At 64.1% G+C, this 55,366-nt stretch carries 56 protein-coding genes, 1 tRNA gene and 1 riboswitch (2 of these 58 only partly in view); of the genes, 33 read left to right on the top strand and 24 right to left on the bottom strand.

Annotated elements, in window-relative coordinates; translation table 11 throughout:
• Positions 1 to 117 carry the end of a 16S rRNA (adenine(1518)-N(6)/adenine(1519)-N(6))-dimethyltransferase RsmA gene (rsmA, locus tag FHY55_RS09005; RefSeq protein ID WP_140013872.1) on the top strand. The gene continues 720 nt to the left of window position 1, outside the view, so only the last 117 of its 837 coding nucleotides appear in the window; its start codon lies beyond the left edge, outside the window; the stop codon is at positions 115 to 117.
• A 68-nt stretch (positions 118 to 185) separates the two neighbouring features.
• Here rsmA and FHY55_RS09000 read toward each other — a convergent pair whose 3' ends face one another.
• The 3 genes from FHY55_RS09000 to prfA all read right to left on the bottom strand — a co-directional run bounded on the left by FHY55_RS09000 (position 186) and on the right by prfA (position 2,966).
• The gene (locus FHY55_RS09000; RefSeq protein ID WP_140013871.1) at positions 186 to 839 is read right to left on the bottom strand and encodes a DUF4167 domain-containing protein; all 654 of its coding nucleotides are present in this window, start codon (positions 837 to 839) and stop codon (positions 186 to 188) included.
• A 226-nt stretch (positions 840 to 1,065) separates the two neighbouring features.
• Complete coding sequence (gene prmC, locus FHY55_RS08995) at positions 1,066 to 1,914, bottom strand: peptide chain release factor N(5)-glutamine methyltransferase (protein WP_254695462.1); 849 nt, start codon at positions 1,912 to 1,914, stop codon at positions 1,066 to 1,068.
• On the bottom strand, positions 1,911 to 2,966 hold the full coding sequence (prfA, locus tag FHY55_RS08990; RefSeq protein ID WP_140013870.1) for a peptide chain release factor 1: 1,056 nt from the start codon (positions 2,964 to 2,966) through the stop codon (positions 1,911 to 1,913). Before prfA ends, prmC begins: the two co-directional genes overlap by 4 nt.
• A 61-nt stretch (positions 2,967 to 3,027) precedes the next feature.
• On the opposite strand from prfA, the gene FHY55_RS08985 reads away from it, so the two are divergent.
• Complete coding sequence (locus FHY55_RS08985; protein ID WP_140013869.1) at positions 3,028 to 3,315, top strand: hypothetical protein; 288 nt, start codon at positions 3,028 to 3,030, stop codon at positions 3,313 to 3,315.
• Here FHY55_RS08985 and FHY55_RS08980 read toward each other — a convergent pair.
• Genes FHY55_RS08980 through FHY55_RS08970 form a run of 3 tightly spaced genes read right to left on the bottom strand, consistent with a single transcriptional unit; the run spans position 3,248 to position 5,849 of the window.
• Positions 3,248 to 3,667, bottom strand: a complete 420-nt coding sequence (locus FHY55_RS08980; protein ID WP_140013868.1) for a DUF1499 domain-containing protein — start codon at positions 3,665 to 3,667, stop codon at positions 3,248 to 3,250. The genes FHY55_RS08985 and FHY55_RS08980 overlap by 68 nt on opposite strands.
• A 34-nt stretch (positions 3,668 to 3,701) precedes the next feature.
• Complete coding sequence (gene speB / locus FHY55_RS08975; protein ID WP_140013867.1) at positions 3,702 to 4,679, bottom strand: agmatinase; 978 nt, start codon at positions 4,677 to 4,679, stop codon at positions 3,702 to 3,704.
• On the bottom strand, positions 4,680 to 5,849 hold the full coding sequence (locus tag FHY55_RS08970) for a M20 aminoacylase family protein (protein WP_140013866.1): 1,170 nt from the start codon (positions 5,847 to 5,849) through the stop codon (positions 4,680 to 4,682). It lies immediately after the preceding gene.
• Between the two features lie 60 nt (positions 5,850 to 5,909).
• On the opposite strand from FHY55_RS08970, the gene mazG reads away from it, so the two are divergent.
• Positions 5,910 to 6,752, top strand: coding sequence for a nucleoside triphosphate pyrophosphohydrolase (gene mazG / locus FHY55_RS08965; protein ID WP_140013865.1), 843 nt, complete (start codon positions 5,910 to 5,912; stop codon positions 6,750 to 6,752).
• A 174-nt stretch (positions 6,753 to 6,926) separates the two neighbouring features.
• Here mazG and tgt read toward each other — a convergent pair whose 3' ends face one another.
• Together tgt and FHY55_RS08955 are read right to left on the bottom strand one after the other, a co-directional pair.
• Positions 6,927 to 8,057, bottom strand: a complete 1,131-nt coding sequence (gene tgt / locus FHY55_RS08960) for a tRNA guanosine(34) transglycosylase Tgt (RefSeq protein ID WP_140013864.1) — start codon at positions 8,055 to 8,057, stop codon at positions 6,927 to 6,929.
• Positions 8,058 to 8,135: 78 nt separating this feature from the next.
• Entirely contained in the window at positions 8,136 to 9,023 is an 888-nt protein-coding gene (locus FHY55_RS08955; protein WP_140013863.1) for a transglutaminase family protein, read from the bottom strand.
• A 371-nt stretch (positions 9,024 to 9,394) separates the two neighbouring features.
• On the opposite strand from FHY55_RS08955, the gene FHY55_RS08950 reads away from it, so the two are divergent.
• The 10 genes from FHY55_RS08950 to FHY55_RS08905 all read left to right on the top strand — a co-directional run bounded on the left by FHY55_RS08950 (position 9,395) and on the right by FHY55_RS08905 (position 16,939).
• Positions 9,395 to 9,757 (top strand): SUF system Fe-S cluster assembly protein, encoded by a 363-nt coding sequence (locus FHY55_RS08950; RefSeq protein WP_140013862.1) that lies wholly within the window; start codon positions 9,395 to 9,397, stop codon positions 9,755 to 9,757.
• 85 nt (positions 9,758 to 9,842) lie between these two features.
• Positions 9,843 to 10,496, top strand: coding sequence for a MarR family transcriptional regulator (locus FHY55_RS08945; protein ID WP_140013861.1), 654 nt, complete (start codon positions 9,843 to 9,845; stop codon positions 10,494 to 10,496).
• Positions 10,493 to 11,197 carry a DUF3307 domain-containing protein gene (locus FHY55_RS08940; RefSeq protein ID WP_140013860.1) on the top strand — a complete coding sequence of 235 codons (705 nt, stop codon included), beginning with the start codon at positions 10,493 to 10,495 and terminating at the stop codon, positions 11,195 to 11,197. Before FHY55_RS08945 ends, FHY55_RS08940 begins: the two co-directional genes overlap by 4 nt.
• A 93-nt stretch (positions 11,198 to 11,290) precedes the next feature.
• Entirely contained in the window at positions 11,291 to 12,493 is a 1,203-nt protein-coding gene (locus tag FHY55_RS08935) for a glycerophosphodiester phosphodiesterase family protein (RefSeq protein WP_140013859.1), read from the top strand.
• 95 nt (positions 12,494 to 12,588) lie between these two features.
• Positions 12,589 to 12,939 (top strand): iron-sulfur cluster assembly accessory protein, encoded by a 351-nt coding sequence (locus FHY55_RS08930; protein WP_140013858.1) that lies wholly within the window; start codon positions 12,589 to 12,591, stop codon positions 12,937 to 12,939.
• 42 nt (positions 12,940 to 12,981) lie between these two features.
• The gene (locus tag FHY55_RS08925) at positions 12,982 to 14,166 is read left to right on the top strand and encodes a VWA domain-containing protein (protein WP_140013857.1); all 1,185 of its coding nucleotides are present in this window, start codon (positions 12,982 to 12,984) and stop codon (positions 14,164 to 14,166) included.
• Positions 14,167 to 14,266: 100 nt separating this feature from the next.
• The gene (locus tag FHY55_RS08920) at positions 14,267 to 14,605 is read left to right on the top strand and encodes a hypothetical protein (protein ID WP_140013856.1); all 339 of its coding nucleotides are present in this window, start codon (positions 14,267 to 14,269) and stop codon (positions 14,603 to 14,605) included.
• Positions 14,602 to 15,201: a DedA family protein gene (locus tag FHY55_RS08915; RefSeq protein ID WP_140013855.1), complete on the top strand. Its 600-nt coding sequence runs from the start codon at positions 14,602 to 14,604 to the stop codon at positions 15,199 to 15,201. The genes FHY55_RS08920 and FHY55_RS08915 overlap by 4 nt, the downstream gene beginning before the upstream one ends.
• Before the next feature lie 109 nt (positions 15,202 to 15,310).
• Positions 15,311 to 16,306: a Fe(3+) ABC transporter substrate-binding protein gene (locus FHY55_RS08910; protein ID WP_140013854.1), complete on the top strand. Its 996-nt coding sequence runs from the start codon at positions 15,311 to 15,313 to the stop codon at positions 16,304 to 16,306.
• A gap of 204 nt (positions 16,307 to 16,510) precedes the next feature.
• Positions 16,511 to 16,939, top strand: coding sequence for a peptidylprolyl isomerase (locus tag FHY55_RS08905; RefSeq protein WP_140013853.1), 429 nt, complete (start codon positions 16,511 to 16,513; stop codon positions 16,937 to 16,939).
• A gap of 54 nt (positions 16,940 to 16,993) precedes the next feature.
• Here the strand turns inward: FHY55_RS08905 and FHY55_RS08900 are convergent, their stop codons facing one another.
• Together FHY55_RS08900 and FHY55_RS08895 are read right to left on the bottom strand one after the other, a co-directional pair.
• On the bottom strand, positions 16,994 to 18,178 hold the full coding sequence (locus FHY55_RS08900) for a hypothetical protein (protein WP_140013852.1): 1,185 nt from the start codon (positions 18,176 to 18,178) through the stop codon (positions 16,994 to 16,996).
• Positions 18,175 to 18,990, bottom strand: coding sequence for a hypothetical protein (locus tag FHY55_RS08895; protein ID WP_140013851.1), 816 nt, complete (start codon positions 18,988 to 18,990; stop codon positions 18,175 to 18,177). Before FHY55_RS08895 ends, FHY55_RS08900 begins: the two co-directional genes overlap by 4 nt.
• Before the next feature lie 181 nt (positions 18,991 to 19,171).
• Here FHY55_RS08895 and FHY55_RS08890 point away from each other — a divergent pair, with 181 nt between their 5' ends.
• Positions 19,172 to 19,891: a L,D-transpeptidase gene (locus FHY55_RS08890; RefSeq protein WP_140013850.1), complete on the top strand. Its 720-nt coding sequence runs from the start codon at positions 19,172 to 19,174 to the stop codon at positions 19,889 to 19,891.
• Positions 19,892 to 19,960: 69 nt separating this feature from the next.
• On the opposite strand, the gene tpiA is transcribed toward FHY55_RS08890, so the two are convergent.
• The 6 genes from tpiA to FHY55_RS08860 form a co-directional block, all read right to left on the bottom strand.
• Complete coding sequence (tpiA, locus tag FHY55_RS08885; protein ID WP_140013849.1) at positions 19,961 to 20,710, bottom strand: triose-phosphate isomerase; 750 nt, start codon at positions 20,708 to 20,710, stop codon at positions 19,961 to 19,963.
• A gap of 10 nt (positions 20,711 to 20,720) precedes the next feature.
• Positions 20,721 to 21,512, bottom strand: coding sequence for an SDR family oxidoreductase (locus tag FHY55_RS08880; protein ID WP_140013848.1), 792 nt, complete (start codon positions 21,510 to 21,512; stop codon positions 20,721 to 20,723).
• Between the two features lie 47 nt (positions 21,513 to 21,559).
• The gene (locus FHY55_RS08875; RefSeq protein WP_140013847.1) at positions 21,560 to 22,342 is read right to left on the bottom strand and encodes a glucose 1-dehydrogenase; all 783 of its coding nucleotides are present in this window, start codon (positions 22,340 to 22,342) and stop codon (positions 21,560 to 21,562) included.
• Positions 22,343 to 22,373: 31 nt separating this feature from the next.
• Entirely contained in the window at positions 22,374 to 23,867 is a 1,494-nt protein-coding gene (locus FHY55_RS08870; RefSeq protein WP_140013846.1) for a sugar ABC transporter ATP-binding protein, read from the bottom strand.
• Positions 23,868 to 23,905: 38 nt separating this feature from the next.
• A complete protein-coding gene (locus tag FHY55_RS08865; RefSeq protein WP_140013845.1) occupies positions 23,906 to 24,838 on the bottom strand; it encodes a substrate-binding domain-containing protein in 933 nt (310 codons plus the stop codon).
• Between the two features lie 111 nt (positions 24,839 to 24,949).
• Positions 24,950 to 25,924 carry an ABC transporter permease gene (locus FHY55_RS08860; RefSeq protein WP_140013844.1) on the bottom strand — a complete coding sequence of 325 codons (975 nt, stop codon included), beginning with the start codon at positions 25,922 to 25,924 and terminating at the stop codon, positions 24,950 to 24,952.
• A 203-nt stretch (positions 25,925 to 26,127) separates the two neighbouring features.
• Here FHY55_RS08860 and FHY55_RS08855 point away from each other — a divergent pair, with 203 nt between their 5' ends.
• From FHY55_RS08855 to FHY55_RS08840, 4 genes are all read left to right on the top strand, one after another.
• On the top strand, positions 26,128 to 26,949 hold the full coding sequence (locus tag FHY55_RS08855; protein ID WP_140013843.1) for a transketolase: 822 nt from the start codon (positions 26,128 to 26,130) through the stop codon (positions 26,947 to 26,949).
• Positions 26,946 to 27,905: a transketolase family protein gene (locus FHY55_RS08850; protein WP_140013842.1), complete on the top strand. Its 960-nt coding sequence runs from the start codon at positions 26,946 to 26,948 to the stop codon at positions 27,903 to 27,905. Before FHY55_RS08855 ends, FHY55_RS08850 begins: the two co-directional genes overlap by 4 nt.
• A 4-nt stretch (positions 27,906 to 27,909) precedes the next feature.
• The gene (locus tag FHY55_RS08845; RefSeq protein ID WP_140013841.1) at positions 27,910 to 29,373 is read left to right on the top strand and encodes an FGGY family carbohydrate kinase; all 1,464 of its coding nucleotides are present in this window, start codon (positions 27,910 to 27,912) and stop codon (positions 29,371 to 29,373) included.
• A gap of 61 nt (positions 29,374 to 29,434) precedes the next feature.
• On the top strand, positions 29,435 to 30,388 hold the full coding sequence (locus tag FHY55_RS08840) for a sugar-binding transcriptional regulator (protein ID WP_210410549.1): 954 nt from the start codon (positions 29,435 to 29,437) through the stop codon (positions 30,386 to 30,388).
• Positions 30,389 to 30,431: 43 nt separating this feature from the next.
• Here FHY55_RS08840 and FHY55_RS08835 read toward each other — a convergent pair whose 3' ends face one another.
• Entirely contained in the window at positions 30,432 to 30,902 is a 471-nt protein-coding gene (locus tag FHY55_RS08835; RefSeq protein WP_140013839.1) for a 6,7-dimethyl-8-ribityllumazine synthase, read from the bottom strand.
• A gap of 71 nt (positions 30,903 to 30,973) precedes the next feature.
• A riboswitch (FMN riboswitch) is annotated at positions 30,974 to 31,104 on the bottom strand.
• Between the two features lie 153 nt (positions 31,105 to 31,257).
• Between FHY55_RS08835 and FHY55_RS08830 the strand changes: the two genes are divergently transcribed.
• The 3 genes from FHY55_RS08830 (at position 31,258) to FHY55_RS08820 (ending at position 34,220) form a co-directional block, all read left to right on the top strand.
• Complete coding sequence (locus FHY55_RS08830; protein ID WP_140013838.1) at positions 31,258 to 32,112, top strand: alpha/beta hydrolase; 855 nt, start codon at positions 31,258 to 31,260, stop codon at positions 32,110 to 32,112.
• Positions 32,113 to 32,452: 340 nt separating this feature from the next.
• Entirely contained in the window at positions 32,453 to 33,349 is an 897-nt protein-coding gene (locus FHY55_RS08825; RefSeq protein ID WP_140013837.1) for an ion channel, read from the top strand.
• A complete protein-coding gene (locus FHY55_RS08820; protein WP_210410548.1) occupies positions 33,315 to 34,220 on the top strand; it encodes a hypothetical protein in 906 nt (301 codons plus the stop codon). Before FHY55_RS08825 ends, FHY55_RS08820 begins: the two co-directional genes overlap by 35 nt.
• Before the next feature lie 412 nt (positions 34,221 to 34,632).
• Here the strand turns inward: FHY55_RS08820 and FHY55_RS08815 are convergent, their stop codons facing one another.
• From FHY55_RS08815 to pdxH, 6 genes are all read right to left on the bottom strand, one after another.
• Positions 34,633 to 34,914: a hypothetical protein gene (locus FHY55_RS08815; protein WP_140013835.1), complete on the bottom strand. Its 282-nt coding sequence runs from the start codon at positions 34,912 to 34,914 to the stop codon at positions 34,633 to 34,635.
• Between the two features lie 16 nt (positions 34,915 to 34,930).
• Entirely contained in the window at positions 34,931 to 38,602 is a 3,672-nt protein-coding gene (locus tag FHY55_RS08810; protein WP_140013834.1) for a vitamin B12-dependent ribonucleotide reductase, read from the bottom strand.
• Between the two features lie 856 nt (positions 38,603 to 39,458).
• Positions 39,459 to 39,535, bottom strand: a tRNA-Pro gene (locus tag FHY55_RS08805).
• 48 nt (positions 39,536 to 39,583) lie between these two features.
• Entirely contained in the window at positions 39,584 to 40,042 is a 459-nt protein-coding gene (locus FHY55_RS08800) for a DUF192 domain-containing protein (protein WP_140016057.1), read from the bottom strand.
• 149 nt (positions 40,043 to 40,191) lie between these two features.
• On the bottom strand, positions 40,192 to 40,734 hold the full coding sequence (locus FHY55_RS08795; protein WP_140013833.1) for a cold-shock protein: 543 nt from the start codon (positions 40,732 to 40,734) through the stop codon (positions 40,192 to 40,194).
• Positions 40,735 to 40,849: 115 nt separating this feature from the next.
• Positions 40,850 to 41,458, bottom strand: coding sequence for a pyridoxamine 5'-phosphate oxidase (gene pdxH, locus FHY55_RS08790; RefSeq protein WP_140013832.1), 609 nt, complete (start codon positions 41,456 to 41,458; stop codon positions 40,850 to 40,852).
• 205 nt (positions 41,459 to 41,663) lie between these two features.
• On the opposite strand from pdxH, the gene fabI reads away from it, so the two are divergent.
• The 6 genes from fabI (at position 41,664) to trpE (ending at position 48,212) form a co-directional block, all read left to right on the top strand.
• A complete protein-coding gene (gene fabI / locus FHY55_RS08785) occupies positions 41,664 to 42,488 on the top strand; it encodes an enoyl-ACP reductase FabI (RefSeq protein ID WP_140013831.1) in 825 nt (274 codons plus the stop codon).
• A 9-nt stretch (positions 42,489 to 42,497) separates the two neighbouring features.
• Entirely contained in the window at positions 42,498 to 42,914 is a 417-nt protein-coding gene (locus FHY55_RS08780) for a hypothetical protein (protein ID WP_140013830.1), read from the top strand.
• A 147-nt stretch (positions 42,915 to 43,061) separates the two neighbouring features.
• On the top strand, positions 43,062 to 43,580 hold the full coding sequence (gene gpt / locus FHY55_RS08775) for a xanthine phosphoribosyltransferase (protein ID WP_140013829.1): 519 nt from the start codon (positions 43,062 to 43,064) through the stop codon (positions 43,578 to 43,580).
• Between the two features lies 1 nt (position 43,581).
• Positions 43,582 to 44,757 (top strand): aminotransferase, encoded by a 1,176-nt coding sequence (locus FHY55_RS08770; RefSeq protein WP_140013828.1) that lies wholly within the window; start codon positions 43,582 to 43,584, stop codon positions 44,755 to 44,757.
• Positions 44,758 to 44,832: 75 nt separating this feature from the next.
• Entirely contained in the window at positions 44,833 to 46,692 is a 1,860-nt protein-coding gene (locus FHY55_RS08765) for a peptidyl-prolyl cis-trans isomerase (RefSeq protein WP_140013827.1), read from the top strand.
• A 5-nt stretch (positions 46,693 to 46,697) separates the two neighbouring features.
• A complete protein-coding gene (gene trpE, locus FHY55_RS08760; protein WP_140013826.1) occupies positions 46,698 to 48,212 on the top strand; it encodes an anthranilate synthase component I in 1,515 nt (504 codons plus the stop codon).
• Between the two features lie 65 nt (positions 48,213 to 48,277).
• Here trpE and FHY55_RS20920 read toward each other — a convergent pair whose 3' ends face one another.
• The gene (locus tag FHY55_RS20920) at positions 48,278 to 50,560 is read right to left on the bottom strand and encodes a divergent polysaccharide deacetylase family protein (protein ID WP_140013825.1); all 2,283 of its coding nucleotides are present in this window, start codon (positions 50,558 to 50,560) and stop codon (positions 48,278 to 48,280) included.
• A gap of 182 nt (positions 50,561 to 50,742) precedes the next feature.
• Between FHY55_RS20920 and FHY55_RS08750 the strand changes: the two genes are divergently transcribed.
• From FHY55_RS08750 to glp, 6 genes are all read left to right on the top strand, one after another.
• A complete protein-coding gene (locus tag FHY55_RS08750) occupies positions 50,743 to 51,327 on the top strand; it encodes an aminodeoxychorismate/anthranilate synthase component II (RefSeq protein ID WP_140013824.1) in 585 nt (194 codons plus the stop codon).
• Entirely contained in the window at positions 51,324 to 52,343 is a 1,020-nt protein-coding gene (gene trpD / locus FHY55_RS08745; protein WP_140013823.1) for an anthranilate phosphoribosyltransferase, read from the top strand. The genes FHY55_RS08750 and trpD overlap by 4 nt, the downstream gene beginning before the upstream one ends.
• A 136-nt stretch (positions 52,344 to 52,479) precedes the next feature.
• Complete coding sequence (locus tag FHY55_RS08740; protein ID WP_140013822.1) at positions 52,480 to 53,181, top strand: DUF3592 domain-containing protein; 702 nt, start codon at positions 52,480 to 52,482, stop codon at positions 53,179 to 53,181.
• Between the two features lie 42 nt (positions 53,182 to 53,223).
• Positions 53,224 to 54,027: an indole-3-glycerol phosphate synthase TrpC gene (gene trpC / locus FHY55_RS08735; RefSeq protein ID WP_140013821.1), complete on the top strand. Its 804-nt coding sequence runs from the start codon at positions 53,224 to 53,226 to the stop codon at positions 54,025 to 54,027.
• A gap of 3 nt (positions 54,028 to 54,030) precedes the next feature.
• The gene (gene moaC / locus FHY55_RS08730; protein WP_140013820.1) at positions 54,031 to 54,504 is read left to right on the top strand and encodes a cyclic pyranopterin monophosphate synthase MoaC; all 474 of its coding nucleotides are present in this window, start codon (positions 54,031 to 54,033) and stop codon (positions 54,502 to 54,504) included.
• On the top strand, positions 54,501 to 55,366 hold the 5' portion of the coding sequence (glp, locus tag FHY55_RS08725) for a gephyrin-like molybdotransferase Glp (protein WP_140013819.1). It continues 304 nt past the right edge of the window; 866 of the gene's 1,170 nt are visible here — the first part of the coding sequence; the start codon lies at positions 54,501 to 54,503; its stop codon lies off the right edge, out of view. The genes moaC and glp overlap by 4 nt, the downstream gene beginning before the upstream one ends.

The following is a 55,366-nucleotide window of genomic DNA, read 5'->3' as shown; positions in this document are numbered from 1 at the left end:
AAGGGAATGCACCCGCAGATCGAGGCCAAGCTCGAAGAGGCAGGCATCAAGCCCACCGACCGCGCAGAAACCGTCCCGATCAGCGGTTTCGCCGCCCTCGCCCGCGCCCTGAGCTAACGGCAGCCCCCCAAAACGCAAAACGCGCCCCGAAGAGCGCGTTTTTACATCCGTTCCAGCAAAAGCCCTTACTCGGCGGCCTTGGTCTCCGGGGCCTTGCCACCCTCGTCACCGCTGCCGGTGTCTGTCGCGGCAGGCTTGCGGGTGCGCTTGCGGCGCGGCTTCTGCGGCTTGCTTTCCGGCGTTTCCACCAAACCGCTGTCGCTGCTGGCTTCGCTGTCCAAAACATCCATCACATCCGAAGAGCCGGAGCCAGCCTGACGGTCATTGCCGCGGTCTTTCGGGCGCTCATTCTGACGGTCGTTCTGCGGCTCGTTCTGATTGGCATTGCCGCGGTCATCACCGCCCTGCTTGCCACCATCTTCGCCCTGCTGCCGGTCCTGCTGGCCATTGCCGCCGCCCTGCTGCTGGTTGTTGTTCTGGTTGTTGTTGTTCTGGTTGTTATTGTTGTTGTGCTGCTGCTGCCGCGCTTCCTGCTCGCGCTGCGCCTCGCCCAACATCCGAATATAATGCTCGGCATGCTGCTGAAAGTTCTCGGCGGCCACACGGTCATTGCCGAGCTGCGCATCGCGGAAAAGCTGCTGGTACTTGTCGATAATCTGCTGCGGCGTGCCGCGCACCTTGCCCTCAGGCCCCGAGCTGTCGAAAACCCGGTTGACGATATTGCCCATCGAGCGCGAGCGGTTCCCCTTGGAACGCGAACGTGACTTGGAAGATCTCATGTATTAACGGTCCGCCTTGTTGCGGTTTTTGCCTGACCCGGCCGCTGGTTAGCGGTCTTGAAAATGTAGGGTCGGCGATTGGGTGACAGCGAGAGGGCGTGCGCCCAAGCACGGCGCCTCTGCACATTGGTTATATGGGCAAATCGGCCCATGACAAGCGAAAAATCACCCCAATGCGTCACGTTTGGCCCTCTCCCGGCCACAAAACAGGCAAAACCGCGCCGAGTCAGCCCTCGTCGGCCCGTGCGTCTGCGGCCCGTGCGCGCACCACCCGGTCGCGCCCGTCGAGATCCGGCAAAACCTCAATGCCGGTCAGCCCCGCCCCCGCCAGCATCTCCGAAACCGCCGCGCCCTGCGTCGGCCCAATCTCCAGCAGCACCCGCCCACCGGGCGCCAGATGGTCGCCCAGCCCGGCAGCAATCGCACGATAGGCACTCAGCCCATCGCCCCCGTCGTTCAGCGCGCCCTGCGGCTCATGGGCCAACTCGCGCGCAAGCCCGGCCATCTCCGCCTCGGCGATATAGGGCGGATTCGACACGATCAGGTCATACCGCCCGCGCAGCCGCGTAAACCAATCACTCTCCACAAAGCCCGCCCGCCCGGCGAGCCCCAGAGCCTCGGCATTGCGTTGCGCCACCTTGATCGCCGCGGGCGAAAGCTCCAGCCCCACGCCCCGCGCCTGCGTGCGTTCTGCCAGCAAAGACAATAGGATACAGCCCGACCCTGATCCAAGGTCCAACACATCGGCAAAGGCCTCTTCCAGCGCGGCAGCCACCAGAACTTCCGTCTCCGGGCGCGGGTCCAGCACATCAGGCGTCACGATAAAGCGCGCCTTCCAGAAGTCGCGCCACCCGCGAATATGGCTCATCGGGCTACCCGCCGCCCTGCGCTCCGCCAGCTCAATCGCGCGCCCGATCACCCCCGCCTCCAACGCCCTGTCCGGATCGGTCACAAACCGGGTCCGCGGCTCGCCCGAGGCCACCTCAAGGATAATCCACGCCTCCCGGCTGTCGTTGATTCCGCCTTCGCGCAGCCGCGCGCCAATCAGCGCGATCGCCTCGGCAGGCGTGATCACCCGTCCATCTCCGCCAGCTTGCGGGCCTGATCGTCGGCAATGAGCGCCTCGATCACCTCGCCCAGCTCCCCCTGCATCACCCGATCAAGGCTGTAGAGGGTCAGGTTGATGCGATGGTCGGTCAGCCGCCCCTGCGGAAAGTTATAGGTCCGAATCCGCTCGCTTCGGTCGCCCGATCCCACCTGACTCTTGCGGTCGGCGCTGCGCTCGCTGTCCACCCGCTGCCGCTCCAGGTCGTAGAGCCGCGTGCGCAGCACCTGCATGGCGATCTCGCGGTTGCGGTGCTGGCTCTTTTCGCTGCTCACCACTACCACGCCGGTTGGCAAATGGGTGATCCGCACGGCCGAATCGGTGGTGTTCACATGCTGCCCGCCCGCACCGCTGGCCCGCATCGTGTCGATCCGTATGTCGCCAGCAGGGATGTCGATATCCACCTCCTCGGCCTCCGGCAGCACCGCAACCGTGGCCGCGCTGGTGTGTATCCGCCCGCCGCTCTCGGTCTCCGGCACCCGCTGCACCCGGTGCACGCCGCTTTCAAACTTCAGCCGGGCAAAAACCCCCTCACCCTTCACATGCACCACAGCTTCCTTGACCCCGCCCAACTCGGTCTCGGCAAACTCCAGCACCTCAAAGCTCCAGCCCTGCGCCTCCGAATAGCGCTGATACATCCGCAGCAGATCTCCGGCAAAAAGCGCGGCCTCATCGCCGCCGGTGCCGGGCCTAATCTCGATCATCGCAGGGCGCGCATCGGCGGCGTCACGCGGCAGCAGGGCCAGCTGCAACGCCTCCTCGATCTCCGGCAGGCGTGCGCGCAGCGCCGGTAGCTCCTCCTCCGCCAGCTCCGCCATCTCCGGATCGGCCAGCATCGCCTCGGCCTCCTCCAGATCGGCCCGCACCTGCCGCCACGCGCCAATCTGCTCCACCACCGGCTTCAGCTCGGCATACTCCCGCCCCAGCCGCGCAATCTCCTCGCCGCTCACGCCCGCGTTCATCCGCGCCTCGATATACTCGAACCGCGCGGTGATCTCCGCCAATCTCTCATCCGAAACCATGCGCCCCCTCTCCCCCATCAACAGCCTTTGGTCAAGGCCGCACCCGTGCTACCATGCGGGGATGAAACAGCTTCTCGTCCTTGCCCTGCTCGCCGCCGCGCCAGCCTCGGCTGAAGGCACGCTTGGCGGCAAGACGGTGGATTGCTACTGCACCGACAGCCACGGAAGCCGCGTCGAGCTGGGCGAAAACATCTGCCTCACCGTCGGTGGCCGCAGCTTCACCGCGCAATGCCAGATGTCGCTCAACGTGCCCATGTGGCGCGAAGTCCGGCCCAACTGCCTCAGCTCGTCCCTGCGCCCGCTTCAATCCCCGCTTCCGCCAGCCAGCGCTCCAGCCGCTTCCGGTTAACGCCAAGGTCGCCCTTGCCGATCACCAGATGGGCATGGATATGCAGCGCCCCTGCTTCGTCGCGCCACACCCGCGTGACATCGGGAAATTGCCACACCGCAGAGCGCGTCACATAGGCCCCCGGCGCCGGCGAGACCGTGCGCGAATCCTCCAGCGCCACCTTCTTAAGCCGCGCCTCCGCATCCTTGGGCGCAGCCGGCAGCACCAGCTTCACGCCTCCCTCCATCTGGTGCCACCCCGGCTCATACGGCCCCGGGTGCCCCTCCAGCCGCTCCGCCGGGATCGGCCAGAGCCGCACCAGCAGGCCCAAGCCCATCAGCACCGCGCCCAATGCGACCAACCACCAGAACATCACGCCACCCTCTCCATTTTCTCGCGGGGAAAACTCACTCCGCCGCCTGCCGGAAGCGCTGCGCTGCGCCCCAAAGGCAAATCAGCTCCATCGCCACATGCGCCCCGGCCACAGCCGTGATGCCCGCGTGATCGAAGGGCGGCGACACTTCCACCACGTCCCCGCCCACCATGTTCACACCAGACATGCCCCGCAAAATCGCGGCCGCCTGCGCGCTGGAGAGCCCGCCCCACACCGGCGTGCCCGTGCCCGGCGCAAAGGCCGGGTCCAGCCCGTCGATGTCAAAGCTCACGTAACAGGGCGCATCGCCCACCCGCTCGCGGATCATTTCGGCCACCGCCTGCGGGCCAATGTCATGCACCTCCGGCGCGTCGATGATCTTGATCCCCATCGTGTCGGGGTTCACCGTGCGGATGCCCACCTGCACCGCGCGCTCCACATCAATCAGCCCCTCCTTCACCGCCTTATAGGCAAAGGTGCCATGGTCGATCCGCTCCGGGTCGTCATCCACCCATGTGTCGGTATGGGCATCAAACTGCACATAGGCGAGCGGCCCGTGCTTCTTCACATGCGCCCGCAGGATCGGCAGGGTGATCGAGTGATCGCCCCCCAGCGTGATGCACCCACAGCCCGCGCCAAGGATCCCAGCCACATGCGCCTCCAGCGCTTTGGGAAACTCCCAAACCTTGGCATAGTCGAAGGCCATGTCGCCGTAATCGGCAATCGCCAACTCCTCCAGCGGGTCAAAATCCCAGCCATAGGGCGGATCATAGGGCTGCAACGTGCTCGCCTCCCTGATCGCCCGCGGCCCCAGCCGCGTGCCTGTCCGGTTCGTCACCGACTGGTCAAACGGCACCCCGGTCACGGCCAAATCATAGCCCGCCAAATCCTTGGTATAGCGCCGCCGCAAAAAGCTCGTCGCCCCGCCAAAGGTGTTCTCAAAGCTCGCGCCCCGCCGGTTTTCCCGCGTAAACGCCTGATCTACCTGTGTCTTTGCGTCTTCAAGTGCCACTCAAGCCTCCACCGGCTGCGCCCGCTCAACCAGCCGGGCAAAAAAGCTCGCCCCCACCGGCGCGACCTTGTCGTTAAAATCATATTTCGGGTGGTGCAGCGATGGCCCATCCCCCTGCCCAAGGAACAAGAACGCCCCGGGCCGCGCCTCCAGCATGTAGGAGAAGTCCTCCGCCCCCATCTCCGCCGTGCCCTCGCGCTCCACCCGGCCCGCGCCCGCAATCTCCTCGGCCACATCGGCAGCAAAGCCCGCGTTCTCGGGCCGGTTCACCGTTGCCGGGTAGCCCTCGTGGTAGATCAGCTCCGCCTCCACCCCATAGGCCGCCGCCTGCCCCGAAACGATCTCAGCCAGCCGCCGCCGCGCCATCGCCCGCACCTCCGGGTCAAGCGTGCGCACCGTCCCGTTGATCCACGCGGAGTCGGGGATGATATTGTCAGCACTCCCGGCATGGATCTGCGTCACGCTCACCACGAGTTCCTCCATCGCGTAGTGATTTCGGCTGACGATGGTGTTCACCGCGCTCACAATCCCCACCGCCGCCACGATCGGGTCGCGCGTCTGATGCGGCATCGCCCCATGGCCCCCCACACCGTTCACTTGTACCTCCCAGCTGTCCACCGCCGCCAAGATCGGGCCCGGCGTGGTCAAAAACTCGCCCTCCTCCATCCCCGGCGCGTTGTGAATGCCGTAAACCTCGGTGATCCCGAATTTATCCATGACCCCGGCCTTCACCATGGCTTCGCCACCCGCGCCACCCTCCTCGGCGGGCTGAAAGATCAGCGCCACGGAGCCCGCAAAATTCCGCGTCTCGGCAAGGTATTTCGCCGCCCCCAGCAGCATCGTCGTATGCCCGTCATGGCCACAGGCGTGCATCTTACCCGCCACCGTGCTGGCATGCGCCGCCCCCGTGGCCTCCTCGATCGGCAGCGCATCCATATCCGCCCGCAGCCCAACCCGCCGCGCACTCGCACCCTTGCCATGGATCAGCGCCACCAGCCCGCTCTCGGCAATGCCCTCATGCACCTCGTCCACGCCAAACTCCCGCAGCTTCTCCGCCACAAAAGCCGCCGTGCCGTGGCAATCAAAGCCAAGCTCGGGATGCATGTGCAGATGCCGCCGCCACGCGGTCATCTCCTCAGAATATCCGGCGATCCGGTTGACGATGGGCATGGGCTGGGGTTCCTCTCTGCTGAGACGCTGCCACCAAATCCCATCCGGAGCCCCCCCGCAATGGCCGACCCGACAGACCCGCTGATTTTCGACACGCAGGAAGAGGACGCCCGCCAGATGCAGCGGCTTCTCGCCATCATGGCCTGCCTGCGCGACCCGGTCCGCGGCTGCCCCTGGGACATCGAGCAAACCTACGCCAGCATCGCCCCCTACACCATCGAGGAGGCCCATGAGGTGGCCGACGCTATCGAGCGCCAAGCCTGGGGCGAGCTTGAAGGCGAGCTGGGCGACCTCCTGCTGCAAGCCGTCTACTTCGCCCAGATGGGCAAGGAAGACGGCCACTTCACCTTCGCCTCCATCGCCCGCAACGTCTCCGACAAGATGGTCAGCCGCCACCCCCATATCTTCGGCACCGAATCCCGCGATAAGTCGGCCGAGCAGCAAACCCTCGACTGGGAAAAGCAAAAAGCCGCCGAACGCGCCGCCAAGGGCGAGACCCGAGTTCTAGACGGTGTCGCCCTCGGCCTCCCCGCCCTCACCCGCGCCCTCAAACTGCAAAAACGCGCCGCCCGTGTCGGCTTCGACTGGACCGAGGTGAAAGACGTGCTCGCCAAGCTGCAAGAAGAAGCCGCTGAACTGGCCGAAGCCGAAGGCGATGCCGACGCGATGGAAGACGAAATGGGCGATCTCCTCTTCGTCCTCACCAACCTCGCCCGCCACATGGGGATAGATCCGGAAGCCGCCCTGCGCCGCACCAACGCCAAGTTCACCCGCCGCTTCAACGCCATAGAAGACGCGCTTGAAGCCGAAGGCCGCACCCCGCAGGAGGCCACGCTGGACGAGATGGACGCCCTCTGGACCCGGATCAAACAGGCCGAAAAGGCCCGCGCCCCCTCAAGCTAAACCCCAACCCGCCCCATTTTCTTGCAGAAAATACTCCCAGGGGGTGTGGGGGACTGGTCCCCCACTCGGGCCCCAACCCCACTCACAAACGCCCGATCCGGCGCGCAAGCCCGCGCATGGCGAGGCGGGGTGGGCGGGCGGGCGCCTTGCCATGCGCGGGCGCCCTCACAGCGCTCACAGGCGCTCGATGTCCCCCTCCGCGCGCAAGGCATGAAACGCCGCCTCGAACGCCGCAAACCGCCCCTCGGCAATTGCCTCCCGCATCTCCCCCATCAATTCCTGATAGTAATGCAGGTTGTGCCAAGTCAGCAGCATCCCGGCAATCATCTCGCCCGCCCGGTACACATGATGCAGATAGGCCCGTGAATACCCCCGGCAGGCCGGGCAGCTACAGGCCTCATCCAGAGGGCGCGGGTCATCGGCATGGCGCGCGTTCTTCAGGTTCACCTGCCCCCGCCGCGTCCACGCCTGCCCGGTGCGCCCGCTCCGCGAGGGCAGCACGCAATCCATCATGTCCACCCCGCGCTTCACCGCGCCCACAATGTCATCCGGCTTGCCCACGCCCATCAGATAGCGCGGCTTCTCCTCGGGCAGCATGCCGGGCGCATAATCCAGCACGCCAAACATCGCCTCCTGCCCTTCGCCCACCGCAAGCCCGCCAATCGCGTAGCCATCAAAGCCAATCGCCCGCAGCGCCTCGGCGCTCTCGCCGCGCAGCTCCTCGGTCACCCCGCCCTGCTGAATGCCAAACAGCGCATGCCCTGGCCTGTCGCCAAAGGCCGCTTTCGAGCGCTCCGCCCAGCGCATCGAAAGCCGCATGCTCTCCGCCACCGCCGCCTCCGTGGCGGGCAGCGCCGGGCATTCGTCAAAGCACATCACAATATCGCTGCCCAAGAGCCGCTGAATCTCCATCGACGTCTCAGGGCTGAGAAAATGCTTCGAGCCATCCACATGGCTGCGAAAGGTCACCCCATCCTCGGTCAGCTTGCGCAGCTCAGCGAGGCTCATCACCTGAAAGCCCCCCGAGTCGGTCAAAATCGGCTTGTCCCAATTCATGAACCCGTGCAGCCCGCCAAGCCGCGCCACCCGCTCCGCGCCGGGGCGCAGCATCAGGTGATAGGTGTTGCCCAGCAAAATGTCGGCCCCCGTTGCCGCCACGCTCTCGGGCAGCATCGCCTTCACCGTCGCGGCGGTGCCCACCGGCATGAAGGCCGGGGTGCGGATCTCGCCGCGCGGAGTCGTCAAAACCCCAAGCCGGGCCTTGCCGTCGGTTGCCTTCACTTCGTATGTCACGCGCGTTGTCATATGGCGGTCTCCTTGCGGCTCCATATCCGGCAATTGCCGCCAAAAGCCAAGCCATCGGCCCGTTGGGTCGCCCTCAGCCTAGCCCACCCGCGCCGATGACGGATACACCAGCGGCGCGCCCTCCGGCCGCTGCGCCAGCAGCCCGTGCAAGCGCTCGTCGCTCATGTCTGGCAGCTCATTGGTCCACACCCGAAAATACGTCAACTCATGCGCTCCGAAGGAGGTGATGATCGCGCAGTCCGAAGCATCGCTGCCCCGCACCATCAGGATCCGCCCGATACGCCGGCGGTTGTGGCGCGCATCAAAGGTGTACCAGCGCCCGCCCAGATACACCTCGAACCACGCCGAAAAGTCCCCGGGGCCCGAGTAAGGCACGCCAATATCGCCAAGATATCCGCTGGCATAGCGCGCCGGAATGTTCATCGCCCGGCACAGCGCAATCGCCAGATGGGCAAAGTCGCGGCACACCCCCGCCTTCTCGCGGAACACTTCCGAGGCCGTCTTGTCGGCGCGGCCAAACTGGTAGCCAAAGGTCACGTGGGTATGGACAAAATCGCAGATCGCCTGCACCCGGTTCCAGCCTGTCACCTTGCCAAACAGCGGCCAGACCTTATCGACCAGCGCATCGCTGTCGCAATACCGGCTCGGCAAAAGATAACTCAGCACCTCGTTCGGCAGATCGGCAATCTCATGCTGCCACGCCTGCGGCGCCAGCTCGTCGGGCGCCCCATCCTGCTCGATCACGCAGTCCGACCAAAACCGCGTCGTGCCCTCCGGTGCCACGACCCGCGTGATCCGGTTGCCAAACCGGTCGCTATAGCTCGTCATCGGGCAATCACGCTCGGTGCGCACCCGATCCTCGCCAATCAGCCGCCCCGCTCCATCCGGATGGGTGGAGAGCGAGAGCAACATCGGCACATCAACCTCGCAGGCCACGTCTATCTCAAAACCGAAGCGGATCAGCATGGCGTCTTCCTTTTGGTCAGGTCCGGGCGGTCGTATGCGGCGGCACGATGGCCTGCGCGGATGCCAGCCCAATGCGCCCCGCCGTCAGAAGTTCCTGACCCACCCCAAGCCTGCACCGCCCACGCGCGGGCCGCAATGCCAACCAACGCGGCCCGGCGGCAGTTCGCATCAGCGCGCGGTGGCTTCATTAACCACCCCGCCCAAAATCTCGTCTGCATCACTTGTGCATGGGATGTGCATCACATGTGCCTGTGATCTTTTGGCGGTTAACGCCGCAAATCGACCCCGCGTTACCCCGCCGCACGCGCAACAGCTGCCCTTGCCCGACCCGCCCCGGTATCCTATGTAAACACTCAGGAACAGGAGGCCCCATGCCCGAAGATACGCCCCCCCTCGAAGGCACCCCGCTGATCAAGCCTTCCAGCACTGAGCACCCGCTTCACGAAGCGGTCGTGGAGGCGTGTCGCACGGTCTATGACCCTGAAATCCCAGTGAATATCTTCGACCTCGGGCTGATCTACACGATCGAGATCAACCCCGAGAACGAGGTCAATGTCATCATGTCCCTCACCGCGCCCGGCTGCCCCGTGGCCGGAGAAATGCCCGGCTGGCTCGCAGATGCCATCGAACCCATCCCCGGCGTGAAGCAGGTTGAGGTCGAAATCACCTGGGAGCCGCCCTGGGGCATGGAGATGATGAGCGACGAAGCGCGGCTGGAACTGGGGTTCATGTAAGAAAAGCAACCACAATAGGTTTCTTTTCGCAAATGACACCAAAAAAGGTTGCCAAATGGGCGTAGCACCCTAAACTGGCTGCACCATGTCCAGCACGCCGAATGACCAAGCATCCCTCAAGCCCTCCGCCGTCCTGACGGGCGACATCGTTGGATCACGCGAGCTGGGCGGCTCTGAAATTACCGAAATATTTCAAACCCTTGAGCGCTGCGCAGTCACGCAGGCAGCATGGTTTGATGCCCCCCTCAACTTCACACGGCACCGGGGCGATGGCTGGCAAGTCGTCGTAAACCACAGCCAATATGCCCTCCGCTCCGCCATTGCCTTCCGCGCTGCCCTGCGCGGCCTTGGCGCGGGATATGATAGCTACATCGGCATCGCCGCAGGACCAATCGACACCTACGGCACCGACCTGAACGCCGAAACATCCGAGGTTTTCGCCCGCTCCGGCGCCGCTCTGGAAGACCTCAAGACACACAGCACACCCCGCATGGCCCACGCAGATCCCGGCCCATACAACGCCGCCACGATCCTCGCCGACCACCTCGTGCAAAGCTGGACAACCGTGCAGGCCCAAACCGTCGCCGCCGTCCTCGCACCAGACGCCCCGGCCACCCACGCACAGATCGCCGAGCGCCTCGGCAAGTCCCGCCAAGCGGTGACCAAGGCCCTCAAGGCCGCCGGGTTCGATCATCTCAACCTCGCCCTCGCCACGCTGGAACGGGACCAATCGCCATGATCGAAACCGCCGTTGCCCTGCTGCTCGCCCACGTGCTCGCCGACTTCACGGCTCAAACCGGCTGGATGGTCCGCCACAAGGTCCGCGCCGAGGTTTTCGCCCTGCATATCGCCATCACGGGCGCCCTCAGCTGGGCCGCGCTGGGCTTTTACGGCTGGCAGGCCGCGCTGGCTGTCACCGCTGCCCATGCGGGCATCGACGCCTTGAAAACATGGGCCCTGCCGCTCGCTTGGCGCAACACGCTCGCCACTTTTCTCTCCGATCAGGCCGCCCATATCGTCAGCATCGCCGCCGTCGCCCTCATCTGGCCCGGAGCCGCCGCCTCGGGCCTCTGGGCGCCTTGGCTGGCACAACTCACCGCCCCTGCCCTCACCATCGCCGGCATCGTGCTGTGCGTCTGGGCCGGGGGGCATGCGGTTGGCCTGCTGATGCAGCGCTACGCCGCCGAGGCCCTTCCTGAAGGCCTCCCCGACGCCGGGCGGCTGATCGGCCAGCTTGAACGTGCGATGATCTTTCTGCTGGTGCTCATCAACCAGCCCGCGGGCATCGGCTTCCTGATTGCCGCCAAGTCAATCCTGCGCTTCGACACCGCCTCAAAGGGCCAGAAAACAGGCGAATACGTCATCATCGGCACCCTTGCCTCCTTCGCCTGGGCGCTTGCCATCGCAACCGCCACCCAGCGCCTGCTCGCCGGGCTCTGAGCAAAGCTTCACCCGCGCGTCACCGATCTGTTGGCGTCTTGTCACAACTGCCGCGTTGGTATGCGCCCATCGCAAACCAAGGAGTCGCAACAAATGCGCCGCACCCCTCTTCTCGCCGCTCTCATCCTCACCACCGCCGCCCCCGCGCTGGCAGAGGCCCCGCTCTCGGGCTACGGCCCCCGCCCGGCCTATCTGATCAACAAGCTGCCCGAAGGTGAGCTGAAGACCAAGCTGCAAAGCTGCATCGGCCAACCCATTGCAAAGTCTGACTTTTCCATCGCCCACCGTGGCGCGCCGATGATGTTCCCCGAGCACACCGCCGAAAGCTACCGCGCGGGCGCGGCAATGGGCGCGGGCGTGGGTGAATGCGACGTGACCTTCACCAAGGACAAGGAGCTGGTCTGCCGTCACGCGCAAAACGACCTGCACACCACCACCAACATCCTCGTGAGCGACCTCGCCGCCACCTGCAACATCCCCTTCAGCCCCGCCGAGGGCGAAACCAAGGCCGCCGCCGAGTGCCGCACCTCGGAGATTTCGCTGAGCGAATTCAAGGGCCTGATGCCCAAGATGGACAGCGCCGATAGTGCCGCCACCACGGCGGAAGAGTATCAGGGCGGCATCGCTGGCTGGCGCACCGCGCTCTACGTGCAAGAGCCCACAATCCTCACCCACGCCGAGTCGATCGAGCTGTTCAAGGAGCTCGGCGTCAAGATGACCCCCGAGCTGAAGTCGCCCTCCGTCGAAATGCCCTTCGACGGCTTCTCTCAGGCCGACTACGCCCAGAAGATGATCGACGAATACAAAGCCGCCGGCGTGCCGGCTTCGGATGTGTTCCCGCAGTCCTTCAACCTTGAAGACGTGCTCTATTGGGTTGAGAATGAACCGGAATTTGGCGCGCAAGCCGTCTTCCTCGTCGAGCCGGACGACACTTTCGACGAGCAAAACCCCGAGACTTGGGCGCAGGACTTTGCCGACCTCAAGGCCAAGGGCGTGCAGTATCTCGCCCCCTCGATGAACATGCTGGTGACGCCTGAAAATGGCACCTACGCCGCCTCCGCCTACGCCAAGGCGGCCAAGGAGGCCGGCCTCAAGCTGATCACATGGTCGCTCGAGCGCTCCGGCCCCCTCGCCTCGGGCGGCGGCTGGTACTACAACTCGACCACCGAGATCACCGACAATGATGGCGACATCTACGAGCTGGTCGATGCGCTGGCGCAAGACGTTGAAGTGACAGGCATCTTCTCCGACTGGCCCGCCACCGTAACCTTCTACGCCAACTGCATGGGCCTCTGAGGCCCGCACAAGCCAAGGGCGCTCCGCACAACGCGGGGCGCCCCCCTTGAGCCATGCCGCCTCCCGGCCTACATATGGGCCAAAGGAGCACTCCCATGTTCGGTATTCCCGGCAAGCAAGCCGTCAACATCACCCCCCGCGCCGTGGCAGAGATCGCCCGGCTCATGTCCCGCGATGGCCACAAGGGCCTGCGCATCGGCGTCAAGAAGGGCGGCTGTGCAGGGATGGAATACACCATGGAATACGCTGATATCATTGATGAACATGATGAGGTCGTCGAGCAGGACGGCGCCCGCGTGATGATTGCGCCGATGGCCCAGATGTTCCTCTTCGGCACCGAGATCGACTATGAAACCTCGCTGCTGGAATCCGGCTTCAAGTTCAACAACCCGAACGTCACCGAGGCCTGCGGCTGCGGCGAGTCGATCAAGTTTGCCGAGATGTAACCCGGGCTTGACCCGCCCGGCGCGCAGGCCCACCCTCGCCCCATGTTCCTGCCCTTCTTCCAGACCCTCCGCAAAGCCGGTGTGCCCGTCACCCTCCGTGAGCACCTGAGCTTTCTCGATGCTGTCTCCGCCGGGCTAACCACTTACGATATCAACGCTTTTTATTACCTCGCCCGCGCCTGTCTGGTGAAGGACGAGCGCCACCTCGACCGCTTCGATCAGGCGTTTTCGCAAACCTTCAAGGGCCTTGAGAGCATTCCGCTGGAGGCGGTGCTGGAGGCCGTCGATCTGCCCGAGGACTGGCTGCGCAAACAGGCTGAAAAGCACCTGTCGCCCGAGGAAATGGCCGAGATCGAGGCGATGGGCGGCTTCGAGAAACTGATGGAAACCCTGCGCGAGCGCCTGAAGGAGCAGGAAGGCCGCCACCAAGGCGGCAACAAATGGGTCGGCACCGCCGGCACCTCTCCCTTCGGCGCTTATGGCTACAACCCCGAAGGCGTGCGGATCGGGCAAGACAAGTCACGTCATCGCCGCGCTGTAAAAGTCTGGGACAAAAGAGAATTCCGCAACCTCGACGACTCTGTCGAGCTTGGCACCCGCAACATCAAGGTCGCTCTCAAACGCCTGCGCCAATGGGCCCGCGACGGCGCCCATGAAGAGCTGGATCTTGACGGCACGATCCGCGCCACCGCCGAGCACGGCCATCTCGATGTCAAAACCCGCCCCGAGCGCCGCAACGCCGTGAAGGTGCTGCTCTTTCTCGATGTCGGCGGCTCGATGGACCCGCATATCAAGGTGGTCGAAGAGCTGTTTTCAGCCGCCCGCGCCGAGTTCAAGCACCTCGAATATTACTACTTCCACAACTGCCTCTACGAGGGCGTCTGGCGCGACAACCGCCGCCGCTGGTCCGAGCAAACGCCCACATGGGAGGTGCTCAACACCTATGGGCCGGACTACCGCGCCATCTTCGTCGGCGACGCCTCCATGAGCCCCTATGAGGTCGCCTACCCCGGCGGCGCCAACGAGCATTGGAACGAGGAGAGCGGGGCCACATGGCTCGCCCGTGCACGCGCCCAATGGCCGCAGAACCTCTGGATCAACCCGGTGCCCGAACAGCATTGGGGCTACACCCAATCCATCGCCATGATCCACGAGATCTTCGAAGCGCGGATGGTGCCAATGACGCTGGAAGGCCTCACCGCAGGCATGAAGGGCCTGACAAAATGAGTGCGCGGCCCGCCGCTCTTCCCGTCATCCTCGGGCCTGACCCGAGGATCTCTCACCACGGCCCTCTGCCCACCCGCACAACGCCCCCCACCGGCTCGCCATGACCCTGCTCCGCCGCCACCCCGTTCTCACCGCCTGCTTTGCCCTCGCCCTCGCCGCCACGCTCTTCTTCGGCATCCGCACGGTGCAGCGCACGCTCTACTGGATGGACCCGGCCCATCAGGCGCAGGCGCTGGAGCCTTGGATGACCCCGCGCTACATCGCCCACTCATGGCTGGTTGACGGGCAAGAACTCGCCCAACACCTCGGTGTCCCGCCAGAGCCCGAGGAGCGCCCCACGCTCGAAACCATCGCCAAGAAACGCGGGGTGCCGCTGGCGCAGGTCATGGAGGAGGCCCAAGCCTTCCTCGATGCCAACGCCACGCGCCAGTCTGAATGACCGATTGGCTCTTCGAACTTCTCGCCGCCTATGGCGTTCCGGTGCTTGCCCTCACAACCTTCGCCTCCTGCCTCGCCCTTCCCGTCCCCGCCTCGCTCGCCATGCTCACCGCAGGCGCGTTTGTCGCCACCGGAGACCTCGCCCTCGCGCCCGTCGCGGGCAGCGCCTTTGCCGGGGCGCTGCTGGGCGATCAGGCCGGATACGCGCTCGGAAAACGCGGCGGCACATGGCTCGACACCTCGCTGGCACAGCGCCCCAAGCGCGAGAGGCTCTTCACTCGCGCCCGCGATTTCACCCAAAGGCGCGGCGGGCCGGGCATTTTCCTCACCCGCTGGCTGTTTTCGCCGCTTGGGCCCTATGCCAACCTCGCCGCCGGGGCCGGACGGCTGAACTGGCTGAAGTTCACCCTCTGGGGCGCGGCGGGCGAGGCCGCGTGGGTCGGGCTTTATGTCGGCCTCGGCCTTACCTTTTCCGATGACCTAGCGCTTGGCGCACAGGTCGCCTCCCAAGGCCTCGGCTTTCTCGCCGCGCTGGGGGTGACGGTCTTCCTCGGCCTCTGGCTCCTGCGCGCCGCGCGCCGCAATCGCACACCCTGACCAGCCCGCCCGAAGGCCTGGGCGGAAAACTCCCGAGCAAAACAGTCAGCCATTGACCCGACCAAAAGAGTCGGGTTTAACGCCTCCGAAAACCACAGGGAGACATTCCATGCTGCGCACAACACTCGCCCTCACCCTCGCCGCCACCCCGGCGCTGGCTGATGAAATCAACGTCTACTCCTACCGCCAGCCCGAGCTGATCGCCCCGCTCACCGAGGCCTTCACCGAAGCAACCGGGATCGACGTCAACGTTGCCTTCCTCAACAAGGGCATGGTCGAGCGCCTTCAGGCCGAGGGCAGCCGCTCCCCCGCCGATGTCGTGCTCACCGTCGACATCTCGCGCCTGAACGAGCTGGTCGAGGCCGGCGTCACCCAGCCGCTCTCCTCGCAAACCCTCACCGACAACGTGCCCGCCGCGCTGCATGGCCCCGATGGCCAGTGGTGGGGCGTCACCACCCGCGCCCGCATCGTCTATGCCTCCAAGGAGCGCGTGGCCGAGGGCGAGGTGACCACCTATGAAGATCTGGCCGACCCCAAGTGGAAGGGCCGCATCTGCACCCGCTCCGGCACCCACGCCTATAACGTCGCGCTGGTTTCCGCGATGCTGCACCACCACGGCGAGGAGGAAACCAAAACCTGGCTCGAAGGCGTGAAGGCCAACCTCGCTCGCAAGCCGCAGGGCAATGACCGGGCACAGGTCAAGGCGATCTGGGCAGGCGAATGTGATATCTCGCTGGGCAACACCTACTACATGGGCAAGATGCTCGAAGATGAAGAGCAGCAGGCCTGGGCCGACAGCGTGCGCATCACCTTCCCCACCTTCGAAGATGGCGGCACCCACGTTAACCTCTCCGGCGTCGCGCTGACCAAATCCGCGCCGAACAAGGAGAACGCGGTCAAGTTCATCGAATTTCTCGCCTCCGACGCCGCGCAGGAAATCTACGCCGAAAAGAACCACGAATACCCCGTTGCGCCGGGTACCGAACCCTCCGAGCTGGTCAAGGGCTGGGGCGAGTTCACCCCCGATGACGTTAACCTCGTCGACATCGCCAAGCTCCGCCCCGCCGCGATCAAGCTGATCGAAGAAGTCGACTTCGACGGCTGACCGCCCGCAGGCTTCAAGGCAATCCCCCCTCCCGGCCGCCGCCGGGAGGGGTTTTTTGTTGGAATGTGCCGCTTGCCAGTCCTGCCCGGTGCCCCGGTTTACATTCACGCCCCGAGTTGCGACCCTAGGGGCGAGACACCGAGCAACCCGCGCCGCAGGCGCCCCCTCGGCAAATTCACGAACTTCCCTCGAAAGGACATGCCCATGACCCAGGCCAAGCCGGGCGACACGCTTCAACTTCACTACAAGGGCACGCTGGAAGACGGCACCGTCTTCGACAGCTCCGAGGGCCGCGACCCGCTGTCTTTTGAACTCGGCTCCGGCCAGATCATCCCCGGCCTCGACGCGGGCGTGACCGGCATGGAAGTCGGCGAAAAGCGCACCGTTCAGGTCGAGCCCGAGCAGGCCTACGGCGCCCATATGCCCGACCGCGTGCAGGCGGTGGACCGCGCCAGCGTGCCCGACAACATCCCAACCGAGCCCGGCACCCAGCTTCAGGTGCAAACCGCCGACGGACAGGCCCTGCCCGTCACCGTGGTGGAGGCCAATGACGAGCAAGTCGTGCTCGACGCCAACCACCCCCTCGCCGGCAAAACCCTGACCTTCGACGTCGAACTGGTCGAAATCGCCTGATCTAAAGCCAATGGCCTGCTGCGGTCCGGGGTCGCCCGGGCCGTGGCCCGCCGCTCATTTGGCCAGCGCCACCGTCAGGGCCTCAGCCCGTTTGGCAACATCGGCGCGGTCACGCCCCAGCACCACCGCAGTGCAATGGCACACGCCATCGGCCGTCTCCATGTAGCGCGCGTCGATCAGCCTGTAGGGCACAAGCCATCCCTCCTGCACCGGCTCCCTTAGCCGCGCGATCAGTTCGCTCAACGGCCCCTTGAATTGCCCTGCAAAGGTCTGGCTACAGGTCAGCCCATCGGTGCGAGCCACCGCAGGCGCGTGCAGCAGGATCTGCGGCGTGCAGGCGTTGAAGCGGAAGTTCGGGTCGAACAGGATGATCTCGCCGTCCACAGTGCGGCCGATGTCAAAGCCGCAAACGCCGAGAAATCCCTCCTCCGCCGCCTTCCGCGCGACCTCCTTCGCAAGGGCGACCCCGGCCTCCGGCAAAGGGTGGTCCGGGTCGATCACGTTGCCAAGCTGCTGGCCCGGCGCGCTGAAGGTCTGCTCCGCCGCGCCAAGGTAGTGCACCCCCGTCTCCGTGATCGTCAGGTTGGCGCACCAGCAGCGCTCCACGTCCAGCGCCGCCTCGCAAATCACCCGGTCGACGCCCAGCGCCTCGAAATGGCTCTGCGCCGCCCCAAGATCCCCTGCATCCGCGCAGTACCGCACCGCATGGCCCCAGCCTGTCGCGTCGTCACCCGCCGCCTTGAGGAAGACAGGCAGCGCCACCCCCTCCAGTGCGGCCAGCGGGCGGGTCTCGCGCGGCGCCAGCGCATTAGGCGGTGCCAGCTGCGGCAGCGTTTCCTTGCTGTTGAGCCGCGCCCAAAGGTCCGGCGCAACAAGGTGGGCTGCGTCACCGTAAAGCCCCTCGGTCACCGGATAGGGCCAAAACAGCCGGTAGCCCTCCGCCACCATCGCCCGCGCATGGGCCACCGCCTCCTCGGTGGTGGTGAACACCCGCATGTCTTCTTCAATTTGCAGCCCGGCCTCCTCCAGAAAGGCCAGCCCCTCCTCCGTAACACCGCCCCGGTGCCGCAGCGTTGGGTTGCGGCCCAGCACGCCAAGCAACAGCGTTGTCACCGCGTCGAGGTTGAATGGGCTGTAGCCCAGCATCCGGGTCTGCCGCAGATCGGTGCGCGCCATATAGGCCGCGCTCTCGGGCATCAGCCCGCCCGGCGGCACGGCGGGCCTCAACGGCGCGCTCACCGAAGCACCTCCTCAAGCCCTCCGGCCAGCGCCATGATCCGCTCCGACCGTGGATCCCCGGCAAAGGTCGCCGTCTTGTTCGCATCCAGCAAGATCGCCCGACCGTCATGCACAACGTAGTCGAACTTCCCGAAGTCAAAGCCCATGCTGGCCCGATGCGCCTCGATCTCGGGCGGCACCTCGTCGAGATAGTCGTATTTCACCATCGTGCCCGTCTTCACCATCGGGTCGGTCGCATAAATCTTGTAGCCATAGCCGCGCGTGCCAAAAAACAGCCAGCCCCGCTGGCAATAGAGCTCCCCCTCACGTTCAGGCATGAACCGCTCGACAAGCAAATCCTCGCGGCCCCACACCCAGCGCGGCACCTCCGCCGCCGAGCCCAGCACCGGATAGGTCCGCTTGGGCAGCACCCGCGCGAGCTTCCAGCTTACCCCGGCAAGGCGCCTGCGCGCGCGCGTCAAGCGGCTGCGGCTCGCGCGAACCTCGGGCGAGCCAAAAGAATTCAGGTTTGACTTCACGATCACCGGCCCTTCCCAGCCATCGCCCGGCATCACCTGCAACTCCGAATACTGTCGCTTCGAAATATCCAAAACGCTGCCGTTCAGCACCCGCACGCCCTTGGGAGCCTCAGGCACATCCGCCGGGTCCAGCCGGGTGCGATCGTGGTGCAGAATGCAAAGGTCGGCATCGGCGGCAAAGTCACGGCCCACATGAATGCTGTGGCCCTGCTCCTTCCAGATATCGCAGAGCACCCCCGTAACGTAATGCCCAAGCAGCACGCCGCTGTCCGTTGAAACGCTGATCCGCGCCATGTCCCTCTTCTCCCCGCAAAGATCGGCCCGCGCCCGACCCGCCCTTCTTTCGCAAAAACAGGTTCCCGCCCGGAGTTCAAGCGCAACGCCGCGCGAGTTTTTGCTGGTGCCCCACTTGCCCCCTGCCCTGCACTGGGGCACACAAGCCCGACTCGCTGCTCAAAAACACCCAAGGCTCCAGATGTTCCGCCCTCTCCTTGCCCTCGCTGCCGCCCTCACCCTTACGGCCTGCGCCGAAATCACCGATCCGTCGGGCCTCTCCGAGGCGACCCGGGCAAAGTATGCTGCCGTGCAGGATGGCGACATCACCGTGCCTGCGGTGCCCGATGAGTTTCTCTCCGAAGAGATCGCCCGCAAAGAGGTGGCCTATTTCGCACCCCACGCGCCGGGCACCATCATCGTCGATCCGGGCGCAAAGCGGCTGTATCAGGTGCTGGGTGATGGCCGTGCAATGCAATATGTGATCGGCGTCGCCCGCGCAGGCCGCGGCTTCTCCGGCACCGCCAATGTCGCCTTCCAGCGCGATTGGCCCTATTGGACGCCAACAGCCAACATGGTGCGCCGCGACCCCGAGCTCTATGGCCCGATCCGCAACGGCAAACCCGGCGGCCTCGATAACCCCCTCGGCGCCCGCGCCCTCTACCTCTACCGGAACGGCAAGGACACGCTCTACCGCATCCACGGCACCTCCGAACCCAAATCCATCGGCATGCAGGCCTCGTCGGGCTGCATCCGCATGTTCAACCAGGACGCCATGCACTTGGCCGCGAATACGCCCAACGGCACCCGGGTGATCGTGCTGCCGGAATCGGCAACAGGGCGCTGGACCGGCGCGGCACAAGACGCCACTCCGCAAACCGTTGCCTCGCAAAACCCGCTTGAAGACACCTCAACCCTTTAGGGCGGGCACTCTGCCCACCTTAGATTGTCGGTTAGATGAGACTGGGCATCCCTGCCCCGCTTGGGCGCGCTATTTAGCGTCGCTGAGCGCTGTCACGATCCGGGCAAAGTCCGCCGCCTTCAGCGACGCACCGCCAACAAGGGCACCATCGACGTTTGCCAATGCAAAGATCGCTTGGGCGTTCTCCGGCTTGACCGACCCTCCGTAGAGCAGGCGCATGCCGTTGCCCTCGTCAGCAAATCGGTCTGTCAGCTGCTCGCGCAAAAACGCATGCACCTCCGCAATCTGCTCCAGCGTCGGCGTGCGCCCGGTGCCAATGGCCCAAACCGGCTCATAGGCAATGACAACATGCGCCGCCACGCTGCTGCCTGGCAGCGAGTCACACAGCTGCGTGCCAATAACGGCCAGCGTCGTGCCAGCGTCACGTTCCGCCTCGGTCTCGCCGACACAGACAATGGCCGTGAGGCCGCGCTCCAGCGCCGTGACAGCCTTGGCCCGAACGATTGCATCGGTTTCGCCATGATCGGCCCGGCGCTCCGAGTGACCGAGGATCACATGGGTTGCCCCCGCATCAGCCAGCATGGCCGCCGATAAATCGCCGGTATGCGCGCCCTTGAGTTCGGGGTGGCAGTCCTGCGCGCCGATCAGCAGATCGGAGCCAATGGCCATGTCGTGCATCCGGTGGATCAGGGTCGCCGGCGGGCAGATCAACACGTCACACTCCGACGCGCTGAGCCCACCGATCAGTGTTTCAATCTCGATCAGGTCTCCGCTCAACCCGTTCATCTTCCAATTGCCAGCGGCAAGTTTCGCTTTCATGGCTCTCTCCTCACCAGCAGCAAAAGCCGCCATCGACCAAAAGATCGACACCGGTGCAGTAAGAGGCCGCTTCCGAAAGCAAAAACACCGCCGGGCCAACCATTTCGTCAACATCCGCCATGCGCTGCATCGGCGTCTGGCTCTCGAACTCGCGGGTCTGGTGGACCATCTCGGGCCGGGTGTTCATCGGCGTTGCCGTATAGCCGGGCGAGATCGAGTTCACCCGGATACCGCGCCCCACCCATTCCATCGCCATCGACTTCGACATGTGGATCACCCCGGCCTTGGAGGTGTTGTAATGCACCTGATCGAGGCCACGATTGACGATCACGCCCGACATCGAGGCGATGTTGACGATCGACCCGCCTTGACCATGCGCCAGCATCGCCCGCGCCTCGGCTTGGCAAGACAGCCACACGCCCTTCATGTTGATATCCATGAGCGTCTGGTACTGGTCTTCCGGCATCTCCTCGCAGGGCGCGGCATTGGCAATCCCGGCGGCGTTGACCGCAAGGCGCAGCGGGCCAAGCTCAGCCTCGGTGCGCGTCACCGCCTCGGCCAGCGCCTCTGCACGCGTGACGTCGGTGGCGATCTGAACGGATTTTCGCCCCGCTTCCGCGATGAATGCGGCTGTCTGCGCCAAGCCATCATCCGTGCGCCGGTCGAGCAGCGCCACGTCTGCGCCGCATTGGGCCAGCCCCATCGCGATGCGTTGCCCAATGCCACTGCCCGCCCCGGTCACAAGCGCCACGCGCCCCGAAAGATCGAACAGCGCGGGCGCGTTCAGTTTGATACCGTCCATAGTGCTCCTCCAACTCCTGCCGTGCTGTCCCGCGCCTTTGGCGGGCGTCAGGACATGATCAACCCGCCATCCACGTTGATGGTCTGGCCGGTGATGTAGTCGGCGTCCTCGCTGGCGATGAAGGCCGCAAGGGCAGCCACATGCTTGCCCTCGCCCGCCCGCTTCATCGGGATGTTCTGGACCCAGCTTTCCATCAGCTCACCGGGGCCGAAACCGCCCAGCATCTCGCCCCAAACCCGGTCATTGTAGTCCCACATGTCGGTCTTGATGATGCCGGGGCAGATCGCGTTGACGGTGATGTTGTCGAGCGCCACTTCCTTGGCGAGGCTCTGGGTCATGCCCATGACGCCAAACTTCGAGGCGGCATAATGCGGGGTATAGATAAAGCCATCACGCGCCTGCCCCGAGGCCATGTTGATCAACCGCCCGCCGTTGCCAGACTTGCGCATCCGCCGGATCGCCTCCTGACAGCAAAGGAACACACCCTTGGTGTTGACCTCCATCGTCGCATCCCATTCGCCCTCGGTGAGGTCTTCGATCTTGGCGATGGTGATGATCCCGGCGTTCTGCACCGAGATATCGACGGCGCCAAACTCTTCCTCGGCCCGGTCATACAGCGCGGTAACCGCCTCGCGGTCGGTAACGTCACAGATCACGCCAACCGCCTTCGCCCCGGCCTCGCGCAGCGCGGCGGCGGCCTCCTCCACCTGCGCCTCGACCGAAGCGATCACAAGGTTGGCCCCCTCGGACGCAAAGCGTTGGGCAATGGCAAATCCGATGCCCTTGTTGCCGCCGGTGACAACAACGGTCTTTCCCTCGAAACGGTTCATCTTGATCTCCTGTGTCTCTTTTTGTTTCGGATCAGGCGGTGGCCAGTTCCATGACCGAGACGTCATTCGCCTCGCTGTGGTCAAGGATGCCGGACTGCCGCCCCGCCGCCATCACCAGAATGCGGTTGGATACGCCCAGCACCTCTTCAAGGTCGGAGCTGACAACAATCACCGCCACGCCCTCATCCGCCAGCCCCCGGATCATTTCATAAATCGAAGACCGCGCGCCAACGTCGATGCCCCGCGTGGGCTCGTCCAGCAGCACAACGCGGGGATTGCGGGCCAGCCACTTGGCGATAACCACCTTCTGCTGATTGCCGCCAGACAGTTCACCAGCATTCTGGTTGCCCCGCCCCTTCACGCCGAACTTCTCGATATTATCCTTGGCAAAGTCGCGCACCCGGGCCGTAGTGATCCAGCCCTTGCGGCCTACCGTCTCCAGGTTGGAATAGGCGATGTTCTCGGCAATCGAATGGCTCAGCACCACACCCTGCAACTTGCGATCCTCGGGAACGAGCACAATGCCGTTCTCGATAGCCTCCCTCGGCGACGAGGGGGTCACGTCCTTGCCGTTCAGCCGGATGCTGCCCGCTTTGATCGGATCGGCCCCGGCAATCGCGCGCACCAGCTCGGTGCGCCCTGCACCAACCAGCCCGGCAATGCCAAAGATCTCGCCCTTGCGGACGGTGAAATTCACATCGTCAAACCGGCCTTCCGGCGACGACAGGCCAGATACCTCCAGCACCGGCTCCTCGGTTGGCTCGGCCAGCGGCGGAAACATCTGTTCCATGCTGCGCCCAACCATAGCCTCCACGATGGTGCGCACCGGCAGATCAGCCGTGTCGAATTCCTGAACCTTGTCACCATCGCGCATAACGACGATCCGGTCGGCGATCTGCTTGATCTCTTCCAACCGGTGAGAAATGTAAATAATGCCGACGCCTTCAGACTTCAGCCGCTCGATCTGGCGGAACAGAAGCTGGGTTTCCTCGCCCCCCAACGCCGCGGTCGGCTCATCGAGGATCAGCAGCTTGGCATTCAGCGTCAGCGCCTTGGCAATCTCGATCAGCTGCTGGCTGGCGGTCGACAGGCCCTCAACCGTGCGCCGGGGCGAAATATCGAGCCCGAGGCGCTGCAACCCATATTGGGCACGTTCTTCCATGGTCTTTCGGTCAAGCCGGCCGTTCTTCATCGGGTAGCGCCCGACAAAGATGTTTTCGGCAATCGAGAGTTGCGGCAGCAGCAGCAGTTCCTGATGGATCATGCCAACACCAGCGTCGATCGCCTCGCGTGGGTTGGCGGGCGCGTAGGACGCGCCCTGCCAGATCATTTCACCGGACGAAGGGAGAACCGTTCCAGAGATGACATTTGAAACCGTCGACTTTCCGGCACCGTTCTCACCCAGCAGCGCCACAACCTCACCCGCGTGCACATCCATGTCGATCCCGTGCAACACCTCAATCGGTCCATAGGACTTGTGGATATTGCGCAGGGTCAAGATGGGAGACTTGCTGTCAGAGGTCATGGCGTCGCCTTTCGTGATCGGGTGCCGGTGGTCGCGGATCAGGGATGCTTCTCGACGTAAGCCGGGGCATCCTCACAGGTGGTCAGAACCGCGTTCGGGATCTGGCGCTCCGGCACCTCTTCTCCGGCTGCAACCTTGATCGCAGAATCCACCGCAAGGCGGCCCATCAGCTGGGTGCTCTGGGTGGCAGTAACGATGAAGGGGCCTTCGCATTTGGCGAGGTATTCCAGCGCGGCAACATCGCCGTCATAACCACCGATGATCACCTGTTCCGAAAGCCCGGCCACATCAACAGCCTTGGCCGCGCCCATGGCAAGGCCGTCAGCCTGACCAAAGATCAGTTTCAGGTCGGGGTTCGCCTGCAGCATGTTCTGCGCGATCGAGAAGCCTTCGTCGGGCGACCACATCTGCGACCATTGCTGCGTCACCAGCTCAACGCCCGGGTTCTCGTCGATGGCGCGCTTGCAGCCCTCAAAGCGCAGAACTTCCGGCGTGGTGCCCTTCTGGCCATGGATGATTGCCATTTTGCCCTCGCCACCGGCCAGGCCGATGATGTGGTTGCAAACCTGATAGGCGGATTCCACGCTTTCACCGGCAATGAAAGTGTCGCCCGGTGCGCCCTCGGGCGTGCGGTCAACGTTGATCACCGGTATGCCCTCGGCGCGGGCCAGACGGGTGGGAACGGCAGCAGCAGCGGCACCGGCGGGGATGTAGATGAAGGCGTCGATGCCTTGGGTCATCAAATCCTGCACCTGGCTAACCTGAGTGGCGGTGTCGTTCTTGGCGTCCACCACGATAACCTCGATGCCTTTCTCGGCGGCATAGCCTTCAACGCCCAGCTTGATCTGGTTGAAGAAGTCGGCCTGCAGGTTCGGCACGGCAAGGCCGATCTTCTCGATCTCGGCAGCAGCGGAGCCCGCCGTCGCGACAAGTGCAGTCGCTGCAAGAGCGGCTTTCAGCTTGGATTTCATGGATTTCTCCTCCTTGAGTTGGGTGGGGCGCCAATGATGTCCCCGTTGTAGTCCCGGTAGCCTCCGGGCCTTTTTGGGCGAGGCGCGGACAAAAGCCGCGCCCCGGAACTCTCACTTTCCGCGTTGTTTGAAGGTCTCGGCGGCGACAGCCAGCACGATGACCAGCCCGATGATGACAGCCTGCAAGAACGGCGAAACGCTCAGCAGGTTCAGCCCGTTGCGCAGAACGCCGATGATCAGCACGCCGATAATGGTGCCGATGACACCCCCCGATCCTCCCGAAAGGCTGGTGCCGCCAATCACCACAGCGGCGATGGCATCAAGCTCGTAGGCCACGCCCGAGCTTGGCTGCACAGAGTCGAGCCGCGCAGCAAGCAGCACCCCGGCAAGGCCCGACAGCAGCGCCGATGCGGTGTAAACAAGCACCGTCATCCGCTTGACGTTGATACCAGCCAACCGCGCCACCTCCGGGTTGCCGCCAATGGCATAAAGCTTGCGCCCACCCTCCCGATAACGCTGAAAGAAGAACGCCGCTGAAAACACAATGAGCATCACCGCAACCGTAAGGGTCAGGAACCCGCCGTAGCGGATGATCGCACTCATGTTGAACCACGCCGGAAACCCGATGATCTGGGAGCCATTGGTGATCATGTTCGCCACGCCCCGCGCGATCGACATCATCGCCAAGGTGGCAATGAAGGCAGGCACCTTGAATTCGGTAATCAGCAGCCCCGAAATGGCCCCCGCCACGGCAGCAGCGGCCAGCGCCCCCAGTATGGCAAAGGTCATGGGCACCCCTGCCTCCACATTGAGATAGCCCAGCACCATCATCGCCAGTGCGAGGATCGAGCCCACCGAAAGGTCGATACCGCCGATCAGGATCACGAAGGTCATCCCCACCGCCATGATTCCCAGAACGGTGATCTGGTCGGCAATGTTCAGGAAGTTGCGAAACGACAGGAAGGAATCGGTCGCAACGCCGAGGAAGGCACAGAGCAGCAAAAGCCCGATCAGCGGGCCGGTCGTTCCGCTGAGCGACAGCATTTCGGACAGTTTTGGTTTCTGGGGTGCGGTCGCCTGGGACATCGCCTGTTTTCTCCTCACATAGCATAAATATTCATGCTTGATGTAAAATGCTATGCCAGCAAGCCCGGGGCTGTCAAGCATAGCTGATCGATTCTCGCGCAGCTTCCGCCAACGTACTATTGCCATTCGCGTTTTTGGTCCACTTGACGAAATCTGCATTTGTATGTTTACTGGATATGGAATATTTATGCAAAGGTGAGAAAATGACCCCGTTTGACCTTGCCGCAATGGCGAATCGTATCCGCCGCCGCGACCTGCAGGCCGTCTTCGAAGCCGGCGCCGGTCATATCGGCGGTGAAATGTCGGTGACTGATCTGCTGACGGCGCTCTACTTCCACACCATGAACGTAAACCCGGACGCGCCGCAGGATCCCGCGCGCGACCGTCTGGTGCTCAGCAAGGGGCACACGGCCCTCGCGCTCTATATCACCCTCTCCGAAAAGGGCTTCATCCCGAAGGAAGAGATCTCAACCTTCCTTCAGCACCGCTCACGGCTGAACGGCCACCCCAACCGGGTCAAGGTGCCGGGGGTCGAAACCAACACAGGCCCGCTCGGTCACGGGCTGCCGGTTGGCGTCGGCATGGCCAAGGCCGCGCAACTCGACGGCGCAAGCTGGCGCACCTTCGTCATCACCGGCGACGGCGAGATGCAGGAAGGCTCCAACTGGGAGGCGATCATGGCCGCCGCGCAGTTCAAGCTCGACAACCTGACCCTGATCATCGACCACAACCGCCTGCAACAGGGCGCGCGGCTGGCCGACACCAACAACATCGCGCCCATCGCGCCCAAGTTGGAAGCCTTCGGCTGGGCCGTTGAAGAGATCGACGGTCACGACATGGAGCAAATCTGCCGCGCCCTCTCCCCCGAGACGATCACTGCCGGAAAGCCAAAATGCATCGTCGCCCACACCAACAAGGGCCAAGGCATTTCCTTCATGTCCGACAACGTCGCATGGCACCACAAGGTGCCCTCCGAAGATCAATACAAACAGGCCATGGCCGAGCTTGAGGAGGCCGCACAATGAACATGCCTTTCGACACAGCAAAACTCCACGATTGCCGCAACACCTTCGTCGGCGTGCTTGAGGAGATCGCCGCCGACAACACCGACATCGTCGCGGTGGTCAACGACTCGGTCGGCTCGTCCAAGCTGGGCGACTTTCGAGACAAGTTCCCGGAACGGCTGATCAATGTCGGCATTGCCGAGCAAAACATGGTCGGCGTCGGCGCCGGGCTGGCCAATGGCGGCAAAATCCCCTTTGTCTGCGCCGCCGCACCCTTCCTGACGGGGCGCGCGCTGGAACAGATCAAGGCCGATGTCGCCTATTCCGAAACCAACGTGAAGCTGGTCGGCATCTCCTCGGGCATGGCCTATGGCGATCTTGGCCCAACCCACCATTCCATCGAGGATTTCGCCTGGGTGCGCGCCCTGCCCAACGTGCCGGTCATCGCGCCCGCCGACCGCGCCGAAACCGCCGCCGTGATCCGCTGGGCAGCGGCGTATGAGGGCGGGTGCTTCCTTCGGCTCAGCCGCGTCGGCGTGCCCGACCTGCTGCCAGAAGATCACGTCTTTGAATTGGGCAAGGCCAACACATTGCGCGACGGCTCCGATGTGACGATCATCGCCAATGGCGTGCTCAGCCACCGCGCAGTCACCGCCGCCGCCATCCTTGAAGGCCGGGGCATCTCGGCCCGCGTGCTCAACATGGCCTGCGTGCGCCCCATCGACGAAAACGCCATCATCCAAGCTGCGCAAGATACCGGCGCCCTCCTCACCTGCGAAGAGCACACCACCTTCGGCGGGCTCGGCAGCGCCGTGGCCGAGGTTGTTGTTGACCACCACCCGGTGCCGATGGCACGGCTCGGCGTGCCCGGGGTCTTCGCCCATACCGGGTCGGCCAATACGCTCCTCGACGATTTCGGCATGGCGCCCGAGGCGATTGCCGACAGCGCGGCGGAGCTGTTGAAGAGAAAAGGATAAGGCAATGGCGCAGAGGGTTGTTCTGGCAATCGACGAAGGCACGACAAATTCCAAAGCCGTGCTGGTCTCCGAAGCTGGCGAAATCCTCGCCAGCGGCTCTGCGCCAGTGCCAACCGAGCACCCCCGGTCCGGATGGGTACAACAGGACGCAAACGAAATCTGGGCCGCCACGCAAAAGGCCATCACCGCCTGCCTCGCAAGCAGGCCAGAGGTCGAAATCGCGGCTCTCGGCATTTCCAACCAGCGAGAATCCATCCTGATCTGGGATCGCGAGACGGGCGCGCCACTCGGCCCGGTGGTCACGTGGCAATGCCGCCGCACCTCCGCCGCCTGCGAAGCGCTCAAGCAGGCCGGGCATGAGGCTGACGTCATCGCACGGACCGGCCTGCCGATTGATCCGCTGTTCCCGGCCCCCAAAGCCGCCTGGCTGATCGAGAACCACGGCGCGGCCTCCAGCGAGATCTGCATCGGCACCGTCGACAGCTGGCTGATCTGGAAGTTCTCAGGCGGCGCGGTCCACGCCACCGACCGATCCAATGCGGCGCGCACCCAGCTCTTCAATCTGTCTGAAAGCCGCTGGGACGATCAGCTCTGCGCCTTGTTCAAGATTGATCCCGCCATGCTGCCCGAGGTGAAGGATTCCGCGCATGTCTTCGGCCAAACGCGGGGCACGGGCGTCATGCCGGACGGCATTCCAATCGCCTCTGCCATCGGAGATTCCCATGCGGCGCTATTCGGGCACGGTGCCTTTGGCCACGGCGACGGCAAGATCACCTTCGGCACCGGGTCTTCCGTCATGACGACGATACCGGATTTCATAGAACCGCCGAAGGGCATCACCACAACCATCGCCTGGTCCCTGAATGGCCAGTCCACCTATGCCTTCGAAGGCAACATCCTCGTCAGCGCCTCCATCCTGCCCTGGACGGCCACGCTGCTCGGTCTGGACGGCGTCGAAGCACTGCTCGACCTCGCACAAACCGTCGACACATCGGGCGAGGTGTCGTTGATACCGGCGCATGTCGGCCTTGGCTCACCCTACTGGGATTCCGAGGCACGCGGGCTGATCTGCGGCCTCTCCTTCGGGGCCGGTCCGGCCCATATCGCCCGCGCCGCCGTCGAAAGCATGGCGTTTCAGGTGCAGGATATCTACGCCATCATGTCTCACGCGGCCGGCGGCATTGGCCGGCTCTCCGTCGATGGCGGCCCCAGCGGCAATCCGTTCCTGATGCAGCTGGTGGCCGACTACATCAACCATGCGGTGACCCCCAACAAGAACTCCGAGGCCTCAGCCATCGGCGCGGCATATCTCGCCGGTCTGGCCACCGGGGTCTGGCCCGATCTCGACACGCTGGCCGGGCTGGTCAAACGCGGCACCAAGATCGCGCCCCAAATGGCTGAGGAGCCCCGCCACGGCGACTTGGAACGCTGGCGAAAGGCCGTTGCACGTGTGCTTTGCGACGTGTAATGAATAAATATTCATACCTAGGGATTTGGTTGGCACATTGGCCCGTCTCCACGAACTCCGCATGATCGCCCGCGTCGCCCAGATGTATCACGTCGAGGGCCAAAGACAGGCCGCGATCGCCAAGCATCTGCGGATATCGCAAGCCACCGTCTCGCGGATGCTGAAGAAAGCGCAGGAAGAAGAGATCGTCCGCACCACGGTCGTCTCGCCCTCCGGCACCTACGCAGAGCTCGAAACCGGGCTGAGGCAGCAGTTCAACCTGGCCGAAGCAATCGTCGTCGAATGCACCGAAGACCGTGACGCCGCCATCATGGCGCGCATTGGCGAGGCGGCGGCGCATTTCGTGGAAGCGACCCTGCAAACCGACGAGATCATCGGCGTGTCGAGCTGGTCCGAAACCATCCTTCGCATGGTCGAAAACATCCACCCGATGAAGTCCGGCAAAGCCCGCTACGTCGTGCAAACGCTCGGCGGCATGGGTAACCCGACCGTGCAGATGCATGCCAACCAGCTGACAACCCGGCTGGCCAAGCTCACCGGAGCCGAAGCGCATGTGCTGAGCGCGCCGGGCGTGGCACAGTCGCGGGAGGCAAAACTCGTGCTGCTGGGCGATCCCTACGTGCGCGAAACGATGGACCTCTTCGCCCGCATCACCCTCGCCATCGTCGGGATCGGCGCGGTGGAACCCTCGGGCATGCTGGCCCGCAGCGGCAACGTGTTCACATCCCGGGAATTGGCCGATGTGGCAGAGGCCGGCGGCGTGGGTGACATGAGCCTGCGCTTCTTCGACGCCGAGGGCGCTTTCGTCAAAACACCCCTCGACGACCGGGTGATCGGCCTCACCCTCGAAGAGCTCGCCAAGGTCGACCGTGTCATCGCCCTGGCCGGCGGCCAGTCCAAGACAGAGGCCATTCGCGGCGCACTCAACACCGGCATCATCGACTTGCTGATAACCGACAAGTTCACGGCTGAACGCCTCGTTACATCGGGCGATCAGCACGCGGCGGTGGAGTAACCCGCGAAGGGCGCCGCACATTCTCGTGCGGCGCGCCTCCCGGTCAGGCCGCAGCGGCTGCGCTGCCCGGCTGCAGGGCCTCATGCAGCGCGGTCACCTGCACCGCGGCATCCGCAGCCTCCCGCCCCTTCTTCACGAAATGCGCGTGGAAAAACCCGTGATGGTCATCCGAGGGCTGAAAGTGGTGCGGCGTGAGCGATACCGAGAGAACCGGCACACCCGTCTTCAACCCGGCCTCCATCAAACCCGAAACCACCGCCTGCGCCACAAACTCATGGCGATAGATACCGCCATCCACCACCAGCGCCGCCGCGGCAATGGCAGCGTAGCGCCCGCTCTCGGCCAGCTTCTGCGCCAGCAAGGGCATCTCGAACGCGCCCGGCACATCATAGGTATCAACCGCTGCATCAAGGCCCAGCTCCGCAAGCCGCTGCTCGAAGCCAACCAAGGCCTGATCCACGATATCGGCATGCCAGCGCGCCTTGATGAAGGCAAATTGGGGGGATTTTGTCATAGCTCCAGATCCTTTCCACATGACAGAATCCCAGAGCGTAGAGAGGCACCCGCACCAACACGGCACGTTCACCCCATTCTCTCCCATCCGGACTATGACCGTCGGCCCCGGAATTTCACCGGATCTGCTGACCCACCCCGAAGGATGGCGCTCGCGGGCTATCACCGCCGGTGGGGAATTTCACCCCGCCCTGAGAATGGCGTTTTGCTACGGATCGTTCCCCGTGATGTCAATCAAAACCGCCTCTCCCCACCGCGCCACCCATTCACCCATCGCGACGGAACCGCCCCCCCCGGTGCGTTGAGTTACCCCCGAGACGCGCAGCCATCGCGCCAACTGACGAAAGGCCACCTCTATGAAAACCGCCCTCCTCCTCACCCTCGCCACCAGCCTCGTTGCCAGCGCGGCCCATGCCGAAGTGCTGCGCGACGTTGCCTATGGCGAGGGAGACCGCAACCAGCTGGATCTCTACCTCCCCGACGGCGTCGAAAACCCGCCCGTGGTGCTCTTCATCCACGGCGGGCGCTGGTTCCGCAACGACAAGAGCCAGATCAACGTGCTGGATCGCGCCGATGCGCTGATGGAGGCCGGAATCGCCGTCGCCTCGATGAACTACACCTATTCAACCAACGCCATCTGGCCCGCGCAAAAGGACGACGTGGCAGAGGCCCTGCGCTTCCTGTCAGACCACGGGGCGGACTACGGCTATGACGCTGGTGAAATCGCGGTGTGGGGCCAAAGCTCCGGCGCGCATCTGGCGCTCTGGGCCGGGATCATCGCCGCCCAAGAGGCGGACATAAACCTGCAAGGCGTCGTGTCCTGGTATGCGCCGTCAAACCTGACAGACATCGCCGCCGACCGCGCCAAAGATGATGTGCCAGACCGGGACATGGGCGACGGCCCCACGCCCGAGGCCCAGCTGATCGGCGCGCCCGTGGCCGACAGCCCCGATCTGGCCGATGCCGCCAGCCCCGTCGCGGTGATCTCCCAACTGCCGGAGGATGTGCAACTGCCCCCGATGCTCCTGATGCATGGCACGCAAGACATCATCGTCTCCCCCCTGCAAAGCGACCGCCTCTATGACACGCTCAAGGACCGCGGCGCCGAGGCCAGCCTGACCCGCGTCGAAGGCGCCAGCCACGGCGGAGAACTCTTCGCCCCGATGGTCCCGCAGGTCATCGACTTCCTGCACACCCGCTTCGCCGACTGAGCGTTCCGGAACCTCGTAAACACCAAACGCCCCAGCCTCGCCTCAGGGCCGAGGCGGGGGCGGGGGTATGGGCTTTCGCAGCAGCAGGGACGAACGGAAGGTGCGAGAAGACAGTGATAACTGGAGCCCTTGAAACCGCACCTGACATTGGTGATGCTGCCTCAGGGACAATGACGCCACAACAAGTTCAGCTGTGCGCCCGCTGAACAATCAAAGTTGCGGGCGCTTGTGTGAGATGCTCTAAATAAGTAAAGGCCAGATCAAGACCCTCTTTAGGTGATTTCCACAATGTTAAAAGATCATTCTCTTTTTGCCTCTATGGATAACGGTGTAGTTTGACATGAGAAAATCGTCGGATGACTTCTTCACGTTAAAGGAACCCTATGACGAAATCAATCAATCCAAGGATTTTTGGAAAGCGGTAGAACGCGACGAAACCGAGGACATCAGGGATCTACTCTACCGCCCAAACAAACTTGAAAGCATCGAGCCGCCTAAAAAGTGGCGATTGCGGAATAAGAATTTTCACAATGTATCATTTGCCAAAACTTTAATCTCGCAAATTGAGTTCACCGATTGTAAATTCTCAAACTGCCTCTTCACCGGATCTGTAATTTCAAACTGTCGATTCAATAACTGCCAATTTGAACTTTGTAATTTTTACAGAACCGAAATTAGAAGCACTTTCGTTGACCCTAGATCATTTTCTAAATGCCTGAACCCAAAAGAGCACGCGAATATCGGCGTTGGACTGTACCACGAACTACTCCACAATAGCAGACAACAAGCTCAGCCGGATTTTTCAAGTTATTCTCAGTACCAGTTCATGAAGTGGCAAAGATACTTGAGGCAAGATGAAATTACGAAATCAAATACAGGACTTTGGATGAGAATTTATAGGCGAGCTACTATTTTTCCTGCGTGGATTTTTGAGATTACAACGGGTTCTGGCACACGGTTGAGCAATCTCGCCCTGACCTCGTCTTTGATGCTTTTCGCTATAACGGTCTTGAACTACTACTTCCGCACGGAACTTGGCCTTGAACTTAGTGGTCAAACTATTACGAGCATTACAGAATCGTTCTACTTCTCCACCATCGTAGTGACGTCACTTGGTTTTGGCGACATCACGCCTAGCACCGGCTTAGGGAGACTTGTGATTGCTTGTGAAGCGATCTCTGGTTTCTTGACGTTCGCTCTACTTGTATCGATGGCTTTCAGAAAAATCACGAGCTGAGGATAAAATGATATCAATCTGCGAAATTGGCTCAACGGCACGGGGCCAGAACGACCAATTGAGCGACAAGGACTTGCTCGCGATTGGAAGTTCACACGACGTAGATATCGCTGTTGCGAAATACAGGTCCAGTGGTTGGAATGTATCGCGATACTCCCAGACCGAGTTTAGTGAAATGGCACGTGCTCACTCATTGTTTGTCCAGCATGTGAAACAGGAAGGGGTGCTTGTAAGAGATGACCAAGGCTTTCTTCAGGAAACATTAGGAGCCTACAGACCGAGCCGCGACTACACCAGCAAATTGGCAGCAGCTATTGATCCGATCCGTTCGGCTCTGGAGATTGAGCAGAGCTATTGGGGAAAGCTCTTCCAAGCTGATATTCTCTATGTTTCCATTCGGAACGCATGCATTCTTCATAAAGCAACTGTTGCGGAGCCAGAATTTGACTTTGAAAGCTTAGTCGTGTGGATGTGCGGAACCATTGGGCTTACTCAATCAGATCGGAATTCACTCCTGCGCCTTCGTGCACTCAAACATGCCTATCGTGCGCGATTGACAAATATGGACGTCTCAATAATTGCTGAAATAGCCAGCACTGCGCGTAAACTTGCGGACTATTGGACTTGCTTTTGCGGTTCAAGCGGAAGTAAGTTTGATCTCTCAAACTGCTACTTTGAGGTTCGTGCGCTTGAGGGGCAACTTATTCGAGCAGTCGGCCCAGTCTTCATGGACGAATTAGAGAGAGGCCATGAGCTTGGAGAGCTTTGGGCTACGATTTGTAGCACTGATCCTTACAAGCCGCGACCTCCGCACCTTCAGAGATGGTCCAAGAGTGTGTCAGATTTCCTATCGAACCGACAAAGTCACTGAAAGTCCGAGTGTAGCGCACCTTAGAAGCGCATCGATCGCGTCGTATTCGTGAAACGAGCATGTCTGCGCCGGTTCCATACTGGACCTTTTCCGTCTTCTGCCGGAACGGCAACTATGGCCCGCGTTCCACCCATTAACCCCTCCCATCCTGCAAATATGCATATGCATAGGATGTGCATGGACTGTGCATCACTTGTGCCTGTGACATTCTGTCAGTTAACGGCCCTGCTCTACCCTCCGTACAGGCATTTTTGCAAAACACCCGCCGCGCCGCCTTACCGTCTTGAAATACAAAAGAAAAAGGGGGGCCGAGGCCCCCCAGTTTCGCCGTTCAGGCTCATCGTTGATACCGCCCGGTTTATTTGCCTGCGGCCTGAACTGCGCCAGGGGCGAGCGCACCCGCCCCGGAAACTTAACCTTCCACCCGAGCCAGGCTGATCCGCCCTTCCCAGATGCACTCTCCACCCGCTTTGGCGTAGAGCCCGGCACGTTCTTCAAACGCTTCGCCGGTCTCGGCCTTGAAGTGGAACCCGTTGGGATTCATTGCGAATTCCTCCAGGTGGTCCTTGGGCACGATCACCGCGCCCTTGGAAATTTCGCGTCCGCCCTTGCAGCAGGGTTCAAGCTCGCATTCGGCTTCAAATTCCCGCCCCGAGGGGGTTTCGACGATGCCGGAGATGCGTTCCTTCGCCATCGTCGTTAACCTTCTCTCAGCTACAGCCGCTCGTCCCGCCGCAGGTGTTGCACTTCATGCAGGTGCCGTTCCGCACCAGCGTGTAGTTCCCACACTCCCCACAAGCCTCGCCCTCGTAGCCCTGCATCTTCGCCTTCGCCCGCGCGTCCATCCCGTTGGAAACGCTCACAGAAGCCTCCGGCACCAGGGTTTCCAGCGCCACCACCGGATCCACTCCGGCATCCAGCGCCACCGCCCCGGAAACCTCGCCGCCCAGTCCGCCTTGCAGCACCACCAGGTCGCTCGGCAGCCGCTTGCGCAAGTAGCCCGAGGAGGAGATTTGCTTGAGCACTTCCAAAGACTTGGACGCCGCGCTGTCGCTCACCGAAGAGACGTTAGAAACCCCCTCTTCCTCGCCCCGGCCCAGATCGTCAAACGCCGCGCCTTCCGGCTTCACATGCGCCAGATCCGTCCGGTCGAGGTAGCTCACCGCCAGCTCGCGGAAGATGTAGTCGAGGATCGAGGTCGCATTCTTGATGCTGTCGTTCCCCTGCACCATCCCGGCGGGCTCGAACTTGGTGAAGGTGAAGGCGTCCACGAACTCCTCCAGCGGCACGCCATACTGAAGGCCAACCGACACCGCGATGGCGAAGTTGTTCATCATCGCCCGGAAACCCGCGCCTTCCTTGTGCATGTCGATGAACAGCTCGCCGAGCTTGCCATCTTCATACTCACCGGTGCGCAGATACACCTTGTGCCCGCCCACCACGGCCTTCTGGGTATAGCCCTTGCGGCGGTGCGGCAGCTTCTCGCGCTCGGCCTTCACCACTTCCTTGATGATCACCTTCTCGATGATCTTCTCGGCCAGCACCTGCGCCTTTTCGGCCGGTGCCCCGCTCTCCAGGGTCTCCTGTGCGTCCTCGTCGTCTTCCACCAGCGCGGCGGCCAGCGGCTGGCTCAGCTTGGAGCCGTCACGGTAAAGCGCGTTCGCCTTGATCCCCATCTGCCAGCTGCGCTCATAGGCGGCCTGGCAATCTTCGATGGTGGCGTCGTTCGGCATGTTAATGGTTTTCGAAATCGCGCCTGAGATAAAGCTCTGAGCGGCGGCCATCATGTCGATGTGCGAGTTCACCGAGAGGAACCGCTTGCCCTTCTTGCCGCAGGGGTTGGCGCAATCGAAGATGTTCAGATGCTCTTCCTTCAGGTGCGGCGCACCCTCCAGCGTCATCGTCCCGCAAACATGGTCGTTCGCAGCTTCGATCTGTGCGCGGGTGAAGCCCAGCGAGGAGAGCAGGTCAAAGCCCGGATCGTTCAGCTTTTCAGCCGGGATGCCCAGCACCTCGGTGCAAAACGCCTCGCCCAGCGTCCACTGGTTGAAGACGAAGCGAATGTCGAAGGCCGAGGCCAGCGCGGCTTCCACCTTGTCGATCTCCGCCTGCCCAAAGCCGTGGCCCACCAGCGCGGTGTGGTTGATGCCCGGCGCATTGCCAAGGCTGCCGTGGCCCACCGCGTAGGCGATGATCTCGCCAATTTCGGCGTCGCCGTAGCCCAGCTTCTTCAGCGCGCCGGGGACAGAGCGGTTGATGATCTTGAAGTAGCCGCCACCGGCCAGCTTCTTGAACTTCACCAGCGCGAAGTCGGGCTCGATGCCGGTGGTGTCGCAATCCATCACAAGGCCGATAGTGCCGGTCGGCGCGATGACCGAGACCTGCGCGTTGCGGTAGCCGTGCTTCTCGCCCAGTTCCAGCGCCTCGTCCCAAGCTTGTTTGGCCAGCGCCACCAGTCCGGCGTCGGGGCAGCCTGCGTGATCCAGTGCAACGGGGTTCACGTTCATCTGCTCGTAGCCGTCGGTTTCGCTATGGGCCGCGCGGCGGTGGTTACGGATGACGCGGAGCATGTGCTCGGCATTTTTCTTGTAGCCCGGGAAGGCGCCCAGCTCACCGGCCATCTCGGCGGAGGTGGCATAGGACACGCCAGTCAGCAGCGCGGTCAGCGCGCCGCCAAGGGCCCGGCCCTCGCGGCTGTCGTAGCCGTAACCCATGTTCATCAGCAGCCCGCCGATGTTGGCATAGCCAAGGCCCAGCGTGCGGAAGTCGTAGGAGCGCTGCGCGATTTCCTTGGAGGGGAACTGCGCCATCATCACCGAGATTTCCAGCGTGATCGTCCAGAGACGCGTGGCATGGATGTAGTCCTCGGCCTGAAACTTGCCGTCCTTGAGGAAGGTCAGCAGGTTCATCGAGGCGAGGTTACAGGCCGTGTCGTCGAGGAACATGTATTCCGAGCAGGGGTTCGAGCCCCGGATCGGCCCATCCTCGGGGCAGGTGTGCCAAGCGTTCACGGTGTCGTGGTACTGGATGCCCGGGTCAGCGCAGGCCCATGCGGCATGGCCGATGTCTTCCCAGAGCTCGCGAGCGCTGATGGTTTTGGAAACCTTGCCATCGGTGCGGTTCACCAGTTCCCACGGCAGGTCGTCTTTGACAGCCTTGAGGAAGGCGTCGGTGACACGCACCGAGTTGTTGGAGTTCTGGCCAGAGACGGTTGCGTAGGCTTCGGAGTCCCAATCGGTGTCATAGGTCGGGAATTCGATGCTGGTGTAGCCCTGCCGCGCATAGTCGAGCACGCGCTTGATGTAGGTCTCGGGAATGCGCGCCTTCTTGGCGTCTTTCACCGCGCCCTTGAGCGTGTCGTTGGCGTTGGGGTCATAGGCGCCCTCTTCAGAGCCGTCGAAGGCCTTGATGGCAGAGAAGATCGCGTTCAGCTTCTCTTCGTGCATCTTGGAGCCGGCGACGAGCGAAGCAACCTTCTGCTCCTCCTTCACCTTCCAGTTCACGTATTCCTGAATATCGGGGTGATCGGCGTCCACGATCACCATCTTCGCGGCGCGGCGCGTGGTGCCGCCCGATTTGATTGCGCCCGCAGCCCGGTCACCAATCTTCAAAAAGCCCATCAGGCCCGAAGACTTGCCACCACCCGAAAGGCCCTCGCCCTCGGCACGCAGGGAGGAAAAGTTCGTGCCGGTGCCCGAGCCGTACTTGAAGAGGCGGGCTTCACGCACCCAGAGGTCCATGATGCCGCCGTCATTCACCAGATCGTCGGAGACGGACTGGATGAAGCAGGCGTGGGGCTGCGGGTGCTCGTAGGAAGACTTCGACTTGGTCAGCTTGCCAGTCTTGTAGTCCACATAGTGGTGGCCCTGCGCCGGGCCGTCGATGCCATAGGCCCAGTGCAGGCCGGTGTTAAACCACTGCGGGCTGTTGGGCGCGGCGCGCTGGGTGGCCAGCATGTGGCGCATCTCGTCGTAATAGGCCTTGGCGTCGGCTTCGGTGGTAAAGTAGCCGCCCTTCCAGCCCCAGTAGGCCCAAGCACCGGCAAGCCGGTCAAACACCTGCTTGGCCGAGGTCTCGCCGCCATAGCGCTCATCTTCAGGCAGCTCGGCCAGCGCCTTCTCGTCGGCAACCTTGCGCCACAGAAATTCCGGAACGCCCTTTTCCTTCACCGCCTTCAGCCGGGCCGGAACGCCAGCTTTGCGGAAGTACTTTTGGGCAATCACGTCAGAGGCGACCTGGCTCCAGGCCTTGGGCACTTCCAGATTGTCGAGCTTGAAGACAACCGAGCCGTCCGGGTTGCGGATTTCCGACGTGGTGGTGGTAAACTCCAGCCCGCCATACGCCGCGCCTTTGGCCGTGGTGAACGTGCGTTCAATCTTCATGGTCACATGCCTCTTTTTCGATCGGCGCCTTTTTTTGCTGGCGGCACCTTCTGGTTGCGTCCCGGCGCGGCATGGGCCGCGCTTGTTTTCCCGTCCGAGGGACGCAGGAGGCTCGCCGCCGAACACAGGTGTTCGAACGTGGCAGGCTGTGCGCGGCCTACCTCTCGGCTGTTTGGGTCTTTTGACCGTCCCTCTTGCGACCGCGCTCGCCTGCCCCCGGTTCCCGGGTGGCCGCGTTGCGTGCAACGAGTGACAGAAGGCCGGCAGGCGCTTGCTACGCCCTTGGTGTCCCCGGTGCCCGGGTTGCCCCGGGTATGCCCCCTGCCGTTTCGCTGTCACCCCAACATCTTGTGGCGTCTCAGTCGGCCCCCACAAGAAACCCGATTGGGGGGGCAACCGTCAACGCTAAAATCCGCCCTATCTGGCAATCTTTTTTGTTGACGTGCCGCCCTTCCGCTGAGCGGCCTCACAGGGGCGTGATTCATTCACAGCCCGGGAAAGTTCACCACAAGATGTAGGGTCGCCCGCCAACCCATACGAAATATGGTGGTTTTCGCCCTCAGCCCTCCACTCCGCCCAAGGCTCTTTCCCGCTCTTCTCCACAGGGCTGCGGGGGGCTGGGCCGCAGGAAGCGGCTGCGTACAACTTGTGCAATCCGGTCACAGTGGCGGTGGCTCGCGCATCGCAAAACAGCGGCTCTGCCCGATAATCGGGCAGCGGCTGCCTACTACATCTAGTGGTGCCCCAAGGTCAGCGAACACCCCGCTTGCCTCACAGGGGCCAATAATGCGGACGAATCCCGGCAACGCCGGCACCACATTGGCACTGGCATCAGCTTACTTGGGGTGGTGGTGGATGGTCGGGGCGGAGAGATTCGAACTCCCGACCCTCTGTTCCCAAAACAGATGCGCTACCAGGCTGCGCTACGCCCCGACGAAGCGGGTCTTATCCCGTGCCGCAGAGAAAGGGAAGAGGCTGTCGTCAGCCACCTGCACCGGCGCAGGGCCATGCCGCAGCAGAGCCGAAGGCCGGATGCAGCATCTGCGCGCCCGGCGCGATCCCGAAGGCCCTGGCCAGCCCGCCGTTGATCTCCAGCACCGCAAAAATACCCGGCCCGCCAGAGATCGGCGTTTCATCCAGCGGAATTGCATTGGAATGCACCCGCTGCACCACGCCGCGTTCATCAAGGAAGATCATGTCCAGGGGAATCAGCGTGTTCCGCATCCAGAAGCTCACGTGCCCCGGCTTTGGGTAGATAAAGAGCATCCCCGCCGAGCGGGCCATGGATTTGCGGTGCATCAGCCCCTGGCTGCGCTCGGCAGCATCATCGGCGATCTCCACCGAGAATCGGGCCTGCCCCTCGCCCCACCGAAGCCGCACCTCATCCATCTCGCAGCCGGGCGCAGGCGTCACCAGCGCCTCGCCCGCCCCGTCCGGCATGGCAGCAAAGGGCGCGGCCTCACGGCTGCCCTCCAGATCAAGCGAAGGCTCCCCCTGCGCGGCAAGCGCCGCAGGGCAGATCGTCAGCAACAAGGAAACCAGTAAACCGGGCATGACGCGCCGCCGCTCAGGCTGCGCGCGCCATGCCCTCAGTCCTGCTTTTCCTTGAGCGCCGATTCCCATGAGAGCACCTGTGTCGCCATTCTGCCGCGTCGCCCATCGACGACCTTCAGGCAGATTGCCTCGCCCGGCTGCAAATCTGCAAGGCCGGAGCGCCGAAGCACTTCAATGTGAACGAAGATGTCCTCGGGGTGGCGGAAGACATTGGCAAAGCCGAAGCCCTTGCCCTTGTCGAACCACTTCACCCGCGCAGGCTCCATCGGCAACGCGGCAAGCTCCTCGGGATCGAGGGCGGCCACATCGTCCAGTGGGGGCGCATCACCGGGCTCGGGCGGTTCGATCGCAAAGACCTCCACCGCCTGCTGGCCCCGGTTTGTATCCTGTATACTGATATCGATACCGGCCCCATCCGCCACGGAGCTTTGCCCGAAGTTTCGCAGAACATTCGCGTGCAGCAAGATATCGGGCCCGCCTTCGTCAGCTATGACAAAGCCAAAGCCCTTGGCTGGGTCAAACCATTTGACCCGGCCCTTGACACGCTTGTGCTCATTAATCTCGTCGTCTTCTTCCATTACGATTCAATAGTGTCCTCATGGCGCATGCAGAGCCGAAGGCCCAACAGACGCTACGCCCCACGAACAAGGGCATTCCCCTACCGCTTAAACGGTGCCTGACTATCCGCGAGTGTTACGGATAGAGGCGCCGGACCTGCCAATCACCACCGGCCACAGCAGAACGTGTCCACCGAAACCGGTCGTGCAGCCTAAACGCGCCATCCGCCCAGAATTCGATCTCGAGTGGCAAGATTCGAATTCCGCCCCAGAACGGAGGACGCGCGGGATTCTTCCCGTGCTTTGCTGTCACCTTTGCAACCTCAGCAACGAGCGCCGCGCGGGATGACAGGGGTGTGCTTTGCCGCGAGGCCCAGGCACCCAACCTGGATTGAAGTGAACGGGAGGCGAAATATTCATCGGCCTTCTGGCCGTCTTCCCGCTCCGTAATGCCCCTGACGCGAATCTGTCGCCTCAGGGATTTGGCGTGCCACACGAAAGCAGCCCTTCCGTTGACGTCAACCTCTTTCGCCTTAGCGCTACCCCAGTTGGTATAAAAGAGGAAGGCGTGATCTTCGATTTCTTTCAACAGAACCATGCGTGAATTGGGCAGCCCATCCTCGTCCACCGTTGCCAGCGCTATGGCATTGGGGTCGTTGGGTTCTGTGTCCTCAGCCTCCGCAAGCCATGCGCGTGCAATGGCAAAAGGATCATCCCCCGCAAAGATTCCGCTTCGTTCCGCCATGGCTTGCCATTCCTGTTCCGGCCCGGGTTACGCGCCGGATTCCTGCCGCACAACCTGTCCCTTAAGACAGGGGCTCCGCGCTTTTGCACAGTTTCTGCGCGCAGTTGCTTGTATCGCTCACATTCTTGCCCGGTTGCGGGAGCGCTTGCAACCTCGCCCCGCCTTGCCCTAAAGGGAGCGGACCAGATGCGACGGAGGGGTCGGGATGAGTTCACAACTTATGGCGGGCAAGCGCGGGCTGATCATGGGGCTCGCAAATGACAAGTCCATTGCATGGGGCGTGGCCAAGGCCCTTGCCGATGCCGGGGCCGAACTGGCACTGACCTATCAGGGCGATGCCTTCAAAAAGCGCGTCACCCCGCTGGCCGAGCAACTCGGTTGCACGCTCATGGCCGATTGCGACGTGAGCAACACCGAAAGCGTTGATGCCGCCTTCGCCAAGATCGAGCAGGAATGGGGCGGCATGGACTTCTACGTTCACGCCATCGGCTATTCCGACAAGAACGAGCTGCGCGGCCGCTACGTCGATACCTCGGTCGAAAACTTCCGCACCTCGATGGAAATCTCGGTCTACTCCTTTACCGCCTGCACCGCGCGGGCCGAGAAGCTGATGAAGAACGGCGGCTCCTGCCTCACCCTCACCTATTACGGCGCCGAAAAGGTCATGCCCCATTACAACGTGATGGGCGTCGCCAAGGCCGCGCTGGAGGCCTCCGTGCGCTACCTCGCCGAAGACCTCGGCAAAGACGGCATCCGCGTCAACGGCATCTCCGCCGGCCCGATCAAAACGCTGGCCGCCTCCGGCATCGGCGATTTCCGCTATATCCTCAAATGGAACGAGCTAAACTCGCCGCTGCGCCGCAACGTGACCATCGAAGACGTGGGCAAGAGCGCGCTCTACCTGCTGTCTGATCTCGGCTCCGGCGTGACCGGCGAGATCCACCATGTCGACGCGGGCTACCACGCTGTCGGGATGAAGGCGGTGGATGCGCCCGACATCGACGTTGTGACCAAGCGCAAAGACAGCTGATCCAGCGCCATGCCCGAGTATTGGCCCGTCTTCGATCCAGATGTCCCGGCGGTCATGGGCGAGGATTACGTCGATCTCGCGATGTTCGACGCCCCGCCCTTCCCCGATATCTTCATCGACGCGGGCCAAGCCCCGCTCGAGGCCTACATCGGGCTCTCCGAGGCCGAGTTCAACGACATCAACCAAGCTATGCCCGAGCACATGCGCCGCCCCTACAACCCTGAGCGCGACGGCCCGTGGTTTCCGCCGGAGGCGATGCTAGCGCTTTGCGCCGCCATCCGCACCGCCCTGCGTGAGCAGCCCGAACTCTTCACCGGATGGCCCGATATGGCTCAGCACACAGAAGAGCTGCTCGACGAGACCGAGCGCGTGTTCAAACGCGCGGTCGAGCACGGCGTTGCCTTCCGCATCTCTGTCTCCACCTGATCGCGCCCAAACGCGCCGCCGGAGCCGCATCCAGCCTCTCTGCACCTCGTATAGTGCGCAAATCCCCTAAGTAACGCAGCAGTTCCTCTCGACGGCGGGGGCATGGCAGGGCTAATAGAAGCAAAACGCTGCACGAGGGTTTCCGCCATGTCTGACCGCCTCCCCCACGAAAAGGGCTTCCACGTAAGCTGGGACCAGATCCACCGCGACAGCCGGGCCCTGGCCTGGCGGCTCGACGGCAAGGGCCCGGACGATGGTGCATGGCGCGCCGTGGTGGCCATCACCCGTGGCGGCATGGCCCCGGCGATGATCGTGGCGCGCGAGCTCGATATCCGCACCGTCGATACCATTTCGGTCAAAAGCTACCACTCGGGCGGAGGCAAGGCCGACCAGCGCAGCGAGGCGAAGGTGCTCAAGAGCCCCGACGCCGAGATGATGGGCGACGGCACCGGCATCCTTGTGGTCGATGACCTCGTGGACACTGGCAAGACGCTGGAACTGGTGCGCGAGCTCTATCCCAATGCCCATTTCGCCACCGTCTACGCCAAGCCGCAGGGTGAGCCGATGGTGAACACCTTCATCACCGGCGTCAGCCAGGATACCTGGATTTTCTTTCCGTGGGACATGGCGCTGCAATACGTCGAGCCCTATCGCGGCAAGGACTGACGTGCCCGCACCAACCACCCGCACCTTCGCCTCCCCCGTGGTCGAGGCAAAGAGCTGGCTGCAGGGCCTCACTTTCCCGCCCGAACGCCCCCTGATCGACGCCGGGCAGGCCGCCCCCGCCGATCCGCCGCCCGATGCGCTGCGCGAGGTCATCGCGCAGGCCGCGCTTGGTGATCCGGCGGCGCATCACTATGGCGCGGTGCTGGGGCAAGGCCCGCTGCGCGAGGCGCTGGCGGCGAATATCTCGGCCACCTATGGCGGCACCGTCACGCCCGGGCAGGTCGCCATCACCTCCGGGGCCAACCATGCCTTCTGTGCTGCGCTGGCCGCTCTCGCCGGGCCAGGCGATGAGGTGCTGCTGCCAACGCCTTGGTACTTCAATCACAAGATGTGGCTCGACATGGCCCACATCACCACCCTCCCCCTGCCCTGCGGCCCCGGCCTCATCCCCGATCCGCAAGAGGCCGCGGCCCTGCTGACCGAGCGCACCCGTGCCATCGTGCTGGTGAGCCCCAACAACCCCACCGGCGCCGAATACCCGCCCGAGGTGCTGGCCGCCTTCCGCGACCTTGCCCGCGAACGCGGCATCGCGCTGATCGTCGACGAAACCTATCGTGATTTCACCGCCACCCCCGGCGCACCCCACGGCCTCTTTGCCGATCCCGATTGGGATGACACGCTGATCCACGTCTACTCCTTCTCCAAGAGCTTCCGCCTTATGGGGCACCGCGTCGGGGCGCTGGCAACCTCGCCCGCACGGCTGGCCGAGATCGAGAAGTTCATCGACACCGTCACCATCTGCCCCACCCCGCTGGGCCAGATCGCCGCGCTCTGGGGGCTGGAGAACCTCGGCCAATGGGTCGCTTCCCAGCGCGATGAGGTGCTGGCCCGCCAGTCTGCCATGCGCGACGCCGCGCCCGCACTGGCAGAGGCCGGTTGGCACCTGCGCGGCCTCGGCGGCTTCTTCGCCTGGATCGAGCATCCCTTCCCCACCGATGCCACCACCGTTGCCCGCGCGCTCACCGGCGAGGCCGCCGTTCTGGCCCTGCCCGGCACCTTCTTCTCGCCCGAGGGAGACGCGATGGGCCGCGCCGCCCTGCGCTTTGCCTTCGCCAACCTCGACGCCCCGGAAATCGGCCAACTCGCCGCCCGGCTGGTGGATTTCAAAGGCCCCTGACCGCGCCCGCCCTTGCTCCCCGGGCGCGGCCCGGATAACAAACGCCAACTGCATAATGAGCATACGGGCGGAGCAATGGCACAGAGCGCGGGCAAGAAGGTAGGCAACATCGTGATCTGGGTGCTGATGGCGCTCCTGATCCTCGGCCTTGGCGGCTTTGGCGTCACCAATTTCGGCAGTTCCATTCAGTCCGTCGGCGAGGTTGGCGACGAGCCGATCACCGTCAACGATTATTACCGCGAACTGCTCTCCGAGATTGCCGCCGCCGAGCGCGATCAGGGCCGTCAGATCTCTATCTCCGACGCCGAGCAGCTGGGCATCCTCGCCCGGGTGCGCACCCGGCTCACCAACCGTGCCGCGCTGGACAATGAAGCCGCGCGCATGGGCCTGTCGGTGGGCGACGAGCGTGTGCGCGAGCAGGTGCTGGCCGCCCCCGCCTTTCAGGGCATCGACGGCAAGTTTGACCGGGCCGCCTACCAAGGCGTGCTGCGCAACCGCGGCCTCTCGGTAGACGAGTTTGAAACCGGTATCCGCAAAGACACCGCCCGCACCATTCTGCAGGGGGCCGTGATCGGCGGCGTGCCCGCGCCGCAGGTGCAGATCGACACGCTGCTGGCCTACTTTGGCGAGCGCCGCAGCTTCCGCTGGGCCACCTTCGGCCCCGAGCAGTTGGCCGAGCCGCTGCCCGAGCCCTCCGAGGAGGAACTGAAGACCTACTATCAGGCCAACACGCCCGATTTCACCCTGCCGCAGATGAAGCGCATCACCTACGCATGGGTTGCGCCCGAGATGTTGGTGGACAGCGTCGAGATTGATGAAGACTCCGCCCGCAAGCTCTACGAAAGCAAGGCCTCGGACTATCAGCAGCCCGAGCGCCGCCTGATCGAACGGCTTATCTTCCCATCCGACGAAGCGGCGGCTGAGGCGAAGGCCGCGCTTGAGGATGGTTCGGCCACCTTCCAATCTCTCGTCGAGGGCCGCGGCCTGACGCTGGAAGATGTCGACCTTGGCGAGTTGACCCGCGCCGAGCTGCCCGAAGAGGCCGGAGAGGCGCTCTTTGCGTTGGAAGAACCGGGCGTTGCCGGCCCCTTCACCACCGATCTCGGCCCCGCGCTCTTCCGCATGAACGGCATCCTCGCCGCCGTCGATGTGCCCTTCGAAGAGGCTCGCGCTGACCTCACCCTTGAGCTGGCACAAGAACGCGCCCGCCGGGTGATTTCCGATATGGAAGTGGAGGTCGAAGACCGCCTCGCAGAGGGCGCCACCCTTGAAGAGCTCGCCGACGAGACCGATCTTGTTGTCGCCACCATCGACTGGTGGGATGCCTCCGGCGAAGCCATCGCCAGCTACGACGCCTTCCGCGACGCCGCCCTCACACTGACCAAAGACGACTTTCCCACGGTGATCCGGCTGGAAGACGGCGGCATCTTCGCCATGCGCCTCGATGAAACCCTTGAGCCACGCCTGCAAGAGCTGGAGGCGGTGCGCGGCAAGGTGCTCGCTGGCTGGGAAGCTCAGGAAACCGAAAAGCGCCTGCGCGTTCAGGCCGCCGAGCTTCAGGCACAGGTCGAAGCCGGTGCGCCGCTCACCTCCTCCGACGCCCCCGTTGACGAGGCCGAGGCGCTCACCCGCGACGGCTTCATCGACGGCACGCCCCCCGCGCTCGTCACCACCGCGTTCGAGCTTGATGAGGGCGGCCTCGGCATCATCGAGGGCTTCGGCAATGTCTACCTGCTGCAGCTGAACAAGATCGCCGCGCCCGACCCCGAGAACGAGCGCATCGCCCTTCTGTCGCAACTCCTTGGCCAGCAGGCCACCCAGTCGATCTCGGTCGATCTCTACTCGCTTTTTGCCGAGGCGCTCGCCCGCGATGCAGGCGTTGAGATCGACAACAGCGCACTCGCGCAGGTCCACGCCCAGATTGCCACGCAGTAGGCCCCATGAGTACGATCGAACCCAGCTTTGAGGATTTCGCACGCGGCTACGATGCGGGCGAAAATCAGGTAGTCTTCACCCGGCTTGCCGCCGATCTGGACACGCCCGTATCCCTGATGCTCAAGCTCGCCGGAGCCCGCGAAGACAGCTTCATGCTGGAGTCCGTGACCGGCGGCGAAGTGCGCGGGCGCTACTCCATCATCGGCCTCAAGCCCGACCTGATCTGGCAGTGCCACGGCGAGACTGCGCGCATCAACCGGCAGGCCCGCTTCGACCCTGAAAGCTGGGAGACCGAGCAGGCCGCCCCGCTCGACAGCCTCCGCGCCCTGCTGGCCGAATGCCGTATCACCCTGCCTGCCGACCTGCCGTCGGCGGCGGCGGGCCTCTTCGGCTACCTCGGCTATGATATGATCCGGCTGGTGGAGCACCTGCCCGATGTGCCCGAAGACACCCTCGGCCTGCCCGACGCGGTGATGATGCGCCCAACCGTGGTGGCCGTCCTCGACGGGGTGAAAGGCGAGGTTACGCTGGTTTCTCCCGCTTTCACCGCCTCCGGCCTTTCAGCCCGCGCTGCCTATGCCCAGGCCGCCGAACGGGTGATGGATGCCCTGCGCGACCTTGATCGCGGCCTATCGGGTGAAAGCCGCGAGCTTGAAGCGGCGCATGAAACACCCGAGCCGGTCTCGAACTTCACCCACGAGGGCTACAAGGCCGCCGTCGAGAAGGCGAAAGACTACATCCGCGCGGGCGACATCTTTCAGGTCGTGCCCTCGCAACGCTGGTCGCAGCGCTTCGCCCTGCCCCCCTTCGCGCTCTACCGCAGCCTGCGCCGCACCAACCCCTCGCCCTTCATGTTCTTCTTCAACTTCGGCGGTTTTCAGGTCATCGGCGCCTCGCCCGAAATCCTCGTGCGGCTGCGCGAGGGCGAAGTCACCGTGCGCCCCATCGCGGGCACCCGCAAGCGCGGTGCCAATGAAGAGGAAGACCGCGCACTTGAGACCGACCTGCTCTCGGACGAGAAAGAACTGGCCGAGCACCTCATGCTGCTCGACCTGGGCCGCAACGACGTGGGCCGCGTCGCCCGTATCGGCACCGTGCGCCCGACCGAAGAGTTCATCGTCGAGCGTTACTCCCACGTCATGCACATCGTCTCCAACGTTGTGGGCGAGATCAACGACGGCGAAGATGCCCTCTCCGCCCTCCTCGCCGGCCTGCCTGCGGGCACCGTCTCTGGTGCGCCCAAGGTGCGCGCCATGGAAATCATCGACGAGCTGGAGCCCGAAAAGCGTGGCGTCTACGGCGGCGGCGTGGGCTATTTCTCCGCCGATGGCGACATGGATATGTGCATCGCCCTGCGTACTGCCGTGCTGAAGGACGAAACCCTCTACATCCAGGCCGGTGGCGGCGTGGTGTTCGACAGTGACCCCGAAGCCGAGTTCATGGAAACCGTGAACAAGAGCAAGGCAATCAAGGCCGCCGCCGACGACGCTGCAAGGTTCACCCGCCGCGGCAACGCATAGCCGCGGGGCTCTCCTACCCTGCGATCAACCCGTAGGGTGGGCAATCTGCCCACCACCCCGCAGCCCTATTTCATCAAAACCGCCGAGACCGGAGCCAGCGCCACGCTCTGCCCCTTGGTTCCGGCAGCCCAGTCCAGCAGGCTTGTCACCGTCTGGCTGAAGCTGTGGCCCATAACCACAACTTCGCCCTGCTGACCGGCCCGAAACGCCGCGCGGTCCAGTGTCCGGCCAATGGCGCCCGCGTTCTCGCCCGCGCCATCCAGCTGTTTCCAAACCAGCGTTGACGGCAGCCCCGCATTTTCCGCGCCGCGTTGCGCCGAGTTCAGCCCGCTGTCGAAAAAGACCAACCCGTGTCCGGTGTCCCCCGCAATCGCCAGCAGCTGACGGGTCAGCGCCGGGTTGCGGGTCACCCCTTCTTCGCCGGTTGCGAGCAAGCCCGCCGCGCCGGGGAAGCGCCCGAAATAGCTTTGCAGCGTGGTTTCCATATCCTGCGGCGTGGCGCCCTGCGGCAGCCCCGTGGGCAGAATCAACACCTCGAAACCCGCATCCCGGTAGCCCTGCGCAGCCTCAGCCGCGCCGGGATCGGTCGGGTCCACCGCGAATGTGATCGGGAAGCCGATCGCTTTCAGCGCCTCCCGGTCCAGCCCCTGATCGCCAACGTCATAGAGGATCACCGAGACCAGCGGCTTCGCCTCAGGGTTCTCAAATGGCGCGGCATTGGCCGCCAATGCCGAAAGTTCTGCAGCAGCCCCCGCGCCGCCCTCCTCGGCCTCCACTCCGGTTTCAGCCTCGGCTGAAGCCTCATCACCAATCGACGGCAGCCGGGAGCCGGGCTTGTTCCGCTCGGTCAGCGGCACGACCCGCTTGCCAAACCCACCGCCGCTCTCGCCCTGCGTCACGATCCGGCGCGGCAATCCGCCCGAGGTGCCTGTGCGGGGCTCCCGCTCGGTGATTGGCACGGTGGCAGGCGGCTCCGAAGGCTCTGCCGGAAGCTCGGTTTCCCGGCTCGCCTCCGTCCGGTCGGCTGCGGGGGCATTCGGGGTTTCGGCGGCCACGGCCGGGCTCTCGCGCTCCGGCTGGGTTGGTGCCGGCGCGTCGCTTGCCGCCTCCGATGCCACCGGCACAGCCGGGGCTTCAGAGACCGGCGCTTCAGCCTCCGGCGTCGGCTGGGCCGCTGTCTCCGGCTCGACGTCGATGATTTCCACCGTTCCCGGCGCTGGCTCAGCCTGAGCTACTTCGATCGACTCGTCAGCCCCGGGCTCTGTGCCCGCAACTTGCTCGCCGCGCGCAGGCTCCACCGTATCCGCAGGGGCCGCATCGGCGGTGGCGGGCACGGGCGCGGTGCCGGTCACAACCTCCGCTGCCTCAGGCGCCTCAGCCACTTCGGCCTCGCCGGCCCGCACCGCAGCCTCGCTGCCAGTTACGGCCACCACGTCGCTGCCACCCGTCGCGGGGGCCACAGCCACCGAAGCCGGTGCAGCCGCAGAATCGCCGCCGCTCGTGGCCCGCACCGGCGCGGTGCGCTCGGGGGCCTCGCTGCGCGCCACCTCAACAGCGGCCACGGGGGCAGACGCCGCATCACCCTCGGCGGCAACCACGGCTTCACTGTCACTGGCCGGGGCGGCCACATCTTCGGCAGCAACCGCCTCTGGCGTGCTGCGCGGCAAGTCGGCGACGGTTTCCGCATCCGCCTGCCCATCATCCGACCCGGGGCGCACGGCTGCGTCGCTGCTCTCTTCCGCCTCTGCCTCCCCCGGTGCCGCAGCCACCTCAGCCGCATCATCCGCGGGGTCCGGCTGCACGGGGGCCTCTGCCACCTCCGGTGCACCAGTGGCCTCCGGTGCCGCGGGCTGTCCAGCCACATCCGGCGTCTCTGTTCCGGCGACTGTGCTATCCGAGCCTCCGATCACCGGGGCGCTGTCATCGACGACGGGCGCGGCAGGGGCGGCAACGGCTTCGGTGGATGTCTCGGGAACGGCGGGCGGCGCTGTATCCGGCGCAGGAGCCTCAGCCACCTGCGCACCGGGCTGCACGGGCACCTCGGGCGCAACCGGGCTCGCCTCCGCCTCCGGCGCTTCGGGCTGGCTGTCTTCTCCGGCGCGGGCAAACTCCGATCCGGGCGGAGGCGAAAGCTCGCTTTCCACCTCGGCATCCGCAACCTCTGCAGGCGCCTGCTCCGGCGCTTCGGGGGCTGCATCGGCCTGCGGGGCTTCCAGCCCGCCAGCACGCTCCGGCACGTCCCCGGCAACATCTTCCTTCGGCAATGGCGTCATCACCGACGCCCCACCCAAAACCACAACGCTCGCCAGAGCGCCCCATGCAACACCCGACAGGAGTCCCTTGCCCATATGCCCGACCTTTCGCCTGTTATCGCAAAGAGCGCCCGATTTTCGAACACTCCCCGCATGTTACGCCCCTCCGCACGGTTGGCCAGGGATGGGCTTGACCATGGCGGCGGGCTACGGGCAAGTATAGCGCCAACCGCGCGGCGGATCACCCCCCTTGCGCACTCTCTTCTCCCGAGGGCCAAATGCTGCTCCTGATCGACAACTACGACAGCTTCACCTACAACCTCGTCCACTATCTGGGCGAGCTTGGCGCCGATGTGCAGGTGAAGCGGAACGACGCGCTCGACACCCAAGAAGCGATGGCGCTGAATCCCGCCGCCATCCTGCTCTCCCCCGGCCCCTGCACCCCCAACGAAGCCGGCATCTGCCTCGATCTGGTGCATGCGGCAGCCGATGCGCGGATCCCGCTGATGGGCGTCTGCCTCGGCCACCAATCCATCGGGCAGGCCTTCGGCGGCAAGGTGGTGCGTGCGGGCGAGATCGTGCACGGCAAGCTCGGCGCGATCCGCCACACCGGCAAGGGCGTGTTCGCCGGCCTGCCCCAGGGCGAGCTGAAGGCCACGCGCTACCACTCGCTAATCGTCGAGCGCGAGAGCCTGCCCGATTGCCTTGAGGTGACCGCCGAACTGGAGGACGGCACCATCATGGGCCTGCGCCACCGCGAGCTGCCCATCGAGGGCGTCCAGTTTCACCCCGAGAGCATCCGCTCCGAGCACGGCCACGCCATGCTGCAAAACTTCCTCAACATGGCAGCAGAGCCCGCATGAGCGACATCATCCGCCCCCTGATCGGCACCGCCGCCGAACGCGCCCTCAACCGCACCGAAGCCGAAGCCGCCTTCTCTGCCCTCTTTGAGGGAGAGGCCACCCCCAGCCAGATCGGCGGCTTCCTCATGGCCCTGCGCGTGCGCGGCGAAACGGTGGATGAAATCGCCGCCGCCGCCACCGCCATGCGTGCCCGCTGCAAACCGGTGACCGCACCGGCAGGCGCAATGGACATCGTCGGCACCGGCGGTGATGGCAAAGGCACGCTCAACATCTCAACCGCCACCGCCTTCGTGGTGGCTGGCGCGGGCGTCGTGGTGGCCAAGCACGGCAATCGCAACCTGTCGTCCAAATCCGGCGCGGCGGATGCGCTTGGGCAAATGGGCGTTGAGGTGATGGTCGGGCCGGAGGTGGTCAACAAGGCCATCGCAGAGGCGGGCATCGGCTTTATGATGGCCCCGATGCACCACCCCGCCATGGCCCACGTTGGCCCCACCCGCGCCGAGCTGGGCACGCGCACGGTGTTCAACATCCTCGGCCCGCTCACCAACCCGGCCTCGGTGAAGCGCCAGCTCACCGGCACCTTCTCGCCCGACTGGCTGAAGCCCATGGCCGAGGTGCTGCGCAATCTCGGGAGCGAGGCCGCCTGGATCGTCCATGGCGGCGACGGAACGGATGAGCTTTCCATCGCCGCGGCTTCCCAGGTCGCCGCGCTCACCGATGGCGAAATCACCGAGTTCGAGGTGCACCCCGAAGAGTTCGGCCTGCCCCAACACCCCTTCGAGGCGATCCTCGGCGGCACGCCGCAGGAAAACGCCACCGCCTTCCGCGCCCTGCTCGAAGGCGAGAAAAGCGCCTATCGCGACGCAGTGCTGCTCAACGCCGCCGCCGCCCTCATGGTCGCGGGCAAGGTCACGAGCAAGGCCGATGGCGTGGCCGCCGCCGCCGAAAGCATCGACAGCGGCAAGGCGCTGGAAAAAGTGCAGACCCTCGCCCGCATCACCTCTGCCAACGCCTGATCCGGGGCAGCTCATCGGCCCTTTCAGGCCCTCTTCGCGGCTGCGATGAGCGGCCGAAGGCCCCGAAGAGCAGCCCCATGCTTGACCCCTGCCGCCGCACCCGCTTTCCTCGCTGGGGGACAGTGGGAGACGGCACATGCTGAAATGGCTCATACGCGGCGGTGGCTGGCTGGTGCTGCTCTGCTTCGCGCTGGGGGCGATCGGCCTCTGGGTCTGGATCTCCGAAGGCGCACGGGGCCGCGAGTTTGCCCGCAGCGGCATCGAAACCTCCGCGCGGGTGGTCGAGCGCGACAGGCGCGTTCGCATCGGCGGCTCAAAGACACCCACCACCGATTACCGGGTGACCGTGACCTACACCTCCGGCACCGCGCCCGATCTGCAGTTTCACCGCGCCACCGAGACCGTCTCGTCAGAGTTCTACTTCTCCGTCAGCGAGGGAGACACGATCACCGTCAAAACCCTGCCCGACCGCCCCGATGAGGTTGAAATCGAGCCCGGCGGCGTGTCGGATAACGCGTTCTGGGCCGGCATCGCGGGCGCCGTCTTCACCGCGGCTGGCCTGCTTGCGGCGCTGCTCTTTGCCAAAACCGGCTCCGCCGCGCGTGCCCTGCGCCGCCACGGCACCCGCACCAATGCCCGCATCCTCGCGCTGCGGCCCGTTGGCAACCGCACGGCCCTCACCGTCGCCTTCACCGACGCCACCGGACAGGAGCGGCAGGCCGAGATCCCGCCGTCCCCCACCAAACTGGTGATGGGCGCAAAGCCGGGCGACAACATCGCCATCACCTACGCGCCAGAGCGGCCCGGCCATGCGCTGCTCACCGCCACCATCGACTAAATCGCCATTGCCCCGCCCTGCCCCGCGCAATAAGTGTTCGCCATGAGCCAGACCATTCTAGACCGCATCCGTGACTACAAACTCGAAGAGATCGCCGCCGCCAAGGCCGAGCGCTCCGAAGAGGCCATGCTGTCTGCCGCCGCCTCCGCGCCTGCCGTCCGCGGCTTCCGCGATGCGCTGATCGAGCACAGCCGCCATGGCTACGGCCTCATTGCCGAAGTCAAAAAGGCCAGCCCCTCCAAGGGGTTGATCCGCGAAGATTTTGATCCCCCCTCGCTGGCGCAGGCCTATGAGGCCGGAGGGGCGGCCTGCCTTTCCGTGCTCACCGATGGCCCCAGCTTTCAGGGCGCACCCGAGTTTCTGACTGCCGCCCGCGAGGCCACGGAGCTGCCCGCGCTGCGCAAGGATTTCATGTTCGACACCTATCAGGTGCTCGAAGCCCGCGCCTGGGGGGCCGATTGCATCCTCATCATCATGGCCGCCGTCGATGACGCCTTGGCCCATGATCTGGAGCAGGCCGCCACCGAGCAGGGCATGGATGTGCTGGTCGAGGTCCATAACGAGGAGGAGCTTGAGCGCGCCATGCAGCTCGAAAGCCGCCTCCTTGGCATCAACAACCGCAACCTGCACACTTTCGAGACCACGCTTGATACCACAAAGCGCCTTGCCCGGCTTGCCGAGGCGAACCGGCTGCTGATCTCCGAAAGCGGCCTTTCCACGCCCGACGACCTCGCCGAACTGGCGCAATACGGCACCCGCTGCTTCCTGATCGGCGAGAGCCTGATGCGTGCCGATGACGTGGCCGCAGCCACCCGCGCACTGCTGGCCGACACCACGAGGGGCTGACAGATGGCGCTCACCCATTTCGATGCCGAAGGCCGGGCCCATATGGTCGATGTCTCCGACAAGGCGGTGACATCCCGGGTCGCCGTGGCCGAGGGCTGGGTAAAGATGGCACCGGAAACTCTTGAAATCGTTCAGCAAGGCAGCGCCAAAAAGGGCGATGTTCTGGGCGTGGCCCGGCTGGCCGGCATCATGGCCGCCAAGCGCACGCCCGACCTTATCCCGCTTTGCCACCCACTGCCGATCACCAAGGTCGCCGTTGAGCTGGAGGCCGATCCCGAGTTGCCCGGCATCCGCATCGCCGCCACCGTCAAGACCACCGGCCAAACCGGGGTGGAGATGGAAGCGCTCACCGCCGCGTCGGTGGCCGGGCTGACCGTCTATGACATGCTGAAGGCCGTCGATAAGGCGATGGAAATCGGCGGCGTTCGGGTGCTCCTGAAGGACGGCGGCAAATCGGGCCGCTACCAGGCCTCTTGATCTCGGTCGAAGAGGCCCTCGCGCGGATCTTCGCGCTCGTCACGCCCCTGCCGTCCGAGCCTGTGCCCCTTCGTGCCGCCGCAGGCCGCGTGCTTGCGGCCCCCGTCATTGCCCCGCGCGACCAGCCACCTTTCTCCGCCTCCGCGATGGATGGCTACGCCGTGCAGGGCCCGGTTTCGCCCGGCCAAAGCTTCACCGTTGTCGGTGAAAGCGCCGCCGGTCGCGCCTCGGGCCTGTCGGTCGCTCCGGGGCAAGCCGTGCGCATCTTCACCGGAGCGCCCCTGCCGGACGGGGCGGATCGCGTGATCATTCAGGAAGACACCACCCGCGACGGCACCACCATCACCCTGTCCGACAAGCTGGATGAAGCCACCCACGTCCGCCCCGCAGGCGGCGACTTCAAGGTGGGTGACAGGTTGGAGCCGGGCCGCCTCCTGACCCCAAACGCACTGGCGCTGGCTGCCGCGATGGGGGCCGCCACCGTCACCTGCACCCGCAAGCCCATCGTCGCGCTGATGGCCACGGGCGATGAGCTGGTGATGCCCGGCGAGGCCCCCGGCCCGGATCAGATCGTGGCCTCCAACAGCTTCGCCCTCGCCGCCCTGTTCGAGGCCGAGGGCGCCGAATCCCGCCTTCTTCCCATCGCCCGCGACACGCGCGAAAGCCTGACCGCAGCCTTCAACCTCGCCCGCGGTGCCGATCTGGTGGTCACAACCGGCGGCGCCTCGGTGGGCGACCATGACCTCGTCGGCGAAGTCGCCGCAGAATTCGGGATGGACCGTGCCTTCTACAAGGTCGCCATGCGCCCCGGAAAACCGCTGATGGCGGGCCGGGTGCTCGATATGGCGATGGTCGGCCTGCC

The sequence above is a fragment of the Oceanicola sp. D3 genome, from assembly GCF_006351965.1.
Taxonomy (GTDB): domain Bacteria; phylum Pseudomonadota; class Alphaproteobacteria; order Rhodobacterales; family Rhodobacteraceae; genus Vannielia.
This window is presented reverse-complemented; position numbering and strand designations above follow the sequence as displayed.

What these genes read in the sequence shown, in the direction of transcription:
- FHY55_RS09000 (WP_140013871.1), bottom strand. Translation starts at nt 839, where the DNA reads ATGAGATCTTCCAAGTCACGTTCGCGTTCCAAGGGGAACCGCTCGCGC.
- prfA (WP_140013870.1), bottom strand. Translation starts at nt 2,966, where the DNA reads ATGGTTTCGGATGAGAGATTGGCGGAGATCACCGCGCGGTTCGAGTAT.
- FHY55_RS08985 (WP_140013869.1), top strand. Translation starts at nt 3,028, where the DNA reads ATGAAACAGCTTCTCGTCCTTGCCCTGCTCGCCGCCGCGCCAGCCTCG.
- FHY55_RS08980 (WP_140013868.1), bottom strand. Translation starts at nt 3,667, where the DNA reads ATGTTCTGGTGGTTGGTCGCATTGGGCGCGGTGCTGATGGGCTTGGGC.
- FHY55_RS08970 (WP_140013866.1), bottom strand. Translation starts at nt 5,849, where the DNA reads ATGCCCATCGTCAACCGGATCGCCGGATATTCTGAGGAGATGACCGCG.
- mazG (WP_140013865.1), top strand. Translation starts at nt 5,910, where the DNA reads ATGGCCGACCCGACAGACCCGCTGATTTTCGACACGCAGGAAGAGGAC.
- tgt (WP_140013864.1), bottom strand. Translation starts at nt 8,057, where the DNA reads ATGACAACGCGCGTGACATACGAAGTGAAGGCAACCGACGGCAAGGCC.
- FHY55_RS08955 (WP_140013863.1), bottom strand. Translation starts at nt 9,023, where the DNA reads ATGCTGATCCGCTTCGGTTTTGAGATAGACGTGGCCTGCGAGGTTGAT.
- FHY55_RS08950 (WP_140013862.1), top strand. Translation starts at nt 9,395, where the DNA reads ATGCCCGAAGATACGCCCCCCCTCGAAGGCACCCCGCTGATCAAGCCT.
- FHY55_RS08945 (WP_140013861.1), top strand. Translation starts at nt 9,843, where the DNA reads ATGTCCAGCACGCCGAATGACCAAGCATCCCTCAAGCCCTCCGCCGTC.
- FHY55_RS08940 (WP_140013860.1), top strand. Translation starts at nt 10,493, where the DNA reads ATGATCGAAACCGCCGTTGCCCTGCTGCTCGCCCACGTGCTCGCCGAC.
- FHY55_RS08935 (WP_140013859.1), top strand. Translation starts at nt 11,291, where the DNA reads ATGCGCCGCACCCCTCTTCTCGCCGCTCTCATCCTCACCACCGCCGCC.
- FHY55_RS08930 (WP_140013858.1), top strand. Translation starts at nt 12,589, where the DNA reads ATGTTCGGTATTCCCGGCAAGCAAGCCGTCAACATCACCCCCCGCGCC.
- FHY55_RS08925 (WP_140013857.1), top strand. Translation starts at nt 12,982, where the DNA reads ATGTTCCTGCCCTTCTTCCAGACCCTCCGCAAAGCCGGTGTGCCCGTC.
- FHY55_RS08920 (WP_140013856.1), top strand. Translation starts at nt 14,267, where the DNA reads ATGACCCTGCTCCGCCGCCACCCCGTTCTCACCGCCTGCTTTGCCCTC.
- FHY55_RS08915 (WP_140013855.1), top strand. Translation starts at nt 14,602, where the DNA reads ATGACCGATTGGCTCTTCGAACTTCTCGCCGCCTATGGCGTTCCGGTG.
- FHY55_RS08910 (WP_140013854.1), top strand. Translation starts at nt 15,311, where the DNA reads ATGCTGCGCACAACACTCGCCCTCACCCTCGCCGCCACCCCGGCGCTG.
- FHY55_RS08905 (WP_140013853.1), top strand. Translation starts at nt 16,511, where the DNA reads ATGACCCAGGCCAAGCCGGGCGACACGCTTCAACTTCACTACAAGGGC.
- FHY55_RS08895 (WP_140013851.1), bottom strand. Translation starts at nt 18,990, where the DNA reads ATGGCGCGGATCAGCGTTTCAACGGACAGCGGCGTGCTGCTTGGGCAT.
- FHY55_RS08890 (WP_140013850.1), top strand. Translation starts at nt 19,172, where the DNA reads ATGTTCCGCCCTCTCCTTGCCCTCGCTGCCGCCCTCACCCTTACGGCC.
- tpiA (WP_140013849.1), bottom strand. Translation starts at nt 20,710, where the DNA reads ATGAAAGCGAAACTTGCCGCTGGCAATTGGAAGATGAACGGGTTGAGC.
- FHY55_RS08880 (WP_140013848.1), bottom strand. Translation starts at nt 21,512, where the DNA reads ATGGACGGTATCAAACTGAACGCGCCCGCGCTGTTCGATCTTTCGGGG.
- FHY55_RS08875 (WP_140013847.1), bottom strand. Translation starts at nt 22,342, where the DNA reads ATGAACCGTTTCGAGGGAAAGACCGTTGTTGTCACCGGCGGCAACAAG.
- FHY55_RS08870 (WP_140013846.1), bottom strand. Translation starts at nt 23,867, where the DNA reads ATGACCTCTGACAGCAAGTCTCCCATCTTGACCCTGCGCAATATCCAC.
- FHY55_RS08865 (WP_140013845.1), bottom strand. Translation starts at nt 24,838, where the DNA reads ATGAAATCCAAGCTGAAAGCCGCTCTTGCAGCGACTGCACTTGTCGCG.
- FHY55_RS08860 (WP_140013844.1), bottom strand. Translation starts at nt 25,924, where the DNA reads ATGTCCCAGGCGACCGCACCCCAGAAACCAAAACTGTCCGAAATGCTG.
- FHY55_RS08855 (WP_140013843.1), top strand. Translation starts at nt 26,128, where the DNA reads ATGACCCCGTTTGACCTTGCCGCAATGGCGAATCGTATCCGCCGCCGC.
- FHY55_RS08850 (WP_140013842.1), top strand. Translation starts at nt 26,946, where the DNA reads ATGAACATGCCTTTCGACACAGCAAAACTCCACGATTGCCGCAACACC.
- FHY55_RS08845 (WP_140013841.1), top strand. Translation starts at nt 27,910, where the DNA reads ATGGCGCAGAGGGTTGTTCTGGCAATCGACGAAGGCACGACAAATTCC.
- FHY55_RS08840 (WP_210410549.1), top strand. Translation starts at nt 29,435, where the DNA reads ATGATCGCCCGCGTCGCCCAGATGTATCACGTCGAGGGCCAAAGACAG.
- FHY55_RS08835 (WP_140013839.1), bottom strand. Translation starts at nt 30,902, where the DNA reads ATGACAAAATCCCCCCAATTTGCCTTCATCAAGGCGCGCTGGCATGCC.
- FHY55_RS08830 (WP_140013838.1), top strand. Translation starts at nt 31,258, where the DNA reads ATGAAAACCGCCCTCCTCCTCACCCTCGCCACCAGCCTCGTTGCCAGC.
- FHY55_RS08825 (WP_140013837.1), top strand. Translation starts at nt 32,453, where the DNA reads ATGAGAAAATCGTCGGATGACTTCTTCACGTTAAAGGAACCCTATGAC.
- FHY55_RS08815 (WP_140013835.1), bottom strand. Translation starts at nt 34,914, where the DNA reads ATGGCGAAGGAACGCATCTCCGGCATCGTCGAAACCCCCTCGGGGCGG.
- FHY55_RS08810 (WP_140013834.1), bottom strand. Translation starts at nt 38,602, where the DNA reads ATGAAGATTGAACGCACGTTCACCACGGCCAAAGGCGCGGCGTATGGC.
- FHY55_RS08800 (WP_140016057.1), bottom strand. Translation starts at nt 40,042, where the DNA reads ATGCCGGACGGGGCGGGCGAGGCGCTGGTGACGCCTGCGCCCGGCTGC.
- FHY55_RS08795 (WP_140013833.1), bottom strand. Translation starts at nt 40,734, where the DNA reads ATGGAAGAAGACGACGAGATTAATGAGCACAAGCGTGTCAAGGGCCGG.
- pdxH (WP_140013832.1), bottom strand. Translation starts at nt 41,458, where the DNA reads ATGGCGGAACGAAGCGGAATCTTTGCGGGGGATGATCCTTTTGCCATT.
- fabI (WP_140013831.1), top strand. Translation starts at nt 41,664, where the DNA reads ATGAGTTCACAACTTATGGCGGGCAAGCGCGGGCTGATCATGGGGCTC.
- FHY55_RS08780 (WP_140013830.1), top strand. Translation starts at nt 42,498, where the DNA reads ATGCCCGAGTATTGGCCCGTCTTCGATCCAGATGTCCCGGCGGTCATG.
- gpt (WP_140013829.1), top strand. Translation starts at nt 43,062, where the DNA reads ATGTCTGACCGCCTCCCCCACGAAAAGGGCTTCCACGTAAGCTGGGAC.
- FHY55_RS08765 (WP_140013827.1), top strand. Translation starts at nt 44,833, where the DNA reads ATGGCACAGAGCGCGGGCAAGAAGGTAGGCAACATCGTGATCTGGGTG.
- trpE (WP_140013826.1), top strand. Translation starts at nt 46,698, where the DNA reads ATGAGTACGATCGAACCCAGCTTTGAGGATTTCGCACGCGGCTACGAT.
- FHY55_RS20920 (WP_140013825.1), bottom strand. Translation starts at nt 50,560, where the DNA reads ATGGGCAAGGGACTCCTGTCGGGTGTTGCATGGGGCGCTCTGGCGAGC.
- FHY55_RS08750 (WP_140013824.1), top strand. Translation starts at nt 50,743, where the DNA reads ATGCTGCTCCTGATCGACAACTACGACAGCTTCACCTACAACCTCGTC.
- trpD (WP_140013823.1), top strand. Translation starts at nt 51,324, where the DNA reads ATGAGCGACATCATCCGCCCCCTGATCGGCACCGCCGCCGAACGCGCC.
- FHY55_RS08740 (WP_140013822.1), top strand. Translation starts at nt 52,480, where the DNA reads ATGCTGAAATGGCTCATACGCGGCGGTGGCTGGCTGGTGCTGCTCTGC.
- trpC (WP_140013821.1), top strand. Translation starts at nt 53,224, where the DNA reads ATGAGCCAGACCATTCTAGACCGCATCCGTGACTACAAACTCGAAGAG.
- moaC (WP_140013820.1), top strand. Translation starts at nt 54,031, where the DNA reads ATGGCGCTCACCCATTTCGATGCCGAAGGCCGGGCCCATATGGTCGAT.